The sequence below is a fragment of the Nakamurella panacisegetis genome (assembly GCF_900104535.1).
GTDB lineage: Bacteria > Actinomycetota > Actinomycetes > Mycobacteriales > Nakamurellaceae > Nakamurella > Nakamurella panacisegetis.
This window is the reverse complement of sequence record NZ_LT629710.1, coordinates 3,596,278-3,653,948: the sequence shown is the minus strand read 5'-3', so window position 1 is coordinate 3,653,948 and position 57,671 is coordinate 3,596,278. Positions and strand designations below refer to the sequence as shown.

At 69.9% G+C, this 57,671-nt stretch carries 53 protein-coding genes (2 of these 53 only partly in view); 15 read left to right on the top strand and 38 right to left on the bottom strand.

From position 1 onward, the window contains the following. Nucleotides 1-822: the 3' portion of a glycoside hydrolase family 76 protein gene (locus BLS97_RS16380; RefSeq protein ID WP_090477663.1), read on the top strand. It extends 279 nt beyond the left edge of the window; 822 of the gene's 1,101 nt are visible here — the last part of the coding sequence; its start codon lies off the left edge, out of view; its stop codon occupies nt 820-822. Nucleotides 823-831: 9 nt separating this feature from the next. After that, entirely contained in the window at nt 832-1,446 is a 615-nt protein-coding gene (locus BLS97_RS16375; RefSeq protein ID WP_090477661.1) for a peptide deformylase, read from the top strand. Between the two features lies 1 nt (nt 1,447). On the opposite strand, the gene BLS97_RS16370 is transcribed toward BLS97_RS16375, so the two are convergent. The 3 genes from BLS97_RS16370 to BLS97_RS16360 all read right to left on the bottom strand — a co-directional run bounded on the left by BLS97_RS16370 (nt 1,448) and on the right by BLS97_RS16360 (nt 3,200). Further along, entirely contained in the window at nt 1,448-2,014 is a 567-nt protein-coding gene (locus tag BLS97_RS16370) for a Clp protease N-terminal domain-containing protein (RefSeq protein ID WP_090477657.1), read from the bottom strand. Between the two features lie 6 nt (nt 2,015-2,020). Continuing rightward, entirely contained in the window at nt 2,021-2,257 is a 237-nt protein-coding gene (locus BLS97_RS16365) for an RNA polymerase subunit sigma-70 (RefSeq protein ID WP_172832290.1), read from the bottom strand. A 106-nt stretch (nt 2,258-2,363) separates the two neighbouring features. Beyond that, nucleotides 2,364-3,200: an aldo/keto reductase gene (locus BLS97_RS16360; protein WP_090477650.1), complete on the bottom strand. Its 837-nt coding sequence runs from the start codon at nt 3,198-3,200 to the stop codon at nt 2,364-2,366. 273 nt (nt 3,201-3,473) lie between these two features. Here BLS97_RS16360 and BLS97_RS16355 point away from each other — a divergent pair, with 273 nt between their 5' ends. From BLS97_RS16355 to BLS97_RS16350, 3 genes are read left to right on the top strand one after another with little or no spacing between them, the layout of a single operon-like run. Then, on the top strand, nt 3,474-3,752 hold the full coding sequence (locus tag BLS97_RS16355) for a GlsB/YeaQ/YmgE family stress response membrane protein (RefSeq protein WP_090477647.1): 279 nt from the start codon (nt 3,474-3,476) through the stop codon (nt 3,750-3,752). 22 nt (nt 3,753-3,774) lie between these two features. Further along, complete coding sequence (locus BLS97_RS22985; protein WP_157695478.1) at nt 3,775-4,494, top strand: HAD family hydrolase; 720 nt, start codon at nt 3,775-3,777, stop codon at nt 4,492-4,494. Beyond that, entirely contained in the window at nt 4,491-5,381 is an 891-nt protein-coding gene (locus BLS97_RS16350) for a metallophosphoesterase family protein (protein ID WP_157695477.1), read from the top strand. Before BLS97_RS22985 ends, BLS97_RS16350 begins: the two co-directional genes overlap by 4 nt. 4 nt (nt 5,382-5,385) lie before the next feature. Here BLS97_RS16350 and BLS97_RS16345 read toward each other — a convergent pair whose 3' ends face one another. The 7 genes from BLS97_RS16345 to BLS97_RS16315 form a co-directional block, all read right to left on the bottom strand. Continuing rightward, complete coding sequence (locus BLS97_RS16345) at nt 5,386-6,015, bottom strand: prepilin peptidase (protein ID WP_090477641.1); 630 nt, start codon at nt 6,013-6,015, stop codon at nt 5,386-5,388. A 62-nt stretch (nt 6,016-6,077) separates the two neighbouring features. Then, nucleotides 6,078-6,665 carry a hypothetical protein gene (locus tag BLS97_RS16340; protein ID WP_090477638.1) on the bottom strand — a complete coding sequence of 196 codons (588 nt, stop codon included), beginning with the start codon at nt 6,663-6,665 and terminating at the stop codon, nt 6,078-6,080. Beyond that, on the bottom strand, nt 6,662-7,525 hold the full coding sequence (locus tag BLS97_RS16335; protein ID WP_090477634.1) for a shikimate dehydrogenase: 864 nt from the start codon (nt 7,523-7,525) through the stop codon (nt 6,662-6,664). The genes BLS97_RS16340 and BLS97_RS16335 overlap by 4 nt, the downstream gene beginning before the upstream one ends. After that, nucleotides 7,522-8,823, bottom strand: coding sequence for an endolytic transglycosylase MltG (gene mltG, locus BLS97_RS16330; RefSeq protein WP_090477632.1), 1,302 nt, complete (start codon nt 8,821-8,823; stop codon nt 7,522-7,524). Before mltG ends, BLS97_RS16335 begins: the two co-directional genes overlap by 4 nt. Further along, complete coding sequence (gene ruvX / locus BLS97_RS16325; protein ID WP_231988143.1) at nt 8,820-9,242, bottom strand: Holliday junction resolvase RuvX; 423 nt, start codon at nt 9,240-9,242, stop codon at nt 8,820-8,822. Before ruvX ends, mltG begins: the two co-directional genes overlap by 4 nt. A gap of 65 nt (nt 9,243-9,307) precedes the next feature. After that, nucleotides 9,308-12,001 carry an alanine--tRNA ligase gene (gene alaS, locus BLS97_RS16320; RefSeq protein ID WP_090477628.1) on the bottom strand — a complete coding sequence of 898 codons (2,694 nt, stop codon included), beginning with the start codon at nt 11,999-12,001 and terminating at the stop codon, nt 9,308-9,310. A gap of 92 nt (nt 12,002-12,093) precedes the next feature. Next, complete coding sequence (locus BLS97_RS16315; protein WP_157695476.1) at nt 12,094-12,474, bottom strand: hypothetical protein; 381 nt, start codon at nt 12,472-12,474, stop codon at nt 12,094-12,096. Between the two features lie 166 nt (nt 12,475-12,640). Here BLS97_RS16315 and BLS97_RS16310 point away from each other — a divergent pair, with 166 nt between their 5' ends. Then, the gene (locus tag BLS97_RS16310) at nt 12,641-13,168 is read left to right on the top strand and encodes a DUF2231 domain-containing protein (RefSeq protein WP_172832289.1); all 528 of its coding nucleotides are present in this window, start codon (nt 12,641-12,643) and stop codon (nt 13,166-13,168) included. Between the two features lie 15 nt (nt 13,169-13,183). Here BLS97_RS16310 and BLS97_RS16305 read toward each other — a convergent pair whose 3' ends face one another. The 5 genes from BLS97_RS16305 to BLS97_RS16285 all read right to left on the bottom strand — a co-directional run bounded on the left by BLS97_RS16305 (nt 13,184) and on the right by BLS97_RS16285 (nt 18,001). Further along, nucleotides 13,184-14,152 carry a quinone oxidoreductase family protein gene (locus BLS97_RS16305; RefSeq protein WP_090477623.1) on the bottom strand — a complete coding sequence of 323 codons (969 nt, stop codon included), beginning with the start codon at nt 14,150-14,152 and terminating at the stop codon, nt 13,184-13,186. Further along, nucleotides 14,149-15,450, bottom strand: a complete 1,302-nt coding sequence (locus BLS97_RS16300; protein WP_172832385.1) for a replication-associated recombination protein A — start codon at nt 15,448-15,450, stop codon at nt 14,149-14,151. Before BLS97_RS16300 ends, BLS97_RS16305 begins: the two co-directional genes overlap by 4 nt. A 285-nt stretch (nt 15,451-15,735) precedes the next feature. Further along, nucleotides 15,736-16,143: a nitroreductase/quinone reductase family protein gene (locus tag BLS97_RS16295; RefSeq protein WP_090477619.1), complete on the bottom strand. Its 408-nt coding sequence runs from the start codon at nt 16,141-16,143 to the stop codon at nt 15,736-15,738. 138 nt (nt 16,144-16,281) lie between these two features. Beyond that, complete coding sequence (locus BLS97_RS16290; RefSeq protein WP_090482412.1) at nt 16,282-17,082, bottom strand: ABC transporter permease subunit; 801 nt, start codon at nt 17,080-17,082, stop codon at nt 16,282-16,284. 7 nt (nt 17,083-17,089) lie between these two features. Continuing rightward, nucleotides 17,090-18,001, bottom strand: a complete 912-nt coding sequence (locus BLS97_RS16285) for an ABC transporter ATP-binding protein (RefSeq protein ID WP_090477616.1) — start codon at nt 17,999-18,001, stop codon at nt 17,090-17,092. Nucleotides 18,002-18,194: 193 nt separating this feature from the next. On the opposite strand from BLS97_RS16285, the gene BLS97_RS16280 reads away from it, so the two are divergent. Then, complete coding sequence (locus tag BLS97_RS16280) at nt 18,195-19,367, top strand: hypothetical protein (protein ID WP_157695475.1); 1,173 nt, start codon at nt 18,195-18,197, stop codon at nt 19,365-19,367. 39 nt (nt 19,368-19,406) lie between these two features. Here the strand turns inward: BLS97_RS16280 and BLS97_RS16275 are convergent, their stop codons facing one another. The 7 genes from BLS97_RS16275 to BLS97_RS16245 all read right to left on the bottom strand — a co-directional run bounded on the left by BLS97_RS16275 (nt 19,407) and on the right by BLS97_RS16245 (nt 32,173). After that, nucleotides 19,407-20,408, bottom strand: coding sequence for a zinc-binding metallopeptidase family protein (locus tag BLS97_RS16275; RefSeq protein WP_090482409.1), 1,002 nt, complete (start codon nt 20,406-20,408; stop codon nt 19,407-19,409). A 168-nt stretch (nt 20,409-20,576) separates the two neighbouring features. After that, nucleotides 20,577-21,446, bottom strand: a complete 870-nt coding sequence (locus tag BLS97_RS16270; RefSeq protein WP_090477612.1) for a transglutaminase family protein — start codon at nt 21,444-21,446, stop codon at nt 20,577-20,579. After that, nucleotides 21,443-24,058 (bottom strand): circularly permuted type 2 ATP-grasp protein, encoded by a 2,616-nt coding sequence (locus tag BLS97_RS16265; RefSeq protein WP_090477609.1) that lies wholly within the window; start codon nt 24,056-24,058, stop codon nt 21,443-21,445. Before BLS97_RS16265 ends, BLS97_RS16270 begins: the two co-directional genes overlap by 4 nt. A gap of 154 nt (nt 24,059-24,212) precedes the next feature. Beyond that, nucleotides 24,213-27,581 (bottom strand): transglutaminase family protein, encoded by a 3,369-nt coding sequence (locus BLS97_RS16260; protein WP_090477607.1) that lies wholly within the window; start codon nt 27,579-27,581, stop codon nt 24,213-24,215. Between the two features lie 94 nt (nt 27,582-27,675). Then, on the bottom strand, nt 27,676-28,641 hold the full coding sequence (locus BLS97_RS16255) for a DUF389 domain-containing protein (protein WP_090477605.1): 966 nt from the start codon (nt 28,639-28,641) through the stop codon (nt 27,676-27,678). A 10-nt stretch (nt 28,642-28,651) separates the two neighbouring features. Next, the gene (aspS, locus tag BLS97_RS16250) at nt 28,652-30,460 is read right to left on the bottom strand and encodes an aspartate--tRNA ligase (protein ID WP_090477602.1); all 1,809 of its coding nucleotides are present in this window, start codon (nt 30,458-30,460) and stop codon (nt 28,652-28,654) included. A 153-nt stretch (nt 30,461-30,613) separates the two neighbouring features. Then, nucleotides 30,614-32,173, bottom strand: a complete 1,560-nt coding sequence (locus tag BLS97_RS16245; RefSeq protein ID WP_090477599.1) for an alpha-amylase — start codon at nt 32,171-32,173, stop codon at nt 30,614-30,616. Between the two features lie 382 nt (nt 32,174-32,555). Between BLS97_RS16245 and BLS97_RS16240 the strand changes: the two genes are divergently transcribed. Beyond that, nucleotides 32,556-32,771, top strand: a complete 216-nt coding sequence (locus tag BLS97_RS16240) for a YdeI/OmpD-associated family protein (RefSeq protein ID WP_090477596.1) — start codon at nt 32,556-32,558, stop codon at nt 32,769-32,771. Nucleotides 32,772-32,815: 44 nt separating this feature from the next. On the opposite strand, the gene BLS97_RS23265 is transcribed toward BLS97_RS16240, so the two are convergent. After that, nucleotides 32,816-33,997, bottom strand: a complete 1,182-nt coding sequence (locus BLS97_RS23265; RefSeq protein WP_269457511.1) for an RNA polymerase sigma factor — start codon at nt 33,995-33,997, stop codon at nt 32,816-32,818. Between the two features lie 59 nt (nt 33,998-34,056). Continuing rightward, nucleotides 34,057-34,413 (bottom strand): YciI family protein, encoded by a 357-nt coding sequence (locus BLS97_RS16230; RefSeq protein WP_090477591.1) that lies wholly within the window; start codon nt 34,411-34,413, stop codon nt 34,057-34,059. Between the two features lie 312 nt (nt 34,414-34,725). On the opposite strand from BLS97_RS16230, the gene BLS97_RS16225 reads away from it, so the two are divergent. The 3 genes from BLS97_RS16225 (at nt 34,726) to BLS97_RS16215 (ending at nt 38,406) form a co-directional block, all read left to right on the top strand. Beyond that, nucleotides 34,726-36,651, top strand: coding sequence for a DEAD/DEAH box helicase (locus BLS97_RS16225; protein WP_090477589.1), 1,926 nt, complete (start codon nt 34,726-34,728; stop codon nt 36,649-36,651). A 111-nt stretch (nt 36,652-36,762) separates the two neighbouring features. Next, nucleotides 36,763-37,812 (top strand): D-2-hydroxyacid dehydrogenase, encoded by a 1,050-nt coding sequence (locus tag BLS97_RS16220; protein WP_090477586.1) that lies wholly within the window; start codon nt 36,763-36,765, stop codon nt 37,810-37,812. A 138-nt stretch (nt 37,813-37,950) separates the two neighbouring features. After that, entirely contained in the window at nt 37,951-38,406 is a 456-nt protein-coding gene (locus tag BLS97_RS16215) for a tellurite resistance TerB family protein (RefSeq protein ID WP_090477581.1), read from the top strand. Nucleotides 38,407-38,430: 24 nt separating this feature from the next. Here BLS97_RS16215 and BLS97_RS16210 read toward each other — a convergent pair whose 3' ends face one another. Then, nucleotides 38,431-39,483 carry an Rv2578c family radical SAM protein gene (locus BLS97_RS16210; protein WP_090477579.1) on the bottom strand — a complete coding sequence of 351 codons (1,053 nt, stop codon included), beginning with the start codon at nt 39,481-39,483 and terminating at the stop codon, nt 38,431-38,433. Between the two features lie 198 nt (nt 39,484-39,681). Here BLS97_RS16210 and BLS97_RS16205 point away from each other — a divergent pair, with 198 nt between their 5' ends. Continuing rightward, nucleotides 39,682-40,431, top strand: a complete 750-nt coding sequence (locus BLS97_RS16205) for an SDR family oxidoreductase (protein WP_197676218.1) — start codon at nt 39,682-39,684, stop codon at nt 40,429-40,431. A 7-nt stretch (nt 40,432-40,438) separates the two neighbouring features. Here the strand turns inward: BLS97_RS16205 and hisS are convergent, their stop codons facing one another. Both hisS and BLS97_RS16195 read right to left on the bottom strand, forming a co-directional pair. Next, on the bottom strand, nt 40,439-41,713 hold the full coding sequence (gene hisS / locus BLS97_RS16200) for a histidine--tRNA ligase (protein WP_090477577.1): 1,275 nt from the start codon (nt 41,711-41,713) through the stop codon (nt 40,439-40,441). Between the two features lie 58 nt (nt 41,714-41,771). Next, entirely contained in the window at nt 41,772-42,434 is a 663-nt protein-coding gene (locus BLS97_RS16195) for an MBL fold metallo-hydrolase (protein WP_090477575.1), read from the bottom strand. Between the two features lie 227 nt (nt 42,435-42,661). Here BLS97_RS16195 and BLS97_RS16190 point away from each other — a divergent pair, with 227 nt between their 5' ends. Then, nucleotides 42,662-43,612 carry a peptidylprolyl isomerase gene (locus tag BLS97_RS16190; protein WP_197676217.1) on the top strand — a complete coding sequence of 317 codons (951 nt, stop codon included), beginning with the start codon at nt 42,662-42,664 and terminating at the stop codon, nt 43,610-43,612. Between the two features lie 380 nt (nt 43,613-43,992). On the opposite strand, the gene BLS97_RS16185 is transcribed toward BLS97_RS16190, so the two are convergent. From BLS97_RS16185 to yczE, 11 genes are all read right to left on the bottom strand, one after another. Further along, nucleotides 43,993-46,422: a RelA/SpoT family protein gene (locus BLS97_RS16185; RefSeq protein ID WP_269457452.1), complete on the bottom strand. Its 2,430-nt coding sequence runs from the start codon at nt 46,420-46,422 to the stop codon at nt 43,993-43,995. Nucleotides 46,423-46,536: 114 nt separating this feature from the next. Continuing rightward, complete coding sequence (locus tag BLS97_RS16180; protein WP_090477570.1) at nt 46,537-47,094, bottom strand: adenine phosphoribosyltransferase; 558 nt, start codon at nt 47,092-47,094, stop codon at nt 46,537-46,539. Next, nucleotides 47,084-48,466, bottom strand: a complete 1,383-nt coding sequence (gene secF, locus BLS97_RS16175; RefSeq protein ID WP_090477568.1) for a protein translocase subunit SecF — start codon at nt 48,464-48,466, stop codon at nt 47,084-47,086. Before secF ends, BLS97_RS16180 begins: the two co-directional genes overlap by 11 nt. A gap of 1 nt (nt 48,467) precedes the next feature. After that, entirely contained in the window at nt 48,468-50,321 is a 1,854-nt protein-coding gene (gene secD, locus BLS97_RS16170; protein WP_090477566.1) for a protein translocase subunit SecD, read from the bottom strand. 130 nt (nt 50,322-50,451) lie between these two features. Next, nucleotides 50,452-50,838: a preprotein translocase subunit YajC gene (gene yajC / locus BLS97_RS16165; RefSeq protein WP_157695474.1), complete on the bottom strand. Its 387-nt coding sequence runs from the start codon at nt 50,836-50,838 to the stop codon at nt 50,452-50,454. 365 nt (nt 50,839-51,203) lie between these two features. Beyond that, nucleotides 51,204-52,271, bottom strand: a complete 1,068-nt coding sequence (ruvB, locus tag BLS97_RS16160) for a Holliday junction branch migration DNA helicase RuvB (protein WP_090482402.1) — start codon at nt 52,269-52,271, stop codon at nt 51,204-51,206. Between the two features lie 5 nt (nt 52,272-52,276). Further along, complete coding sequence (ruvA, locus tag BLS97_RS16155) at nt 52,277-52,888, bottom strand: Holliday junction branch migration protein RuvA (protein WP_090477561.1); 612 nt, start codon at nt 52,886-52,888, stop codon at nt 52,277-52,279. Further along, on the bottom strand, nt 52,885-53,436 hold the full coding sequence (gene ruvC, locus BLS97_RS16150) for a crossover junction endodeoxyribonuclease RuvC (RefSeq protein WP_090482399.1): 552 nt from the start codon (nt 53,434-53,436) through the stop codon (nt 52,885-52,887). Before ruvC ends, ruvA begins: the two co-directional genes overlap by 4 nt. A gap of 114 nt (nt 53,437-53,550) precedes the next feature. Continuing rightward, on the bottom strand, nt 53,551-54,309 hold the full coding sequence (locus BLS97_RS16145) for a YebC/PmpR family DNA-binding transcriptional regulator (protein WP_090477559.1): 759 nt from the start codon (nt 54,307-54,309) through the stop codon (nt 53,551-53,553). A gap of 173 nt (nt 54,310-54,482) precedes the next feature. Then, nucleotides 54,483-54,926 carry a DUF2269 family protein gene (locus BLS97_RS16140; protein ID WP_090477556.1) on the bottom strand — a complete coding sequence of 148 codons (444 nt, stop codon included), beginning with the start codon at nt 54,924-54,926 and terminating at the stop codon, nt 54,483-54,485. A 10-nt stretch (nt 54,927-54,936) separates the two neighbouring features. Continuing rightward, nucleotides 54,937-55,704: a membrane protein YczE gene (yczE, locus tag BLS97_RS16135; RefSeq protein WP_197676216.1), complete on the bottom strand. Its 768-nt coding sequence runs from the start codon at nt 55,702-55,704 to the stop codon at nt 54,937-54,939. Nucleotides 55,705-55,809: 105 nt separating this feature from the next. Here yczE and yczR point away from each other — a divergent pair, with 105 nt between their 5' ends. After that, the gene (yczR, locus tag BLS97_RS16130; RefSeq protein WP_090477553.1) at nt 55,810-57,315 is read left to right on the top strand and encodes a MocR-like transcription factor YczR; all 1,506 of its coding nucleotides are present in this window, start codon (nt 55,810-55,812) and stop codon (nt 57,313-57,315) included. A gap of 54 nt (nt 57,316-57,369) precedes the next feature. After that, on the top strand, nt 57,370-57,671 hold the beginning of the coding sequence (locus tag BLS97_RS16125; protein WP_197676215.1) for an aldo/keto reductase. It continues 661 nt past the right edge of the window; only the first 302 of its 963 coding nucleotides appear in the window; the start codon lies at nt 57,370-57,372; its stop codon lies beyond the right edge, outside the window.

The window sequence follows — 57,671 nt, the reverse complement described above, 5'->3', positions numbered from 1 at the left end:
AACGACTACAACGACGACATGGCCTGGATCGGCCTGGCCCTGCACCGCGCGGTCGCGGCCGGTGTCGACCCACGGTCGATCCGGCCGATCGTCACCGCTCTCCTGGACGCCTGGCAGCCACCGTCCGGCGGGATCCGGTGGCGTCGCGGCGACGAGTTCTACAACGCACCGGCCAACGGGCCGACCGCGATCTTGCTGGCCCGCACCGGGTTTCACCGACGCGCGGTCGCGATGACGGACTGGATCGACGCGAACCTGCATGTACCCGGCAGCGGGCTGATGGCCGACGGCCTGGTTCCGGGCCAGCCGGTGCAGCCGACGTTCTACACGTACAACCAGGGCTCGGTGCTGGGCGCCGAGGTCGCATTGACGCGAGTCGGCCACGACCGTGGACGGGTGCATCGACTCGTCGATGCGGTGGATGCGGAGCTCACCACCGGCGGGGTGCTGATCGGGCACGGCGGGGGCAACGGCGGATTGTTCACTGGCATCCTGGCCCGATACCTCGCCGTGGTCGCGGCCGAGCTTCCCGGGGACTCGACCGCCGACCGCCGGGCCCGGTCGAGGGCGGCCCGGCTGGTGCTCGACTCGGCCTCCGCGGCGTGGGCGCACCGAGTGGTGGCCCCGCACGGGCCGTTGTTCGGGGCCGACTGGACCGTCCTGGCCCAGATCCCGACCCGAAGGCCGGTGGGCGCCAGCGACGGCGCCCGGATAGACCCGTCGGAACAGCCGGAACGCGACCTGTCGGTGCAACTGTCGGCCTGGATGCTGCTGGAGGCGGCCGCCCGGCTGGCGGACCGGCCACTCGCCGCGGCCGACTAGCGTGGACGCGTGTCCCTCGAATCGCAGGTCGATCAACTGCTGGCCGGCCCCCGCCCGCTTCCCATCGTCCAGGCCGGCCACCCGGTGCTGCGGCACCGGGCCGAACCGTACGACTTCTCCCTGCCGGCGGACGTCTTCGACCATCTGATCGGGGCCATGCGCGAGACCATGCTGACCGCGCCCGGAGTCGGGCTCGCGGCCCCACAGATCGGGTTGGGCATCCAGGTCGCGGTACTCGAGGACGCCGCGCCGGTCTCGTCCGAGGTGGCCAGGGTGCGTGACCGGACCCCGCTGCCATTCCGGGTGCTGGTCAACCCGTCGTACCGGCCCGAGACCGACGACGTGGCCGCGTTCTACGAAGGCTGCCTGTCGGTGCCGGGCTACCAGGCGGTCGTGGAGCGCGCGGCCACGGTCCGGTTGCGGGCCCTGGACCAGAACGGCGCTCCGATCGACGAGATCGTCACCGGCTGGGCGGCCCGCATCGTGGCCCACGAGACGGATCATCTGGCCGGGATCCTGTACCTGGACAAGGCGTTCACCCGGTCCCTGACCAACAACGAGCACTACCTGACCCGCTGGGCCGGTGCCACCCCGCAGGCGGCGCGGGTCGAGCTGGGCTTCTGACTCAGGCGGCGTCCTGCGCCAACCGGGCCAGCACCGCCGCGCGAAGAGCGACGACGTCCACGTCGAGCTCCCGCAAGATCCGGGCGGCCTCGCCGGTGCCCGCGTCGAGCATCCCGATCAGCAGGTGTCCGCTGGAGATCGACGAGCCGGCCCGGCCGGCCGACGGGCCCCGGTCGTGTCCGGCCGCCCGCACGGCGAGTTCGAGACTCTTGCGAGCGGCCGAGCTGAGCGGGAGGTGACCCTTCGGTCGTGGGCCTTTCGGAGCCGGGTCGAGGGCACCGACGCCGAACCGGATCTCGGCCGCCCGACGAACCTCTTCGAGGTCGATGCCCAGGCTGGCCAGGGCCGCCGAGTCGAGCTCGTCCGCCTTCTCCCGACGCAGCCGGGCCCGGAGGCTCGCGGCCGTGATGCCGGCCTCCCGCAGGGCCACCGCGGCCGCGTCGCCGCCGTCACCGGCGAGGCCGATGAGGACGTGTTCGGTGCCGATCCGTGAATCGCGCAGGGCTCTGGCCTCCTGCTGGGCGTGCGTCACCGCCACTCGTGCCTCCTGGGCGAAGCGCTCGAACATCTGGTGTCACCTGGCCTTTCGGAAGAGCGAACGATCCTGTTGGGTGTACTTCTTGTGCACGGCCTGCCGACTGACGCCGATGTGGGAAGCGATGTCCTGCCAGGACCATCCAAGTGCTCGGGCTCGTCCCACCTGGAGCGTCTCCAGCCGGTCCGCCAGCTCCCGTAGAGCCCGGACCGCCCGCAGACCTTCGGCCGGATCCCCGCTGCTCGCCGCCTGGGCGAGCTCGATGTCGGTGGTCATGGCTGTCAATCTAGGTTGACAAACCCGCTCTGTCAACCCAGATTGACAACCGAGGGCACAAAAAAGCCCGCCGCACCAGGCAGCGGGCTCTTTCGCGAACGGATCGTCAGGCCGGGATCCAGTCGAACACGTCCGGGTCGGGCCCGGTCCGCTCGTCCCGATTGAGCGAGGAGATCGACCCCATGTCGCCCTCGTTCAGCTCGAAGTCGAAGATCTCGAAGTTCTCCTTCATCCGGTCGACGTTCACCGACTTGGGGAACACGATGCTGCCGTGCTGGATGTGCCAGCGCAGCACCACCTGGGCCGGCGACTTGCCGTGCGCCTCGGCGATGGCCACGATCGTCGGATCGTCGAGCACCTTGCCCTGGGCGATGGGCGACCACGCCTCGGTGGCGATGCCGTGCTCGGCGTCGAAGGCCCGGAGGGCTTCCTGCGTCAGGTACGGGTGCACCTCGATCTGGTTCACCGCCGGTGGGACGGTGGTCTCCTCGTGCAACCGGCGCAGATGGTGGGCCTGGAAGTTCGAGACGCCGATCGAGCGGGCGCGGCCGTCCGCGTAGATCTTCTCGAAGGCCTTCCAGGTGTCCACGAAGTTCCGCACGGTGGCCAGCGGCCAGTGGATCAGGAACAGGTCGATCTTCTCCAGGCCCAGGTCCTCCAACGTCTGGTCGAACGCCGTCAGGGCGGCGTCGTACCCGATGTTGTTGTTGTTCAGCTTGCTGGTGACGAAGATGTCGTCACGGTCGAGGCCGGACTGCGCGATGGCCTGACCGACCTCCTTCTCGTTGCCGTACATCTCGGCGGTGTCGATGTGCCGGTAGCCGACGTCGAACGCATTGCGAACCGCCGCCACCGTCTCCGACGGCTCGATCTGGAAGACGCCGAACCCGAGCTGCGGGATCTCGACGCCGTTGTTCAGGACAACATTCGGTACTGCAACCATCTGGGGATCTCCTCAGTGAGACGTTTTGTTTTCCCGACCTACAAAATCTACCCGGTTCTTGCGCCGGGGATGCCGGTCGGTGTCGTGGTGGTGCCCCAGTTCACCTCGCCCGAAACCCGACCGCGATGGAAGTCCTTGGAGCACTTTCAGCCATTCGGCTCTGCTAGAGGAATTCTTGGTTTGGGCGGGTTCGGGCTGGGCACCTACGCCGGGTCAGAAGAAACGCAGCACTCTCGTCCCGCCACGTGCCGCGGGCTCTTGAAGGAGAAACACATGCTCGGACTCATCGTCAGCCTCATCATCATCGGCCTCATCGCCGGGGCCCTCGCCCGGCTCATCGTGCCCGGCAAGCAGCACATGTCGATCCTGGCCACCATCGTGCTGGGCATCATCGGCTCGTTCGTCGGAGGGTTCCTGGGCTACCTGATCTTCCACAAGGACGGTCAGAACGGGTTCTTCCAGACCTCGGGCATCATCGGGTCGATCATCGGTGCCATCATCGTGCTGCTGCTGTGGACCCGCTTCGGCAACCGGTCCCGCTCGACCGTCTGATACTCCGCTCTAGGATCAATCGGTGACCGGATCCCCGACGCTGGCGCTGCTGTTCGATTTCGACGGCACGCTCTACGTCGGGGATCTGCCGATTCTGGCCTACGCCAGGCACGCCGCGGACCTGCTGCCCGACGCGGCCGCCACCGATCTGATCGACGGCGTGCGGTACCTCCTGGAAGGCAGATCCGTGACCGTGCGCACCATCGATCTCCGCGACGCGGAGGACGGCTACATGGGCGTGGAGATGCTGGCCCGCGCCGCCGGGCTCACGGCCGAACACCTCGACGGGGCCTATCGCCTGGCCCGGCAGGACCTCGCCCGCTCGGCCTTTGCCCTGGACGCGCCACAGGGTCTGCCGGAGCTACTGGCCGACCTTGCCGATGCGTACGTACTGGTGGTCACCAACGCGGACCTGACCGGTGTGGCCGAGGTACTCACGGCCGTCGAGGTGGCCGGCCACATCGACGAGATCGTGGCCGAGGCCGACAAACCGCACCGCATGCCCGAGCACGTCGCGGCCCTGCTCGACCGGATCGACGCCGCAGCCACACCCGAGCGTCTGATGGTGGTCGGTGATCGGTGGACCGCCGATCTCGCCGACGCGTTCGCCGCCGGTGCCCGGACGGCGCTGGTCGACCGGTTCCACCGAGGGGACGGCACTCCGCATCTGCGTGGCGCCAGCCTGGCCGAACTGATCCCGGGGATCCGGGACTGGGCCAGGTCGCTGGGCGGCCTGGAGTGACGACCGCGGCGCGTACCCCGGACGGAGAGCCGGCCGAGGTGCCGGACCTGGTCATCGCACACCTGTCGGACACCCACCTGACCAGCACCGGCGTCCGGTACAACGGCCTGATCGACCCCCAACTGGCGCTGCTCGACGTGGCGGCCGCCCTGCGCGCGGCCAAGGCCGACGGTCGTGGCCCCGACATCATCGTCGTCTCCGGCGATCTCACCGATTCCGGCGACCCCGCGGCCTATCGGCGTCTGCAGGCTGCCCTCGACGGCATCGCCCCGCAGGTGATCTACGCGACCGGCAACCATGACGTGCGGGCCGTGTTCCACGCCGAGATGCTCGGCGCAGCCGGGCGGACCGACCCGATGCTGCAGGTGTTCCGTCTCCCGGGACTGCGGATCGTCGTACTGGATTCCACGGTGGTCGGCGCCGGACACGGTGTGCTGACCCCGCACCACCTGGCCGAGCTGACGGCCGAGCTCGGTACCCCGCATCCCGGCGGTTCAATCGTCGTGCTGCACCACGCTCCGCTGGCCCCGGTGTCCCCGCTGCTGACCTACTTCGCCCTCGATCGCGCGTCCCGGCGAGCGCTCGCCGCCGCCTTGGACGGCACCGACACCCGCATGGTGCTCGCCGGGCACCACCATCTGGCCGGATTCGGCCTGCTCGGCCGGATCCCGGTGGCGGTCGCGCCGTCGACCGCCATCCGGACCGACCCGCTGGCCCCGCCCGGGCACGAACGCACCTTCCGCTCGGCCGGCTTCAACCTGGTCAACGTGTACCGGGAGGACATCACGGTGTCGGTGGTACCGGTCGACGGCGCCCAGGAGGTCTTCCACCTTGACCAGGACGGGTGCGCGGCCGTGATCGACGCGCACCCGGTTGACCCGATCTGACGGCTCAGGCGATCAGCAGGGCGGCCCACCCGCCGACCAGCAGGAACGGCCCGAAGGCGATCGACGACTTGAGCTCGAGTCGGCCGGCCAGCATGCCGACGATCGATGCCAGGGCCCCGAGCACGCAAGCCAGGGCCAGCGCGACCACGGCCGCCCCGAGCGAGACGTATCCGGTCAGCAGCCCGATGGTGGGGATCAACTTGACGTCGCCCCGGCCCATGGCAGCCGGCCGGATTCGTGCCGTGGCCGCGAACAGTGCCCACAGCACCGCCGCCACCAGCACCGCACGGTTCACCGAACCGGACGGATGGGAGAGCAGGTACGTGACGGCCACGGTCACCGCCGCGACCGGCAGCGCCGGGAGCGTGACCGCGTCCGGCAGCCGGTGGTGGACCAGATCGACCGGGGTCAGCAGCACCAGCAGCCAGCCGGCCAGCAGGATCAGGGCCAGCGTCGGCCGGGCCCAGCCGATCGCCACGCTCGACGCGACCACGGCGGCCGTCCCCAGCTCGAGTGGCCCCGGAGCCAAGGTCACGCCCCGCCGCAGACGAGCCAGCAGTTGTCGAGCGCCCCACCCGGCCGCGAGGCCGCCGACCGCCGACAGCATGACAACCACCAACTGGACCCCCGACACCTGGCCACCTTCTCACGCGAGGCCGTCAGCGGCGCGGGTTGTCCACACGCATGGACACCGCCCTAGGCCGGCCGGCCACCTCGACGTCCGATCGGGGTCGGGGGGTCGAGCCGGCCCAGGAAGACCACCACCGCCGTCACCAGGAAGATCAGCGAACCGCCGGCCAGGAGCCATGGACCGGCGCCGCTGGTGAACCCGCTGGAGTCGGGCAGGGCCAAGGAGTTCGGCGCCACGATGCGGATGATGCCCCAGGCCAGGCCGCCCAGCCCGCACAGGGTCAGCACCGAGGCCGGGATGCGGTTCGGCTTCCGGCCGTACGCCGGCAGGGCCAGCGCGATCGCCGACAACAGCGCGAATCCACCGATGATGACGCCCAGCAGGCCGGGTCGGAAGGACCCGTTGCCGTTGGCCGCGTCGTTGATGTTCTGCCCGGCGATCTGGCTCCCGCCGGAGATGGCGCCCCAACCGGAGACGAACGTGGTGTGCCCGGCCCCGTCCGGGAGGGCGAGCCAGGTCAACGTGGACGCGAGAATGCACGCGGCGGCGGCCAGCATGGTGACCAGGGCGGCCACCAGCCGCAGGTTCTTGCTGTGGTCGACCGGGCGGCTCTCGCGTGGGTTCCGGCGCGTCCGGGCGCGGGTGGCGTTCACCCGGGCGTCCCGATCGGCAACGGCAGCTCCGTGCCGCTGGCGGCCCGCAGGCCGGCCCTCATCTGCGCGCGGGGTGCGGCCCGGGCGGTGAACAACTCGAACTGGCGGAACGCCTGGTGCAGCAACATGTCCAGGCCGGTGACGGTGACGCGGCCGGCCGGTGAGGCCGCGGCCAGCGGGGTCGGCCACGGGTGGTAGACGACGTCGAACAGGGCGGGTACCGCGGCGAGAGCATCGGCCAGATGGTCGGCTCCCCCGGCCGGGATGGTCGACACGACCAGGTCGACACCGGTGGCCGCCGCTGACACCGATTCCTCGTCGAGGCCGCATTCGGTGACCTCGACGCCGAGGCGAGCGGCCAGCGCGGCGCAGTCGGCGGTGCTCTGCGGACGACGGCCGGCCACGATCAGTTCCGCCACTCCCATCTCGGCCAGGGCGGCCACCACCGATCGAGCCGTGCCACCGCCACCGAGCACCAGCACTCTCCGCGGGGCCAGCCCGACCGCGCTCAGCGCACCCGTCACGCCGTCGACGTCGGTGTTCTCGGCGTACCAACCCGCTGGGCCGCGGTAGAGGGTATTGGCCACCCCGAGTTCGATGACGCGTGGACTCCGGACGTCGGCCACCGCGGCGGCCACCGACTTGCCGGGCATGGTCACCGAGAACCCGGCCCATTCCGGCCCGCAAGCGGCAACCAGCGCCGGGAGTCGCTCGCCGTCACACTCGATCTTCTCGTACGTCCATCCGGTCAATCCGATCGCCGCGAACCCCGCGCGGTGCAGGGCCGGCGACAACGAATGGTCGACTGGGGAGCCGAGCACAGCGGCCCGACGGGCCTCGGTGCCGGGACGGGAGATCATTCGTCGAACACGCCGGCCGCCCGGGCCTGCTCGACACACTTGTTGTGCTCCTCCCCGGTGACCGAGAAGCAGAAGTCGCCCTGCCGGTCGACCTGGACGAAGTAGAGCCACTTGCCGTCGTCCGGATTCAGCGCAGCGTCCAGGGCGTTCGTCCCGGGCGAGGTGATCGGCGTCGGCGGAAGGCCGGTGTTGAGGTAGGTGTTGTAGGGCGTCGCGGTGGCCCGTTGCCGGCTCGTGGTGGCCACGGTGGACAGACCGAGCGCATAGGACACGGTGGAGTCCATCTGCAGCTTCATGTTGATGGCCAGGCGGTTGTACACAACCCGCGACACCTTGCCGTAGATCGAGTTGGTGCCTTCCCGTTGCGCGACGGAGGCAACGGTGAGCACCTGGTAGGGGTCACGGCCCAGCAGCTTCGACCCGGCGACGATATCCGTCTGGTCCCAGTTGGTCGCGGACTGGCTGACCACATCGTGCAGGACGGCCACCGGATCGGTTCCGGGCGCGATGTCGTAGTCCCCCGGAACCAGCATGCCTTCGAGGCGTCGTTTCGGGTCCGGCGCGGCCCGGATACCGGCCACCGCCCAGCTCGGGACGCCGAGGGCGGTCGGATCGCTCGTCTCGGCGACCTTCCACAGCTGGTCGGCGTTGAAGCAGTTGGCGACGCCGTTCAGCGGGACGCACGCCGCCTTGGTGATCAGCGAGATGTATCCGGGTACGGCCTCGCCCGCCTTGTTCTTCGTGTCCTCCAGGCGCAGGCCGGGAATGATCCGCAGCTGGCCGACCTGGGCATTCGAGTCGGAGATGGCGTCGACCGCCGCCTCCGCCGAGGCGTGCAGCTTGACCTTGTAGTAGCCGACCTTGATGCTCTTGATGTCGCTGTTGTCGGAGGCGGCGTTGATGAACGCGGCCGACGATGCCACCACACCGTCCTCGGTCAGCGTCTGGGCGATGTCGGTCAGCGAGTCTCCGCTCTGCACCCGCACCACGACATCAGTCGTACCGTTGCCGACGAAATCGGCGACAGCGGTGGAGTCCTTGCGCCACAGCTTGAACCCGACCACCACGCCGCCGACCAGCAGGGCCAGGACCACGATGGCCAGGGTGGTCTGCCGGATCCGCCGCTTGCGACGGCGGGCGGCGGCCTGCCGGGCCGCCCGGATCTCACGGCGCGGCAGGACGCGCACCGGATCCGGCGTCGTGGCGGACGCCGTCTTGGACAGCGCCGCCCGGAGGTCGTTGAGGTCGAGCTCCCCGGTCTCCTCCTCCCGGCCGAACAGCCCCAGGTGGTCGTTCATCCGCGGCTCCGCTGCGCGGCGCTGATGGCGTCGAGACGGATCTGCAGGATCGCCACCGCGGCCGCCTGATCGACCACACTTCGCCGGTCCTTCTCCCGGATTCCCCGCTCGGCGAGGACCCGGTTGGCCGTGACACTGGTCAGCCGCTCGTCCACGTAGACCACCGGGACCGGGCCGATCAGGGCGCTCAACCGGTCGCCGTAGCTCCGGGCCGCCGCGGCCGCCGGGCCGACGGCACCACGCAGCGTTCGGGGCAGACCCACGACCACCTCCACGACCTCATGTTCCAGGACCAGATCGCGCAGTGTGGCGAGATCCGAACCACCCGTCTCGTCCCGGGGCAGGGTCGCGACCGGGGTGGCCAGAATTCCGTGGGGGTCGCTCCGTGCGACGCCCACCCGCACGGTACCGACGTCCACGCCCAGCCGTACACCCCTGACGAAATCCGGGTTGCTCCCCGGGCCGTGGGCCGGCGAAGACGGCCTCACGACGGAACGCCGCCGAGGACCCCCTTCAGGGCGGCCACGGCATCGGCGATGCCGGCCGGGTTGGTGCCGCCACCCTGCGCCATGTCCGGGCGGCCGCCGCCCCGTCCGGCAATCGCCGGCAGGAAGGACTTAACCAGGTCACCGGCCTTCAGCCCGGCCGCGGTGGCCTCCGAGGTCAGCGCCGTGACGAACGAGACGGCATCGCCGGCCGGAGCGAACAGCGCGACCACGGCCGGGCGTCCGTTCAGACGACCGCGGACGTCGGTGGCCAGCGTCCGCAGATCGGCCGCCGTCGTGCCCTCGGGGGCGGCCGCCGCGACCAGGTGCACCGCTCCGACCGGGGCCGCCGCGTCGGCCAGGGTGCCGGCCGAGGCCAGCGCCGCGGCCGCGCGGAACTTCTCCAGTTCCTTCTCGGCCGTCCGCAACCGCTCGACCAATGTCTCGATCCGGGCCGGCAGGTCGGCCGGCTGCACCTTGAGCGAACCGGCGACGGCGTTCAGCAGGGCACGTTCGGAGGTCAGGCGGTGGAACGCCTCGAGGCCGACGGCGGCCTCGACCCGGCGCACGCCGGACCCGATGGACGACTCGCCGGTCAGCGCGATCGGGCCGATCTGGCTGGAGTGCTCGACGTGGGTACCGCCGCAGAGCTCGACCGACCACGGGCCGCCGATCTCGACGATGCGGACGGTGTCGTCGTAGGTCTCGCCGAAGAGGGCGATCGCACCCATGTCGGACGCCTCCTGCTGGGTGCCGTAGAGCACCCGGACTCCGAGGTCGTTGCGGACGGCCCGGTTGGAGACGTCCTCGATCTCGCTGCGGGTGTCCGCCGACAGGGGGCTGTTCCAGGAGAAGTCGAGCCGCAGGTAGCCAGGTTTGTTGTACGAACCGGCCTGCAGGGCCTCCGGCCCGAGCACCTGTCGCAGGGCCGCGTGCACGACGTGGGTGCCGCTGTGCGCCTGGCGGGCGCCCAGCCGCCATTCCGGGTCCACCTTCGAGCGGACGACCGCACCCTCGGTCAGCTCGCCGTGCAGGATCCGGACCTTGTGGACCCAGAGCTTGCGGTCGACCTTCTGCACGTCCAGCACCTGGGCCGAGAAACCTTCCCCGACAATGGTTCCGGCGTCGGACTCCTGGCCGCCGGACTCGGCGTACAGCGCCGTCCGGTCGAGCACGACCTCGACGGTCCGTCCTTCGCCGGCCGCCGGGATGCGGGCGCCGTCGGCGATGACGCCGCGCACCGTGCCCTCGGATTCCAGTTCGGTGTAACCGGTGAACTCGGTCGGGCCGGCGTCCAGCAGCTGCCGGTAGACGGTCAGGTCGTTCAGACCGCCCTTTCGGGCCTTCGAGTCGGCCCGGGCCCGGCTGCGCTGTTCCTGCATCAGCCGGTCGAACTCCTGCGTGTCGACGGTGAGGCCGGCTTCGGCCGCCATCTCCAGGGTCAGGTCCAGCGGGAAGCCCTGGGTGTCGTGCAGCAGGAACGCGGTCGACCCGGACACCTGGCTGCGGCCGGCGGCCCTGGTCTTCTCGGCCGCCGTCTCGAACAGCTTCGAGCCGGACGCGATGGTCTTGAGGAAGGCGTTCTCCTCGGTCACCGCGACTCGCTCGATGCGCGCGTAGTCGTCGGCGATCTCCGGGTAGGACGGGCTCATCAGGTCGGACACGACCTTCACCAGCCTGGCCATCACCGGCTCGGTGACGCCGAGCAGGCGGGCCGAGCGCACGGCGCGCCGGATCAGCCGACGGAGCACGTAGCCACCGCCCTCGTTGCCCGGAGTGACCCCGTCGGAGATCAACATGACGGCGGATCGGGAATGGTCGGCGATGATCCGCATCCGCACGTCGTCGATGTGCGCGGTGCCGTCGGCATGCTCGGGCTTGCCGTAGCTGACCCCCGATGCCTCCTCCATCGCCGTGATGATGGGTCGGCACAGGTCGGTCTCGTAGACGTTGTCGACTCCCTGCAGCAGGAACGCGACACGCTCGACGCCGAGGCCGGTGTCGATGTTCTGCTGCGGCAGCGGACCCAGGATGGGGAAGTCGTCCTTCCCGCCACCGATCGACTCTCCGCGGATGTCCTGCATGAAGACCAGGTTCCAGATCTCCAGGTAGCGGGAATCGGATACGGCGGGCCCACCCTCGGGCCCGAACTCGGGACCGCGGTCGAAATAGATCTCCGAGCACGGGCCGCAGGGCCCGGGGGTGCCCATCGACCAGAAGTTGTCGGCCATCCCCAGGCGCTGGATACGTTCGGCCGGCAACCCGGCGATCTCCTGCCAGAGCCGGATCGCCTCGTCGTCGGTCTCGTAGACCGTCACCCAGATCCTGTCCGGGTCGAAGCCGTAGCCGCCCGACTCCTGGGACCCGGTGACCAGGTCCCAGGCGTGCTTGATGGCACCGGCCTTGAAGTAGTCACCGAACGAGAAGTTGCCGGCCATCTGGAAGAACGTGTTGTGCCGGGTGGTGATCCCGACGTTGTCGATGTCCAGCGTGCGTACGCACTTCTGCACGCTGGTCGCCCGCGGGAACGGGGGCGTGCTCTGACCGAGGAAGTACGGCTTGAACTGCTGCATGCCGGCGACGGTGAACAGCAGCGTGGGATCGTCGGACACCAACGAGGCGGAGGGCACGAAGGTGTGGCCCGCCCGCTCGAAGTGGTCGAGGAATCGTCGTCGGATCTCGTGGGTCTGCAAGGTGTCCTTCTTCTACGCTGGTCGTACTCAAGGCATGCGAGTGACAGAGCACGGGCGCGCGGCGGCGTCCCGGTGCAGGCAGTTGGCGCGGTTCAGGCGCTCCGACGGCCCCGGACCGGCGCACCGTCGGCGTCGATCCGGTCGGAGGCCACGATGACCTCGTTACCGTCCGCACCGATCGGAGGCGTGGGTCCGACCTGGTCGGCGGCCAACAGGGCGACCGCGCCGGTGGCGTTGTCGATCATCGGCCGGTACGCGGCCCGGCGGTTGGCCGCCCCCTGCCGCACGTCGGCGGCGAACGACCCGAGGGCGTTGCCCAGCTCGGCGATGGCATCCGCGACGTCGGCGGCGATCGCCGACGGGGTCAACTTCGCCGCGAGGGCAGCCCGGGCGGCTTCCTTGGCCCGGCGGGTCCGCCGGGTGGCCACCGCCCCCAGGGCGATGCCTGCGGAGAAGTAGTAGATGCGCTTCACGGTGGCCATTTTCCCTTCGAAGGTCCGCATGAGACAGCAGGGCCAGCCTACCCGGCCACCTGAGGAGATCCGGCGGCCAATACTTCGCCGCCCGTTCCCGGCGGTGACGCGGACCACGTCCTGACCCGCGGGGGCCTTCGGGGTCGGCCCGGTCCGGTCCGTCATGATGATCAACGTGAACGAGTTCAACGGGCTGCCCACGCACATCCTGCTCATCCATCTGGTGGTGATCGCCGTCCCGCTGGCCGCCGTGATCACCGTCGTGTCCGTTCTGTGGCCGGCCGCCCGGCGCCGTCTCGGAGTGACGACGCCGATCGTGGCGCTGCTGGCCCTGGTCTGCGTGCCCATCACCACCCACGCCGGCACCTGGTTGCAGGCCAGGGTGTTCCACGGGTTCAGCAACCCGTTGATCGTCCGGCACGCCCAGCTCGGCGACCAGCTGCTGCCCTGGACGGCCGGGTTGTTCCTGCTGGCCGCACTGGTCTGGGGGCTGCCGGTGCTGGCCGCCCGATCCGGGAGTGCCCCGGCCCTCGGATCGGTGGGGGTGCGCATCGCGGTCGGCGTGCTGGCCGTCGCGGTCGCCGTCGTCGCGACGGTGCAGGTGTACCGGATCGGTGACTCCGGCGCGAAGGCGGCGTGGTCGTCCAACTTCTGCGCCCAGCCCTACGTCGGTGACACCTGCCCGACCACGTGAGGTCGGCCGCGCCGGCTACGGGATGAGCAGCAGCTTCCCGGTGGTACGGCGCGCGGCCAGGTCCTCCTGCGCCCGCCCGGCGTCGGCCAACGGGTAGGTGGCGCCGACGGTGATGTGCAGCCGGCCGTCTGCGATCCAGGTCAGCAGGTCGTCGGCCCGGGCCAGGAGTTCCTCCCGGGTGGCCGTGAAGTCGCCCAGGGTGGGCCGGGTGAGAGACAACGATCCGCCGCGATTGAGCCGCTGCGGATCCACCGGAGGTACCTGCCCGCTCGACCCGCCGAACAGGACGAGCGTCCCCCGTCGCGCGAGGGCGTCCATGGACCCGTCGAAGGTGTCCTTGCCGACCCCGTCGTAGACGGCCTGGACGCCGGCTCCCCCGGTCAGGTCTCTGACCTGACCGGCGAAGCCGTCGTAGCCGACGAGGACGTGATCGGCACCGGCCCGCCGGGACAGTTCGGCCTTGGCCGGGGTGGAGACGGTGGTGATGACGGTCGCCCCCTTGATCTTGGCGATCTGGGTGAGCAGCAGCCCGGCGCCGCCGGCCCCGGCGTGGATCAGCACGGTGTCGCCGGGTTGGATCCGATAGGAATCGGTGGCCAGGTAGTGCGCGGTCAGCCCCTGGAGCGGGAAGGCGGCGGCCTGCTGGTCGTCGACCGGGTCCGGCACCGGGATCAGCCGGTCGACGGCGCCGACGGTCCGGGCGGCGTAGGAACCGGGGACATCGCACCAGGCGACCCGGTCGCCGACCTCGACGAGTGTGACCCCGGGACCGACGGCCAGTACCCGCCCGGCCCCTTCGTGGCCCGGCGTGTACGGGTACTCCACCGGATAGACGCCGCTGCGGCGGTAGATGTCGATGAAGTTCACCCCGGCCGCGGCCACCTCGAGCAGGGCCTGCCCCGGCCCGGGGGCGGGCAGATCGACCTCGGCGATCTGGAGTACTTCGGGCCCACCGGCCCGCTGGACGCTGATGGCTACGGTCATGACTTGCCCTTCGTCTCGACGGTGTCCTTGATGCCTTTGTCCCTGATGCCGCGGATGACCCGGCGGAGCACCGGCAACCGCTCGGCGATGGACCGTTCGGCCCCTCGGCCGACGGGCGTGTAGTAGTCGCGGCCGACCAGTTCGTCCGGCGGGTACTGCTGTGTGGCCACCCCTCCGGGCACGCTCGGCGGATAGACGTACGTCTGCGCGTTGCCCAGTTTGGCCGCCCCCGGGTAGTGCCCGTCGCGCAGTGCGGGCGGGACCGGGCCCGCCTTGCCGGCCCGCACGTCGGCCATGGCCGCGCCGATGGCCTCGACGACGGCGTTCGACTTGGGCGCCGTGGCCAGGTGGATGGTGGCCTGGGCCAATCCGATGCGGGCCTCTGGCAGCCCGACCAACTGCACCACCTGAGCGGCGGCCACACACACCGGCAGGGCCGTCGGATCGGCCATTCCGATGTCCTCGGAGGCGTGGATCATCAACCGGCGGGCGATGAACCGCGGGTCCTCTCCCGCTTCCAGCATCCGGGCCAGGTAGTGCAGGGCCGCGTCCACATCACTGCCGCGGATCGACTTGATGAACGCGCTGGTGACGTCGTAGTGCTGGTCCCCGTCGCGGTCGTACCGCACGGCCGCCCGGTTGACCGCCCGTTCGACGGCGGTCAGGCCGATCTCGGTACCGCCCTCGTCCTGCACGCTGTCGGCGGCCGCCTCCAGCGCGGTCAGCGCCCGCCGGGCGTCGCCACCGGCCAGGGCCAGGATGTGCGACCTGGCCTCGGGCGACAGTCGGAGTGCGCCGCCCAGGCCTCGCTCGTCGGTCACGGCCCGGTCGAGCAACTGACCGACCTCGTCCTCGGTAAGCGGTTGCAGTTGCAGGACAAGGGATCTCGACAACAACGGGGAGACGACCGAGAAGAACGGGTTCTCCGTGGTGGCCGCGATGAGAATGACTGTCCGGTTTTCCACCGCACCGAGCAGTGAGTCCTGTTGGGTCTTGGAGAAGCGGTGGACCTCGTCGATGAACAGCACGGTCTGCTCACCGGTGCGACGGAGGGCGGCGGCCGCGTCGGTGATCACCTGCCGGACTTCCTTGACGCCCGCATTGAGCGCGGACAACTGCGCGAACTGCCGCCCGGTGGCCCCGGCGACCAGGGTCGCCATCGTGGTCTTGCCGGTCCCGGGCGGGCCGTACAGCAGCATGGACGACGGCGAGCCGCCCTCGACCAGCCGGCGCAGCGGGGCGCCCGGGCCGAGCAGATGCGTCTGGCCGACGACCTCGTCCAGGGTGCGCGGCCGCATGCGCACGGCCAGCGGCGCCTGCGGGTCGAACCGATCGGGTGGGCGGACCGACGCGATCGGGTCGATGCCGGCCCCGCGGGCCGGGGACGGTCCGGCCTCGGGGCCGAACAGCCCTGGTTCGATATCGGTCACGACGCGAGGCTACCGGGCAGCACCGACCACCCGGTGCCGTCCGCACCCGGGCCGCCGGCTCCGGGCCGACGCATCCGGGACCGTCGCCCGCGGTCACAGATCGCTGAGCGTCCCGGGTGGTAGAGAAGCCGCCAGCTACCGGGTGGCCTCGACTCAGGTCGGCGCGTTCACCGGTTCGATCCGGAACACGGGGTGGTCGGCCGGATCCGGGAGGTCGCGGAAGAGGGGTTCCACCACCCGGCCGGCGACGGCGCGGTAGGCATCGATCACCGGCGCCCGCTCCGCGACCGGCACTTCCGATGCGACGAAGGGCTCGGCGACGCCGTGGCCGCGGAGTTCGCCCCGGCCGGCGGCCCGCAGGTTGCGCACCCAGTCGGTCTGGCCGTAGGGGCAGACCAGGTAGCGGGACTCGCCGACCCGCACCGGGATCACCGGCACGTCGCGGGAGCGTCCGCTACGACGGCCGACCACGGTCAGGGTCTCCGCTCCCCCGGCGTGCGTCAGGTTGATCAGCGGATTGACGACCCAGCGGGTGAGTGGGTTCGGTTTCTGGTAGCTCATGACGAGACCTTTCGACGGACGACGCTCGACGCGATGACGCTGCCGATCCTGCGAGAAGCCGGCCGGCCGGCCCAGAGCCGAAGGTCCCCGAACGCCCGGGCCCGCCCGGCCGGAAAACGGACTCCGGGCCGGGTCGGCTCAGGCCGCCACATCTCGGCGGCGGAACCCAGCCACGCCCAGTGCGGTCAGGACGGCGACGGTGCCGACCGCCACCAGTACCGCCGGCCAGGACAGACCGTTGATCAACGGGTCGTGCCCGGAGTACTGGTAGAACGGCGAGAACTTCTGGAAGGGGGCAAGCCAGGACACCTGCGGGCCGAGACCGTTGACGATGTAAGCGATCACGGCCGTCACCGCGGGCACGGCCCGGCTGGCGACGACGTGGCCGGTGGTCGCGCCGACGGCCAACGCCAGGGATCCGAACACCATGGCCAGCAGGGCCAGGTGGATCATCGCGGCGATGATCCGGCCGGCCGGCAGGGTCATGCCCGCCAGCGGGCTCTCGACGAGCAGAGCGGCCGCGATGACCCCGGCCAGCAGCAAAGTTCCGGCGATCATGGCGGCCGCCTTGTCCAGCACCAGACGCGTGCGGCTGATCGGGTTGGCCATCAGCAGATCCAGCGTGTGCCGGTCCTCCTCACCGGCGACCGATGCCGATCCGGCGGTGATCGCGTAGATCAGGACGAGCAGCGGCCCCATCAGGGAGAGCACCTCGACCTTGAGGTAGCCGATCGGGGTGCTCATGTCGGCGCCGGACATCGCGAACAGCGAGCGCATGGCCTTCGGCATGTTGTTGAGGAAGTCGGTCATGGCCGGCTGGTCGCGGATGCTCGGCCAGATGGCGATGTACATGGCAATGAGCAACACCAGCGACACGGCCCAGGCGAGCAGGCTGCGGCGCTGGTCGTACAGCGTCTTGGCGGTGACGTTGCGCAGCACGGTCCCCTCAAGTGGCATCGTGATCGCCACCTCCGTAGTAGGCCAGGAAGGTCTCCTCCAGATCGGCCTCGGCGCAGTCCAGGTCGACCACCCGGTGCCGGGTGACCTGTCGGAGCAGCCCGTCGAGCGCCGATTGAGTGGCCATGCAGGTCATCGCCGGGCCGGCCACCACCAGGTCCCGGACGCCGTCCACCGAGCTGAACTCCTCCGCGCCTACCTCGTCGGTGAACCGGGCGGCCACGTGATGCAGCGACTTCACCCGGAGATCGGCCATCCGCTCGACGGCGATCAACCGGCCCGCGCGGACCACCCCGATCCGGTCGGCCACCCGCTGCACCTCGCCCAGCACGTGGGAGGAGAGCAGCACACTGCCGCCGGCCTCGGTGTGCTCCCGCAGGAGGGTGTGGAACTCCTGCTGCACGATCGGGTCGAGCCCGCTCGTGGGTTCGTCCAGGATCAACAGTTCGGGGCCGGACATCATCGCCAGCACCAGGGCCAGTTTCTGCCGGTTGCCCTTCGACAGTTCCCGGGCCGGTCGATCCAGCTCCAGGTCGAGCCGGGCAGCCAGTCGGGCGGCCGACTTGTTGTCCGGGTCCCGGCGCAGATGGCCGAAGTAGGACACGTGCTGGTGCCCGGTCAGTTTGCCGTACAGGGCGGGCTCACCGGGGAGGTAGCCGACCCGGCGATGCACGTCGACGGCGTGCTGCCAGGCATCCTGGCCCAGCACGGTGGCGCGCCCGCTGGTCGGCCGCAACATGCCCATCAGCAGCCTCAGGGTCGTGGTCTTACCCGCCCCGTTGGGTCCCAGGTAGCCGAAGATCTCCCCTCGCTCGATGGTCAGGTCGACGTCCCGCAGGGCGACGGTGCCCTTGAACGATTTGCTCAGGGCGGCCGTCCGGACCACCGCCTCGTCTCCCATGCTTCCTCCGCTCGAGAAGGTGTCCTGCGCTGGAACGTCCACGGCCGCCGCACCTGGACCGGGCGTGGCCGGAGCCCGCACGTCCGATTCTCACCGGGCACCGGTCCGGACCGGCAGAGGCAAAGGTCCCGTCTGCGGCGAGCCACCAGGATCCCCGGGTGACAACACCGGGCCCAGGACGGATCATCGGCCCGTGGGCGAAACCGGCGGCGGTACGAGAGACGGGCGGCCACCCCTGACCCGCTGGTGGCCACTGCTGGGGCTCGGGCTGGTGGGGGTGATCGTCGTCGCGGTCGTGCTGCATCCCCGCACCCCGCTGTCCATCCCGGTGCCCAAGGTGGTTCCGACCACGCGGTCCAGCCCCCAGACCCGCGGACCCGTTGGTGCCACCTCGGTCCCGCTGGTGACCCGAGCGGCCGGCCCGGCACCGGTCGTCGTGGACCTGCACCACTCCGTCCTCGGGGTCACGGCCGGATGGGAGCTGTTCGCGCGGAGCGACGACAGCGTCATCCGGATCGAGGCGGCCCGCGGCCGGGTGACCAGGACCGGCGTTCCGTCGCTGGCCAGTTCCGGTCCGGTCAGCTTCCTCGCCGGGCCGGAGGGGGTGATCGTCCGTCCGCTGGACTACGTGCCCGGATACGAGGTCCCGGACGGCGCACCGGCCCGGGCGCTCCCCGGAGTGTTGGCCGTGGGGGGCCCGGCCCTGCCCGGACCGGACCGCGATCATCTGTGGACGCAGGCCCGACGCGGCTCCGGCGCGTTGACGCTGACCGACTGGGCCGGTCACCCGTCGGCTGTCACGGCCGCTGCCCCGGCCGACAGTTCGGTGGTCAGCGCCGCATCGGACGGTGCCGGGCAGATTCTGTTCTTCTCCGGCGAGCGCGGCGTCTTCCTGGGCGGCACGTCGAGGACCCGGCTGCTGACCGGCGGCACCCTGGACGCGATCAACGCCCGAACGATGGTGGTCACGAAGTGCGATCCGGACGTCTCGTGCGTCACCTCGGTCGTTGACCGGATGACCTCTCGACGAAAGGCGCTGGCTCACGCCGTGGCCAGCTCGATGGGTGCCGGCCTGGTCTCGCCCGACAACCGTCGCGCGGTGATGGTGACCCCGGGGGCGGATACCTCCTCGTCGATGGAGCTGACCCTGCTCGACCTCGGCGACGGGACGCGCACCACCCTGCCGCGGTCACTCGGCATTCCCGACGCGACCCGAATGGTGTTCTCCCCCGACGGCCGGTGGCTGTTCATCGCCACCGACGAGGGACGGATCGCGGCGGTCGATCCGCTCACCGGCCGCATCACCGACCTGGGCATCGCGCTGCCGGCGGTGCGGCAACTCGCAGTCCGGCCGGGCCGCGCCTGACCCACGTCCTCCGGACGGGCGCGACACCACCGGCCGGTCCTACGCGGCCGCCACCAGCTTGTGCACCAGACGCATCTTGCGCAGCACGGCCGGCGGCAGCACGAACGGGTAGAGGTCCTGGTGCCCCATCGACCGGTTGATCATGTTCAGCGACCACGACAGCGGCAGCCACAGCTCGATGATGCGATCGAACCCGGCGTCGCCGGCCAGCGGCCGGTCCACCGTCGCGCCGGCCGGGGCGATACCGAAAGCGGCTGCGGTGTCGATGGTGTCGCGGATGTGCAGGTAGTGGGCGAAGGTCTCGGCCCAGTCCTCGGCCGGGTGCATGGTGGCGTAGGACGAGACGTAGGTGTCCTCCCATCCGGGCGGGGCGCCCTGCGAGTAGTGGCGGTCAAGCGCCTGCTGGTAGTCGGCGTCCGGGTCACCGAACAGCGTCTGGAACTCGCCGCGGGTCGGCCACTGCTCGGCCAGGACCGAGAAGTAGTAGTGCCCGATCTCGTGCCGGAAGTGTCCGAGCAGGGTGCGGTACGGCTCGTCCATCGACACCCGGAGCTGCTCCCGGTGCACGTCGTCGCTCTCGGCCAGGTCGAGGGTGATGACGCCGTTGTCGTGGCCGGTCATCACCTGCTCGTGCTCGCTGGAGAGCAGGTCGAAGCACAACCCGAACTCCGGGTCGACGTCCCGGCCGTTGATCGGCAGGCCGAGTTCCACCAGTTCGACGACCAGTCGACGCTTGGCCGCCTCGGCCGCGGCGAACTCCGGCAGAGCCACCAGGTCGGCGTCGGACGGGCGGGTCCGGGTGAGTGCGCACGAGCGGCACAATCCGGTCGGCGCGTCCATGGGCACGACCCAGTTGCAGGACGCGATGTTCAGGTTGGCGCACATCCGGCGAGGCGGTTGTTCGCCGGTCAGGCCGCTGGGGCCGACCAGTACGAAGTCCCGGGCGTCGAGGTCGAAGCCCAGGTTGCTGCCGCAGTTCAGGCAGACGGAGTTCTCGAAGGCCAGCCGCTGGCCGCAGTTGGGGCACAGGAAGTCGCGCATGTGGTGGTGTCCATCCATCTCCGGCCCAGGCGGTCGGCTTCATCGGTTCGGTTCAGGCGATGCTCGGGCGCGTCCGGACGAAACCCTAGTGGCCCGCCCGCAGATCGCGCGTCAGCACGATTCCCGTGATCCGGCCGGCCAAACCCGATTGCCGTGCAGGCCACACCCTCACAGCGGCGCGACGTCCACCGCGACCTTCATGGTGCTGGTTTCGGCATCGGTGAAGATCACTCCTCGCAGGGGCGGGACGTCACCGTAGTCCCGGCCCCAGGCGACCGTGGTGTATCGCTCGTCGACCAGCTGATCGTTGGTCGGATCGACGGCCAGCCAGTGGCCACCGGGCAGGCGCACCGCCGCCCACGCGTGGCTGGCGTCCACCCCGACCATCCGCTCCCGGCCGGGCGGCGGGTCGGTCGCCAGGTATCCGGAGACGTAGCGGGCCGGCACCCGGTGGGCCCGGGCGCAGGCCACGACCAGGTGGGCGAAGTCCTGACAGACGCCCTCCCGCTCGGCCAGGATCCTCGGGATCGGGGTGCCGACGGTCGTCGCCCCGGACCGGTACCGGAAGTCCGCGTGGATGCGGTGCACCAGGTCCAGGAGAGACTCCCCGGCCGGCCGGCCGGGGGTGAAGCTGACGGCCGCGTACTCCCGGACCTCGTCGGTGATCTGGATGTACGGCGAGGCCAGCAGGAATTCGACCCCTTCGGCATCGACGGCACCGACCTGCGCCTCCTCCCATGGACGGGCGGCCGCGGCCAGGTCGAGTTCGGGCCGTCGTACCTGCACCACCGACACTCCGGTGACCACCAGGTCGGTGTGCGAACTGGTGACGTGGAAGTAGCTGTCCACGTTGCCGTAGACATCGGTGGAGTCGGCGGCGTCGGACGGCGTCGGTTCGATCACCAGGCTGTACTGCTCGCAGTCCTGCCACGGCAGCTCCCGCGGACGCAGATAGCCCCGCCCGTAGGACGCCGAGACGGTGTCCGAGTAGTGGTAAGCCGTGCGATGTTCGATGCGGTATCGCCGGTGCGTGCTCATCGGCCGTACCCGGGGCGGATCTCCTGGCCGAGCGGCAACATCGGTCGGGACCGCCAGAAATGTGACGTCGCAACGGCATCGGCCAGATTGCGCAGGGCGTCGTGCACGTGGGCCAGGAAATCAACCAGTTCGGGCCGGGTGCCGGCGGCGTCGACGTCGTCCATCTGGGCTGGGCGGGCCCGCCGCAACGTGGTCGCCAGTTCTTCGGTGAGCCGCTCGGGTCGGCTGGTACCCGAGGCCTCCGGCAGCATCCTGAGGTCCTCGGAGATCGCGTTCACCTGATAGGCCAGCGAACGGGGATTGCCGGCGTCGAGCAACAGCAGCTCGAGCACCGTCCCGACCTGGACCCGGCCGCGGTAGCGACGGCGGTAGGTCAGCCCGGACTCGGCCACGGCCAGCACCGACTCGATGACGATGCTCTCGACGTCGGCCGGGTGCACCCGGGTCAGCGTGGTTCGGAGCAGGGCGGCCAGTTGCTGGCCGCGCTCCAGCCGGCGGCCGATGTCCATCAGGCGCCAACCGGGGTCGCGGACCATGTTCTCGCTGGCCAGACCGGACAGCGCGAGCATCCCGGACAGGATCGCGGCGTGCGTGGACTGCAGGACGGCGCCGGTGTCGTCCGGTGTCGCCGCCAGTTCGGCGATGGCCCGGTCGACCCCGGCCAGCACCATCCAGGTGTCGCCCGACAATTGGTCGCGAACGGCGCGGGCCGTCTCCTGCAGTCCGGCCAGCGACTGGGCCACGGTGCCCGGGGTGGCGGCGTCGAGCACCACCTGACGCAGCCGGAAGGCCGGGTCTTGTCCCTGGGCCAGTGCCGGATAGGCGGCCGAAACAGCGGTCACCGCGGTCAGGAGCACCGGGACCGAGCCGGCGCCGACGTCGTACGGACGGAACCGGAACGTGTCGGCCAGGCCCCGGGCGGTGATCAGCAGCCGCGTCAGGTCCTCGGTCCGCTCGGCGTACCGGCCGAGCCAGAACAGGTCCTCCAGGACCCGCGGTGACGCGGCGGCCGCCATCTCGACCGGTTCGACCAGCGGGCCGGAGTCCAGCCGGCTGACCGGTTCGGCGCCGGACGTCGGCTCGGCCCGGACGGACCGGACCCAGATGTCCTTGGCCACGGACGGCCCGGGTGTGTGATCACGGGGCGGCGAGGCCACATCGCTGACGACCCGGCCCAGGCCACCGGCCATGGCGACGTACCCGGACTGGTGCGCCACCGTGAACAGCCGCATCCCGACGCGTCGCGCCGCCAACCCGTCGGCGCCGACCGCCGGTGCCTCGGAGAAGGTCGCCCGCTGCTGCCCCACCCAGCGGGTCGGTTCCGCCGCCAGCCGGGTTCGCCAGGCGTCCTGCTCGCCCTGACTGAGCAAGGAGGGCACCACCGATGCGCCGGCGCCGGTGGGGCGCAGCACCATGTCGTCCAGGTGGGCCAGCACGTGGGAGAGGCCGCTTGCCTCACCACACCAGAAGGTCGGCACCGACTGCAGTTTCAGGTCTTCGCCGAGCAGCTCTCGGGCCAGCGCGGGCAGGTACGGCAACAGCCCCGGGTTCTCCAGGACACCGCTGCCGAGGCTGTTCACCACGGTGACGGTGCCGCGACGGCAGGCCTCGGTGAGCCCGACCACCCCGAGTTGGGAATCCGGACGCAGGTCCAGCGGATCGGACCAGTTCGCGTCGACCCGCCGCAGCACCACGTCCACCGGTTCGTACCGCCCGAGGGCCCGCATCCACAGGCGCCCGCCGCGGACGGTCAGGTCGGCGCTCTCCACGAGCGGGAGGCCCAGCATCGACGCCAGGAACGCCTGGTCGAACGCCGTCTCGGAGTGGGTCCCCGGGCTGAGCACGACGATCCGCGGGTTCTCCGCGCCGGTCGGGGCCACGGCCTGCAGGGACCCCAGGATGCTGTGGAAGAAGTTGCCCAAACCTCGGGGGGCGCTGCGCCGGAACAACTCGGGCAGCACCCGGGAGACGACCCGGCGGTCGGCCATCGCGTATCCGGCCCCGCTCGGAGCCTGGGTCCGGTCGCCCAGCGCCTGGAATGCGCCCTCCGGGCCGCGACACACATCCACCGCGTGGAAGAACAACTGGTGCGCCCCGGGAATCCTGATCCCGTGGGCCTGACGCAGGTAGTGGTCGTGTTCGAAGATCAGCTCCGGCGGCACCAGACCGCCGGTCAGCACGCTGCGCGAGGAGTAGATGTCGGTCAACAGCGCGTCGAGCAACACCGACCGCTGCCGCAGGCCCGATTCCAGCCGGGCCCAGTCGCCGGCGTCGATCAGCAGCGGCACCGGATCGAGCTCCCACCGCTGCGGCGCGACCGCGGCCGCGTCCGGTGGAGTGGCCGCCTGCTGCCCGGCGCTGACCGGCGTGTACGTGACGCCGTCGTCCTCGAGTTTGCGGTCGACCAGGTCGGTCAGGGCGGCCAGACCGTCCCGGCCGATCGAGTCGAGGGCCCCGGCGATCTCGGCCCATCCGGGCAGGAGCACGCCCGAGGTCCCGGTCATCTCGTCGTACCGGCGCGGGGTGTCCGAATCGACCGGCGCGAACATCCCGTACCGGCTCAGGTAGCGCTCGACCAGCGACTCGGCGCCGGTCCGCAGGACCGCCGTCATCGGCGGCGCATCCCGGGGGCGCGGGCGAGAGACGCGATCGCGGGGATGGTGGTCACGGGGATGATTGTGACGCACGGACGGCGCCGCCCCGACCGCGTCGACCCACCGAACGGGCCGTCGCCGACGGTTCGGAACCGGATGTCCGCCACCGTGTTCACCGGCCGATGGCGGTGGCCCGCCTCAGGTCCAGGAGGCCGATGGGGGCTTGATCGACCGCCAGCCGGGCCGCCCGCTCGCGGATCAGCGCAACGTCGACCGTGCCGCTGGTGTGGCCGGACGCCTCGAACCGACTGGTCCGGCGGGCCTCGGCCTCCAGGGCGTTCACCGGCGGGGTGTCGTAGGACCGCCCGCCCGGATGGACGACGTGATACGTCGCGCCGCCCAGCGAGACCCCGGTGTCGGTGTCGATCAGGTCGAACACCAGTGGGGCGTGGGGGGCGATGCTCGGGTGCAGGGCGCTGGGCGGCTGCCAGGCCCGGTACCGGATGCCGGCGACCTGGCGGCCCGGGGTCTCGGTGTCCATCAGCGGCACCGGATACCCGTTGCAGGTCAGCACGTGACGGCCGCGGTCGGCGCCGTCCAGAAGCACCTGCATCCGCTCCACCGACGAGTCGACGTAGCGCGCCATGCCACCGGCGGTCGCTTCCTCCCCCAGTACGTTCCACGGTTCGATGGCCGACCGGAACTCGATGCCGACGCCGGCCACGCTGACCGTGCCGATCCGGGGGAACCGGAATTCGGTGAACGGATCGAACCAGCTGGTCGCGAAGTCGATGCCGTGATCGCGCAGGTCGGCGGCGACCGCCGCGATGTCGGCGATGACGAAGTGCGGCAACAGGTGCCGCCCGTGCAGGTTCTCTCCGTGCCGGATCAACCGGGCCTTCAACGGCCTCTCCCAGAAGCGGGCCACCAGCGAGCGCACCAGCAGCGCCTGCACCAGCGACATCTGGGCGTGCGGCGGCATCTCGAACCCGCGGAGCTCCAGCAGGCCGAGCCGGCCTCGCGCCGAGTCGGGCGAGTAGAGCTTGTCGATGCAGAACTCGGCCCGGTGGGTGTTGCCGGTGAGGTCGGTGAGCAGGTGCCGCAGCGCCCGGTCGATGATCCACGGCGACGACGTCCCGTCCGTCGCGGTCTGGCGCTCGATCTCGGCGAAGGCGATCTCCAGTTCGTACACCGATTCCGGACGGCCCTCGTCGACCCGGGGGGCCTGTGACGTCGGGCCGATGAACCGTCCGGAGAACAGGTACGACAGGCTCGGATGGCGCTGCCAGTAGGTCAGCAGCGAGACCAGCAGGTCGGGGCGGCGGAGCAGCGGGGACTCGGCCGGGGTGACGCCGCCGAGGGTGATGTGGTTGCCCCCGCCGGTACCGCCGTGCACGCCGTCGACGGCGAACGTCTCGGTGCCGAGGCGGGTCTGCCGGGCCTGCTCGTACAACGTGGTGGCCAGCTCCACCTGCTGGGCCCAGCTGGACGTCGGCTGCACGTTGACCTCGATGACCCCCGGATCGGGGGTCACCGACATGCTGGTCAGCCGCGAGTCCGGGGGCGGCGCGTATCCCTCGATGACAACGGCGGTCCGCAGGGTGCGCGCCGCGTCCTCGATGAGGCCGATCAGTTCGACGAACGGGTCCAGCTCCTCGAACGGCGGGAGGAACACGTACAAGTGCTCGCCCCGCTGCTCGACGACCAGTGCGGTCGTCGGCAACCCGGCCGGATCGTCCAGCACCACCGCGTGGTGCGGCTCCGGGTTGAGCGGGGCCTTGGTGCGCAGCGGGTCCGATTCGACCGGGGGTTCCGGCGGCACCCAGGACACGGAGTCCAGCGGTAGCCGCAGACCGGCCGGCGAATCACCGGCCAGCAGCACGATCCGGCCCCTGCGCAACGACCAGTTCGGGCTTCCCCACACCTCGTCGTCGGCGCCCTCGGGGGTGACCCGGCACAGCGGCAGCACGAAGGCCGTCGGCTGGTGGACCGTACCGTCCAAGGCCGCGACGAGTTCGGCTCGCCGATCCGGCCCGTCGGCGTCCGGGTCGAGGTCGACCGGCGGTTCCCCGGCCGGCAGGCGCACCTGTTGGGCCAGCCGGGCCACGGCGTCCTCGTAGGCCGGGCGCACCTGCGAGTCCGGCAGCCCGAAGCTGGACGCGACGGCCTGCGCGAACGCCTGCGCGACACTGACCTGCCCCGGGGTCGGGGCCGGGAGTTTCACCTTGGGCGCCAAGGGATCCGCCGCGGCGGTCCCGGCCGGCCTGGCCCACGGATCGGCCAGCAGCGCCGGTTGCCGCCACAGCGGGACGCCGTCCGTCCGCCAGTACAACGAGATGGCCCACCGGGGCAGCGGCTCACCCGGGTACCACTTGCCCTGGCTGCGCTGGACCAGGCCGCCGCGGGCGTAGATCTCGGCCAGCCGGTTGGCCAGCACGCCGGCTCGTTCCCGCTTGGCCGGGCCGTCAGCGGCGACCGTCCATTCGGGGGCCGCGAAGTCGTCGATCGACACGAAGGTCGGCTCGCCGCCCATGGTCAGCCGGACGTCGCCCTCGGCCAGCCGCCGGTCGACGTCGGTACCCAGCTGTTGGATCGCGGCCCACTGGTCGGGCGAGTACGGGAGCGTCACGCGGGGGTCCTCGTGCACCCGGATGACGGTGTTGGAGTACTCCAGGGTGGTCTGCGCGATGCCGGTCGTCCCGGTGATGGCGGCCGCACTGGACGGGTGCGGGGTGGCCGAGAGCGGGATGTGCCCCTCCCCGGCGAACAGCCCCGACGTGGCGTCCAGCCCGATCCAGCCGGCGCCCGGAACGAACACCTCGCACCAGGCGTGCAGATCGGTGAAGTCGGCCGGCGGTCCGGACGGGCCGTCCAGCGACGGGACGTCCGACGCGAGCTGGACCAGGTAGCCGGAGACGAAGCGGGCGGCCAGGCCGAGCTGCCGCAGCACGGAAACCAGGAGCCAGGCCGAGTCCCGGCAGGAACCGATGGCCGTGGTCAGCGTGTGGTCCGGGGTCTGCACACCGGGTTCCATCCGGACGGAGTACCCCACGTCGCCCTGGACGGCCGCGTTGATCTGGACCAGGAAGTCGATCATGCGGGTCTTCGGGGCGATGTTCAGGCCGGCCACCCAGTTGCGCACCACCTCGCCGGGCCCGCTGCCGGGTTCGGCCTCGTCGACCGGACGCAGGTACGGCTCGAGGTCGGCGATGAGGTCAGGGGCGTAACGGAACCCGTAGAACTCGGCGTACTCCTCGATGAAGAAGTCGAACGGGTTGAACACCTGCAGGTCGGCGACGATGCCGACGGTGATCGACAGCTCCGTGGCGCGCTCCGGGAACACCAGCCGGGCCAGGAAGTTGCCGAACGGGTCCTGCTGCCAGTTCAGGAAATGATCGGCCGGGGTCACCGTGAAGGAGTACGACTCGATCTTGGTGCGGGAGTGTGGCGCCGGACGCAGACGGACGACGTGCGGGTTGATGGTGACCAGCCGGTCGAACTTGTAGGTGGTCCGGTGTTCCAGCGCGACCTTGATGCCCACGGAGTTCCTCTCGGTAACGAAGCTGCTCTTCCACTCGCGCCGAGGCGGGCGCAACACCGCAGTGCGTCGGCGGACACACGGCAACGGCTGAACTCTAGGGAAGCCGTGTTTCCAACTTGGAACGCGCTCGGCGCCCGCGACGTGCGGCCCGGAACACGTCGAACCGGCGGACGACGAACAACGTGACCACTCCGGCCACCACGATGCCGATCAGGTTGATCAACAGCTGTAGGGCCGAGCCCCAGACCTGGTGCCATTCGCCGAACACGGTGGCCACCGCCGCGTACCCGGCCGCCGGGACGGTGGTGACGGAGATGAACACCCCGACCAACGCCGCCGACTTGCCGCTGGTGGTGCTGAGCATGCCGGCCGCCCCGGCGAGCAGGGCCACGACCAGGGACAGCACACCCGGCTTGTAGATGAACTCGGTCTGCGTGTTGGTCGCGAGCTCGCCCGCGTTCACCAGCCCGGTCCTCGCCCCCACCCAGGCCGCCCCCGCGGTGAACAGCATGGCCACCGGGAAGCCGACCGCCAGCGTGACGAAGCCCCGCCGGGCCAGCCGCGGGCGGCGCCGGATCAGCCCGACCGAGATCGCCGCCAACGGGCCGAATTCCGGTCCGACCACCATCGCCCCGACCACGGTGATCGGCGAGTCCAGCACGACGCCGATCCCGGCCAGCAGGGCGGCGATGGTCAGGAAGGCCAGGAAGGTGCCGGACAGTGCGGAGTCCGTGCCGGTGCGGGACTCGACCTGCTGCCAGATCACCGAGTCCGGGGAGTTACCCGGTGCCTGCCGCTCGGCCCGGATCGACCCAGCCGACAACGAGAGGTCGACCGGCGACACACAGATGGCGCCGGCCGATGACAGACCGAGCTGCTGCAGCTCCTCGATCAGCTCGTCGGCCGCCTCGCGGACCACGTCCAGCTCGATCAGGTCCCCGGCCGGGGCCAGCGACGCGCCGCGCACCTGGGTCAGGTGGGCGACCCCGGGGTACCGGCCGAGCAGCGCCAGGACGGCGGCGCTGAGCTCGGCCGGGACCAGCAGTCGCAGGTGGGACACCCGGTGCGACTCAGCTCTCGGTCTTGGGCTTGACCGGGACCGCGTCAACACCGGCCTCGCGGCGCTGGGCGGCCGTGATCGGCGCCGGCGCCGCGGTCAACGGGTCGTAGCCGCCGCCGGACTTCGGGAAGGCGATGACCTCACGGATGGACTCGGCGCCGGCCAGCAACATGACGATGCGGTCCCAGCCGAAGGCGATGCCGCCGTGCGGCGGCGCGCCGAAGGAGAACGCATCGAGCAGGAAGCCGAACTTCTCCCGCGCCTGCGCCTCGTCCAGGCCCATGATCGCGAACACCCGCTCCTGGATGTCCTGCCGGTGGATACGGATCGACCCACCGCCGATCTCGTTGCCGTTGCACACGATGTCGTAGGCGTAGGCGAGCGCGGTGCCCGGATCGGTGTCGAAGGTGTCCAGGAACTCGGGCTTGGGCGAGGTGAACGCGTGGTGCACAGCCGTCCAGGTGCCGGATCCGACCGCGACGTCCTCGGTCTCGTCGGCCCGCTCGAACAACGGCGCGTCGACGATCCAGACAAATTCCCAGGCACTCTCGTCGATCAGGCCACCGCGCCGGGCGATCTCCAGCCGGGCCGCGCCGAGCAACTCCTGCGAACTGCGGCGGGTGCCGGCGCCGAAGAAGATGGCGTCGCCCGGGTTCGCCCCGACCGCGGCGACCAGGCCGTCCCGCTCGGCCTCGGAGATGTTCTTGGCGACCGGGCCGCCGAGCGTGCCGTCGTCGGCCACGGTGACGTAGGCCAGGCCCTTGGCGCCGCGTTGCTTCGCCCACTCCTGCCAGGCGTCGAACCCCCGACGCGGCGTCGACGCCCCGCCGGGCTGCACCACGGCGCCGACGTAGGGGGCCTGGAACACCCGGAACGGGGTGGCGGAGAAGTAGTCGGTGAGTTCGGTCAGCTCGCCGCGGTAGCGCAGGTCCGGCTTGTCCGAGCCGTACTTGTCCATGGCGTCGCGAAAGGTCATCCGCGGGATAGGCGTGCTGATCTCGTGGTCGATCAGCTTCCACAGCGAACCGATCACCTGCTCGGCCAGCGCGATGATGTCGTCCTGGTCGACGAAGGACATCTCGATGTCGAGCTGGGTGAACTCCGGCTGGCGGTCGGCCCGGAAGTCCTCGTCCCGGTAGCAGCGGGCGATCTGGTAGTAGCGCTCCATGCCGGCCACCATCAGCAACTGCTTGAACAGCTGCGGGGACTGCGGGAGCGCGTACCAGGCACCGGGACGAAGGCGCGCCGGGACGAGGAAGTCGCGGGCCCCTTCGGGGGTGGACCGGGTCAGCGTGGGGGTCTCGATCTCCACGAAGTCGTGGCTATCGAGCACCGTCCGGGCCGCCCGGTTGACGTCCGACCGGAGCCGGAGGGCAGCCGCCGGGCCGGATCGGCGCAGGTCGAGGTAGCGGTACTTCAACCGGGTCTCTTCGCCGATCTCGGCGTCGCTCTCGATCTGGAACGGCAGCGGGGCCGCCTCGGACAGCACCGTCAGCACGGTCGCGTTGACCTCGACCTGGCCGGTGGTCAGGTCGGGGTTCTGCATCCCCTGCGGCCGGACCTCGACCACTCCGGTGACCTGAACGCAGTACTCGCTGCGCAACCGGTGGGCCTGCTCGAGGATCTCGCCCTCCCGGAACACCACCTGGACCACGCCGCTGGAATCGCGCAGGTCGATGAAGATGACCCCGCCGTGGTCGCGGCGGCGAGCGACCCAGCCGGCCAGCGTCACCGTGCCCGGCGCGTTGTCGTTGCCGTTGTCCCCGGCCGCGGTGGCGTCGGAGGGACGAAGTGAGCCGGCAAGACGGTCGCGAAGCACAGGCAATCCTTTTCGATGAGGGGTTTGCAGCAGGGCGGATCTCACCTGACCCGGGCTGGATCAGGTGAGATCCGATCCTACGGTGCGCGACCCGGACCCTTCACCGTCATTGATCGACGGCTCTCGCCCGGCGATCCAACCTTCCAGAGACGATCAGAGCTTCGAGAGACGGTCGAACGCCACCGAATCCTTCGACGGCACCGTCATCGTCGCCTTGCCGTTCCGGTCGACGGTGACCGTTGGCCCGGAGCAGTGACGGCCGCTCATAGAGCTGTGGATGATGTCGCAGTATTTCCCGGCCGGTAGCCCGGTCTGCACCGTCACAGTCTTGGCCGTGGTCTCGTTGTTCATAGCGATGAACGCCTTGTTTCCGCGGGAGAACGCGGCCAGGTTGTTCCCGTCGTCCCACCAGTTGGTGACCGGGGCCGAGCCGGCGTAGTTGTGCCAGGCCACCATGTTCCGGACTCCGAGGTTCCGGTCGGTGCAGACCCACCCGTTACTGCAGTCGGTGTCGGTGACCATTCCGTTCGCGTCCGACGGCGGCGAGGCATCGGTGGCGTCCCAGGCGAATCCGGCGTAGACCGCAGGCGTGCCGTACCCGTAGGCGAGCATGAATTCGTGGGCGATGTAGTACGCGTCGTTCTTGTAGTTGAGCGTCTTCGGGTCGGTGCTGCGTTCGGTGTCGTGGTTCACCACGAAGGCCAGGCTCTTGTCGCTGGGCAACAGGCCGGACTGCTCGCCGAACACCCGGAGGTCGCCGATGTTGCCGCCCGGAGCGTCGGTGTAACTGCGGAAGGCGGACTGCAGCGCGCTGGCGTAGTCGAAGCCGAGCAGACTGCCCTGCTTCTCGAAGGCCGCCGGGCTGATCACCCCGGGACTGCCTGCACCGACCTCGAGCGCGATGTACGGCCGGGTGCCGTCGGCCGTGCGATGGAGCCGGGACTCGATGGCCGTCAGGTCCGTCTGCCCGATGTGCTTGGCCGCGTCGACCCGGAAGCCGGAGACGCCATAGCCGAGGAGCTTGTTCAGGTAACCGGCGATGGTGTCGCGAACCTTCGGCGAGCTGGTGTTCAGATCGGACAGGCCGACCAACTCGCAGTTGAAGACCTGGGTGTAGCTGTTGAAGTCGGCGATGGTGCCGTTCTGGTTACCGCTACCGGTGGGTGCGACCGGACAGTTCGCCGGTGACGAGTGGAAGTCGGCCGGTGAATACAGGCCCGGGTAGTTGTACTTGGTGAACGTGCGGCCCCCGTAGGACGTGCTGCCCTGGCCCGTCATGTGGTTGATGACCGCGTCCACGATCACCTTGACCCCAGCCTTCCGACACGTACTGACCATCGCCTTGAACTGGGCCTCGTCACCCATCCGGCTGGTCAGGCTGTAGCTGACCGGCTGGTAGACCTCCCACCAGGGATGCAACACCGTGTCGCTGCCATCGCCCAGTGCCGTGCGCTTCGTCGAGTCCTGCGGCGGGGCGACCTGGACGGCCGCGTAACCGGCCGGGCCGAGGACGGACGTGCACTCCCTCCCGACCGACTCCCAGTTCCACTCGAAGAGGTTCGCGATGACGCCACCCTCGATCGACCGGCCCGCCGGACCCCCGCCCCCTGGGTGGGCGGCGACGGCGGTCCCGGCCACCGCGTCCTGGGTCGCCACCGCCCCGGCCGCCGGGATGGCCGCCGCCAGGGCGACCGCGGCGACGACAGCCCCCATCGCCCGCCGGGACCGCCCTCGTTCCGATACCGACCTTCGATCCAGTCCTGTTCCCATCAACGTTCATCTCCCGATCGAGCGCGTTGCGGTTGGCCGGGCCTGGTGGCTCCGACGCCAGTCATGGTGACCTACATCACCGACAACCGCTCGCGCAGTACCCGAGCGCTCGGCGGTCAATCGCCGACACGGGCCGGATGCGGCCCAATATCGTGACCACCGGTCACGTGTCGACGTCGCTGCCCTTCCGGGACCCGCCCGGCAACGAACACACGATGGTCGTCTGGTGCCCTGGTCTCTTGACCGCCCGGTTGTCCTGGCGGGACACCGACCCGCGGCGCACAATGAAATGACCCCTTTCCGATGACGTGAGGAGTCGCCACCCATGATCACCGCCACCGGTGTTGCCGTCCCCGATGACATGGCCGCCGAACTGTCCAAGGACCCGGCGACGCTGGCCGCCTTCGAAGCCCTGTGGCCCAGCGACCAGCTCGAGTTCGTCAACTGGCTGGCGAAGCCGGGCGCGCAGACCCGGAGCGAACGCCTCGCCGAGATCTCCGAACACGTCCGCAATCACAAGCACCGCACGCCGACCGACTGACCGCCCCTGGGCATCGGTCACCACCCCTGGGCATCCGGCCGGCGTCAGGCCCCGTCCGCGCGCCCGGTGAAGAAGTCGCGTTCAGCCGTCGTTCGAGCGGTTGCGGCCGCCCTCCGCCACTCCTGCGCCGCCTCTGGGCGACGACCGAGGCGCTCCAGCATCTGTGCCCGCGCCCCGGCCGCGTACGGGTACCGATCGAGGAGTCCCAGCGCGAGGACCTCGTCCAGGTCGGCCAGACCGGCGGCCGGGCCGTGCGCGTAGGACAACGCCACCGACCGTCCGAGGGCGAACCCGGGCGCCGGGTCGATGCGCAGCAGCCGCGAATACAGCTCGAGGATCTGATCCCAGTCGGTTGATCCGAACGCGGGCGCCGTGGAGTGGGCGGAGGCGATCAGCGCCTGCACCAAGATCGGGCCGCCGCCGCCGAGCGCGACCGCCCGGCGCAGCAGCACGGACCCGGCCCGGATCAGTTCGGGATCCCACCGGGACCGGTCGGCCGATTCGAGTTGCACCTGCTGTCCGTCGTCGTCCACGCGGCCCCCGGTGCGGGCCCGGGTCAACAGGATCAGGGCCAACAGCGCGGCCAGGTCCGGCGACTCGGGACGGATCGTGTGCAGCACCCGGGCCAGGTACTGGGCCCGGTCGGCGAGATCGTCGTCGGTCAGGTCGGTCCCGGCGCCGGCGGTGTGGCCGAGGGTGAACGCGAGATGCACCACCCTCGTCACCGCCGGCAGCCGGAGGTCGACCGTGGCGTCGTCGGGCAGATCCAGCCGCGGACCGGCCGACGCGAGTCTGGATTTCGCCCTGGTCAACCGGGCGGCCATGGTCGGTGTCGAGACTCCGTGGGCGGCCGCGATTCCCGCGGTCGACACGCCACAGGCCAGGCGCAGCGTCAGGACGACCTGGTCGGCCACCGGGATCCGCGGATCGCAGCACAGCACCACCATCCGCAGTTCGTCGTCCCCGATCACCGCCGCGTCGGCGATCGCGTCGGCCGGCCCGGTCACGCCCGACCAACCGCCGGTCATTCTCACCAACGACCGCCGGGCGGCCTGAGCCCGGCGGATCCGGTCGACCGCCCGACGGCGGGCGGCCGTCACCAGCCAGGCTTCGATCGAGACCGGAATGCCGGTGGTGGGCCAACTCTGCAACGCCAGCAGGAAGGCGTCGGCCGTTGACTCCTCGGCGATGTCCAGGTCGCGCACCGACCGGAGAGTGGCCGCCAGGATCCGGCCGGAGAGTTCCCGTCGAGCAGTGGCCGCGGCCGCCGCGACATCGGGTGGGATCAGCTGAACTCCCAGATGGGTCGCATCTCGACGTAGCCGAACGGGGCCGGGCAGAGCTTGGCCAGTTCCAGCGCGGTGGCGTCGTCCGGCGCCTCGATCAGGTAGTACCCCCCGATGACTTCCTTGACCTCGGGGAGTGGGTTGTCGACCGCGGTGACCGCATCGGTGCGGGTGCCGCGGAGGAAGGTTGCGGTCGAGGTCGGCTGGAGGGCCTCCCCGGACAACACAGTGGCTCCGGCGTCCTTCACGGACTGGCCGAAGTCGTTGTGCGCCTTCATCACCGCGTCGAAGTCAGCGGTGCCGGCCTCGGCGTAGGCGGCCGGGTCCTCGACGATCGACAGAAAGTACTTGGGCATGGCTGGCTCTCCTTGGTGCTCGATGGATCCAGCTTGGTGCCGGATCCCATGCCATGCAAGACGAGCCACCCTCCGGCGATTCGACACGAATCCGGAAGGATCTTCATTTCGTCTCCGGTGTGCGGGAGCTCACCCCGGCGAAGACCAGAGTGATCGGCGTTCCAACTGCTAAGCTGACGGAGTTCTTGGAGTGTGTCGCGCGCTCTCGACGGTGGATTTCTCGCCGGGATGTCATGTCAATCGAAGGCTGCGACCGGAACCCCTGCCAACCGGGCGGGTTCCCGAGCTCCTGCCTCGAAGTGATTGGCCACAATGGCGCCCCTTGCTGCCCCCACCGCCCCTACCACCACGTCTGAATCGATCCTGAACGGCGACGCCGCCTTCCAGGATGCCGATCTGCACACCGAATCAGCGCTGGTCGACAACCTCGACGAGTACGAGGAAGAAGTTCCCGCCTTCGGGTTCGACGCGCTGAACCTGCCCGACTCCCTGATCCGCGCCGTCACCAAGCTCGGCTTCACCACTCCCTCGGAGATCCAGGAGCAGGCCATCCCGGCCCTGCTGGCCGGCCGCGACATCACCGGTGTTGCCCAGACCGGTACCGGCAAGACGGCCGCGTTCGGTCTGCCCCTGCTGGCCGCCATCGATCCGGCCCTGCGCCAGGTCCAGGCCCTCGTGCTCACCCCGACCCGCGAACTGGCGATGCAGGTGGCCGAGGCCATCGGCTCCTTCGCCGAGTTCATGCCCCGGGTCACCGTGGTCCCGGTCTACGGCGGGTCCAGCTTCCTGCCCCAGAAGGCCGCACTGAAGAACGGTGCCCAGGTCGTCGTCGGTACCCCCGGCCGCATCATCGACCACCTCGAGCGCGGCACCCTCGACCTGACCGGCATCCGCTACATGGTGCTCGACGAGGCCGACGAGATGCTCCGCATGGGCTTCGCCGAGGATGTCGACCGCATCCTGCAGGACGCCCCGAAGGACCGCCAGACGGCCCTGTTCTCGGCCACCATGCCGTCGGCCATCCGCAACGTGGCCAACCGTCACATGAACTCCCCGGTCGACATCACCGTCGCCAAGAAGGCCGGCAACACGGTCAGCATCCGGCAGACCTACGCCGTCGTCCCGTTCCGCGAGAAGGTCGACGCATTGGCCAGGATCCTGCAGGTCAGCGAGGGCGACGCCACCATCGTGTTCGTCCGGACCAAGGGCGCCTGCGACGAGGTCGGTGCCGAACTGATCGCCCGCGGTGTCTCGGCCGCCGCCATCAACGGTGACGTCCCGCAGAAGGAGCGCGAGCGCATCATCGAGCGTCTCCGCAGCGGCAAGCTCGACGTCCTGGTCGCCACCGACGTCGCCGCCCGCGGGCTGGACGTCGACCGGATCGACCTGGTCGTCAACTTCGACGCCCCGGGTGAGGTCGAGTCGTACACGCACCGCATCGGTCGTACCGGCCGCGCCGGCCGCACCGGCGAGGCCCTGACGTTCTTCACCCCGCGCGAGATGAGCCGCCTGCGGCTGATCGAGCGGTACACCCGCACCACGCTGGAGCAGGTCACCCCGCCGTCGCAGGCCGATGTGGCCGCCCACAAGGCGACCAAGGTTCTCGAGCAGGCCACCGCTCGACTGGCCATCGGCCGCTTGGAGCACTACCGCCAGGCGGTCGCGACCTACCTGGCGCAGGAAGACCTCACCGCGGCCGAACTGGCCGCGACGCTGCTGGCCCTGGCCGCCGGTGACGACGGCGTGGTCGCGCCCAAGCAGTCGCAGGCGTCCTTCGCCGCCGACCGGCCCGAACGCGGCGGCGAATACAGCGCCCGCCGCGGCGAGTTCGGCCGCGAGGACCGGTTCTCGCGTGATGGCGACCGTGCCGCCACCAACCGTCCGGATCGTCCGCGCAAGCCCAACGCCACTCCGGCCGGCCCGCGCTACCGCGTGGCCGTCGGTCACGCGCACGGCGTCCGCCCGGCCGGCATCGTCGGCGCCATCACCGCCGAAGGCGGCCTGGCCGGCCGCGACCTGGGTCGGATCGACATCTTCGACACCTACTCGCTGGTCGAGATCGGCGGGCACATCTCCCCCGCCGCATTCGGACGCATCTCGGCGGCCAAGGTCAGCGGACAGTCGTTGAAGATCCAGCTCGACACCAGCCCGCACACCGGTGGCGCGTCCTCCGGCCCGCGTCGCAGCGGCCCGGGCAACGAGCGTCCGGCCCGCGCGGGTCACCGCACCGCCCGCTGAGCCGACGTTCCGCCGGTCGGACGCTGTAGCGGCTGATCGTCAGGATGGAAACGAACACGACCCCCGGTCCGCCGTACGGCGAGCCGGGGGTCTTTCGTATTGTTCAGCGTTGTGACTGCTGCCCTGAAGGTTGTCCTGGCCACCCCGTTGGCTCCCGAACTGCGCCATCTGATCACCGAGGTCGACCCCGGCGTCGAGCTGCTCGTCGACGACGATCTGCTTCCGCCCCAACGATTTCCCGGTGACCATTCCGGGGATCCGGCATACCGGCGGACTCCGGAGCAGGCCCGGGCGTTCGAGGAACTGCTGGCCCGCGCCGATGTGCTCTACGGCATTCCGGACGTCGACCCGCGCTTGTTGGCTGCGGCCGTGGCCAGGAATCCGGGACTCCGGTGGGTGCAGACCATGGCCGCCGGCGGTGGATCCACCGTGCAGGCCGCGAACCTGTCCGATGCCGACCTCGCGCGGGTCACGTTCACCACCTCGGCCGGCGTGCACGGCGCCACCCTGGCCGAGTTCGCGCTCTTCGGCGTCCTGGCCGGGGCCAAGGACCTGCCCCGCCTGCAGCAGCTGAAGGCGGCCCGGGAGTGGCCGGCGCGCTGGGCCATGCGTCAGGTCGGTGAGCAGACGGTCCTCGTGGTCGGGCTGGGGGGAATCGGCCAGCAGACGGCCAAGCTGCTCAAGGGCCTCGGCGCGACGGTGCTCGGGGTCAAGCGCACGCCGGCGGCGGTCGACTTCGTCGACGAGGTGCACACCGATTCCGCGCTGCCGGAGCTGGTGGCCCGGGCGGACGCCATCGTCTTCACCTTGCCCGGCACCGACAGCACCTCCGGTCTGTACGACGCCGAGCTCATCGCGGCGACCAAGCCCGGTGCCGTCATCGTCAACGTCGGCCGCGGCACCGTCATCGACGAACCGGCCCTGATCGACGGCCTGTCCGACGGCCGGCTGCATTCGGCCTACCTGGACGTCACGGCGGTGGAACCGTTGCCCGCGGATTCTCCGCTGTGGACGCTGCCCAATGTGGTGATCGCCCCGCACACGGCCGCGTTGAACGACAAGGAGGACGAGCGGATCGCCGAGCTGTTCGCCGCCAACCTGCGGGCGTTCCTCGACGGCCGGCCGCTCCGCAACGTGGTCGACCCGGCCGAGTTCTACTGATCACCGGCGGGCCCGGCGCCGATCCCATAGGTTGGACCGGCCGGCGTCAGGAACTGATCGAGCCGACCGGCCGTTGACCGAGTGCACCGTCGACGCGGCGGGGGCACGCAAGCTGTCCATACCTGTGGAGGAACTTCGATGGCATTCTGGGATTCGCTCAAGACCAAGACGGCGGACATGAACGCCCAGCTCAAGCTGAAGACCGGGCAGTTCAAGAACAAGGAATTCGCTGCCGGCAGCATGGCCATCTGCGCACTGATCGCCGCCGCGGACGGCACCATCGATCCCTCGGAGCGTCAGAAGACGGCCGGATTGATCGTGGCCAACGACGTGCTGTCGATCTTCCCGCCGGCCGATCTGCAGGAGAAGTTCAACTTCTACTGCGACAAGTTGACCCGCGACTACGACTTCGGGAAGGTCGAGGCGATCGCCACCATCGGGAAGCTGAAGTCGAAGCCGGACCAGGCGCGCGCCGTCATCCAGATCGGCATCATCATCGGCGGCGCCGACGGCAACTTCGACGAGCACGAGCGCAAGGCCGTCAAGGAGGCCTGCTTCGCCGTCGGGATCTCGCCGACCGAGTTCGACCTGTAACAGTCGTTCTGGACGCCCCGGGGCTCAGAACAGGGTTTCCTGTTCGGGTTCCCGGGGCGTCGGCATGCTCCCGGCCGGGAACGAGGCGTCTGTCGCCCCAGGAATCCCACGGGTGCCCGGCGGATCCTGCGAGCCGAGGCCGAACTCCTCTCGGATCCCGGCGAACCGGGCCGAGAGCATCCGGCGGTAGTCGGATGCGGCGTTGGCCCCCCGGGCGTACAACCGCTCGTAGACACCGACCAGTTCGGGGTGCACGCGCGCCAGCCACGGGAAGAACCACTCCCGGGCGCCTGGGCGCAGGTGCAGCGTCACCGCGCTGACTCCGGTCACGCCGGCCTGCTTGAGCTGCCCGACCAATTCCCGCAACTGCTCGGGACGGTCGGTGAGATGAGGCAGCACCGGCGCGACCAGCACCCCGCACGGCAGTCCGGCCCCGGTGATCCGGCGGATCAGATCCAGCCGGGCCTTCGGGCTCGGGGTGCCCGGTTCCAGCCGAGCCTGCAAGTCCGGATCCAGCAGCGCGAGCGAAACTCCCAACCCCACCGGCACATCCTCCTGCAGGGCAGCCAGCAGGGGCAGGTCCCGCGACAGCACAGTTCCCTTGGTCAGGATCGAGAACGGGGTACCACTGCCGGCCAGGGCCCGGACGACCCCGGGCATCAGTTGGTAGCGGCCCTCGGCCCGCTGGTACGGGTCGGTGTTCGTACCCATCGCGACATGCTCCCGGAGCCAACCAGGACGGGCCAGCTCCCGGCGCAACACCTCCGCGATGTTGATCTTGACGACGATCTGGGTGTCGAAGTCGTGGCCGGTGTCGAACTCCAGGTAGGAATGGGTGCCGCGGGCGAAGCAGTACACGCAGCCGTGCGTGCAGCCGCGATAGGGATTGACGGACCAGGGGAACGGCATCGGTGACTTCGCCCCGATCCGGTTCAGCGCCGACTTCGAGTTGACCTCGTGGAAGGTGACCCCGGCGAACTCCGGAGTGCGGACCGACCGGACCAGGCCGGCCAGCCGGCCGAGACCGGGCAGCGCCTCGCCGTCCTCGATCGCCAACGCCTGCCTGTCCCACCGCATGACAGTATTCGAACACATGTTTGAGTGCAGTGCAACGGCCGTGCCACTCGACGACGCGGACGCGACGGAACCGGCCCGGCCGCATGTCGTGGTCCCCGGCCGGACGGGCGGGCAAGGTCACAGCCCGCTGGTTTGGCCGTCGAGGCGGGCGGGTGGTGGACTCGAAAGGTTGCCTGTCCCCCAGCCCGAGGATGTCCCTTGCCTGTCCAGTCCCGCCCCGTCGTCCTGATCACCGGTTCCTCGCGCGGCATCGGGGCCGAGACGGCCCGCATCGTCAGCCGTGAGCTGGGCGCGCGCACGGTGATCAACTACCGGGACAAGGCCAAGCGGGCGGAGAACGTGGTGGCCGAGATCGCGGCGGCCGGCGGTGAGGCGGTCGCGGTTCGCGCCGACGTCACCGACGCGGCGTCGGTGACGGCCATGGTCGAGCAGATCAAGGCGACCTGGGGCCGGTTGGATGTGTTGGTGCTGAATGCTTCCGGCGGGATGGAACGCGGGGCCGACGCGGGCTACGCCCTCCGCCTGAACCGCGATGCCCAGGTCGACCTGGTTCGAGCCGCGCTGCCGCTGATGCCGTCCGGGTCGCGGGTCGTGTTCGTCACCAGTCATCAGGCGCACTTTCACGGCCGACAGCCAGGCATCGAGGCCTACGAGGCGGTCGCGGCCAGCAAGCGGGCCGGCGAGGACGCTCTTCGGGCGATGATCCCGGAACTGACGGCGCTGGGCATCGACCTGATCGTGGTCTCCGGCGACATGATCGCCGGGACCATCACCGTGACGCTCCTCGACCGCGCCCACCCCGGTGTCGTCGCCGCCCGCCGTGACCAGGCCGGCGAGATCCCGACGCTGGAGGAGTTCGCGACGCAGGTCGCCGCGGCGGTCCGCGCCGACCACGCGACCGGGCACACCGTGTACGTCGGCGGCGCCGACTACCTGGTCGCGCGGTAGGCCGGACTCACCCGGCCAGGATTGCCGCCACGGCCGACTCCACCTCGGCCAGCGCGACCGGCCTCTGGTCACCGGACAGCAGGTCCTTGACCATCACGGTGCCCTGCTCCAGGTCCCGCTCACCCAGGACGAGCGCCACCCGGGCGCCGGAGGAGTCGGCCGACTTCAAGGCGACCTTCAGCCCGCGTCCGCCGTAGGAGCGGTCCACCCGGATCCCGGCCCCCCGCAGACGACCGGCGATGACGGCCAGCTCGCGTGACGCCGCCTGTCCCATCGGCACTCCGTAGACCTCGCACCGGGCGGTCGGCCCCACCGCGAGTCCCTCGGCCGCGGCGGCCAGCACGGTGCGATCGACGCCGAGGCCGAACCCGATGCCGGACAGCGGTTGCCCGCCCAGTTCGGCCATCAACCCGTCATACCGGCCGCCGCCACCCAGCCCGGACTGGGCCCCCAGCTTCGGGTGCACGAACTCGAACGTGGTGCGGGTGTAGTAGTCGAGGCCGCGGACCATCCGGGGGTTGATGACATACGGGACGTCGAGGCGGTCCAGGATGGCCAGTACCTCGGTGAAGTGCTCGGAGGACTCCGCGGACAGGTTGTCCAGCATCAGGGGCGCATCGGCCAGCATGGCCTGCACGGCGGGCCGCTTGTCGTCCAGGACCCGAAGCGGATTGATCCTCGCGCGCTCCCGGGTCGCGTCGTCCAGCGGCAGGGCGGCCAGGAACGCCTGCAGCTTCTCCCGGTACGCCGGGCGGTCGTTCTGGTCGCCGAGTGAGGTCAGCTCCAGCCGGTAGCCGGTCAGCCCGATGGCCCGGTAGGCCTCGTGGCCGACGGCGATCACCTCGGCGTCAAGGGCCGGATCGTCCGATCCGATCGCCTCGATCCCGACCTGGTGGAACTGCCGGTACCGACCGGCCTGCGGGGCCTCGGAGCGGAAGAAGGGCCCTTCGTAGACCAGCTTGACCGGAAGCGCGCCGCGGTCCAGCCCGTGCTCGATGACGGCCCGCATGACGCCGGCCGTGCCCTCGGGCCGAAGGGTGATCGACCGGTCGCCGCGATCGGTGAAGGTGTACATCTCCTTCGACACCACGTCGCTGGATTCGCCGACGCCGCGGGTGAACAGCGCGGTGTCCTCGAACACCGGCAGTTCGATCGGCGAGTAGCCGGCTCGGTCGGCCGCTGCGACCAGGGTGTCGCGCACCGCGACGAACGTCCGCGATTGCGGCGGCACGTAGTCCGGAACGCCCTTGGGCGCGCTGATGGTGTTGTTCTTGCCAGCCATGGGGGTCATCCGTCATCTCCGCCGCACTCGTGGTGTGGCCGGGGTTGGTGATCGAGAGTCAGTTCAGGAACGGGTTCGTGCGCCGCTCGTCGCCGATGGTGCTGGTCGGACCGTGTCCGGGTAGCACAACGGCGTCGTCGGGACGGGTGAGCAGATGTCGCCCGATCGAGCTCATCAACTGCGTGCTCGACCCGCCAGGCAGATCGGTACGCCCGACCGACCCGGCGAACAGCGTGTCACCGGTCAGGAGGATCTCGGGACGGTCGCCGTCGGATGCGAACCGATAGACCACCGACCCGCCGGTATGGCCCGGAGTGTGATCGACCTGCACGGTGAGCCCGGCCACCCGCAGTTCGGTCACATCGGCCAGCGAACTGACGGTGCCGGGTCGCAACCCGGTCAGATCGAGCCCGGCCAATGCCTCGCGCAGTTGGTCCGACAGGCCGGCCAGCGGGTCGTCGAGCATGTACTCGTCGGCGTCGTGCAGGTAGGCCGGGATGTCCGCCTCGCCGCACACCTGGGCGGCACTGGCCATGTGATCCAGGTGCCCATGGGTCAGCAGGACCGCGACCGGGCGCATGTCGTGTTCGCGCAGCACGTCGGCCAGACGCTCGGTTGCCGCCTCTCCCGGATCCACGACCAGGGCGTCACCGCCCCGTTCTGCACCAATGACGTAACAATTGGCCTGGAACGACCCGGCCGGAAAACCTGCGATGAACACCGCCCAACCCTAACGTGACCGCCCCGGCGTCGGTGATCGAGCACGTCCAGCGGTGTCGCGGCACCGGTGACCGGGCCGCGCCGTGCAGCCACGCACAGGCCGTTCACATCGGTTTGCGCCGGAGCCCGGTCGAAGCGTCACCTAGACTCACCCGCCGGGGCCCATTGCTGGTCTCCAGCGGACCCGGCTGCGCCTTGACCGGTCCGACGTTGAAACGCTCATGGAGGATGACAGTGCCCAGCAACCAGCAGCGACGTGAAGCAGCCAAGCGGAAGCTTGAGCGCCAGCTCGTCCGCCGCGAGGAGCGGGAACGCGGCCGCCGTCAGCGTTTGATCGTCATCGGGGTAGTCGCCACCGTCCTGGTCGTCGCCGGGGGCATCTGGTACGCGACCACTCGACCGAAGTCCTCGACGGCCGCCAGTGACACCACCTCCACCGGCACCCAGACCGCGGCCACCACGTCAGCCCCGAAGACCCCGTGCACGTACACCACGTCGGGCAAGGCCGCCAAGACGGTCAACAAGCCGAGCAACACCTCGCCGGCCAACACCGGCACCGTCGACGCGACCATCAAGCTCAACGGCCAGGACGTGCCGATCACGCTCGACCGCGCCGCCGCGCCGTGCACGGTCAACTCGTTCGTCTCGCTGGCGTCCCAGAAGTTCTACGACAACTCCCCCTGCTGGCGCCTGACCGGCAACTCGGCGCTGAACATCCTGCAGTGCGGTGACCCGACCGGCGTCGGCAACGGCGGACCCGGCTACACCTTCGCCGACGAGCTGACCAAGACGAAGACCTACCCCAAGGGCACCATCGCCATGGCCAACAGCTATGACGCGAACCAGCAGAGCGGGGAGAACACCAACGGTTCGCAGTTCTTCATCGTCTACAAGGATTCGACCCTGTCCCCGCACTACACCGTCTTCGGCAAGGTGTCCGACGCCGGCATGGCCGTGATCGACGCCATCGCCGCCAAGGGTGTCAAGAACAACGCCCAGGACGGCGCTCCGGTCGCCAAGGCCGTCATCGACAGTGTGACCGTGCCGGCCGATTCCGTGACCGCCACGGGCAGCTACGCCTCCAGCGCGACGGCCACTGCGGCTGCCGCTGGTGGGGCTGGTGGGGCGACGACCGCCGCGGCCGCGACGGCGAGCACCTCGGCGTCCAGCTCCAAGTAGTCAGAGCACCGCACAGAACACCGGGCCAGGACCACGGTCCTGGCCCGAAGGACACGACAACGCCCGGAGACCACTGGCTCCGGGCGTTGTCCGTTGTCCGCTGCCCGTTGTTCGGCGTGGATCAACTTCTCACGCATGGACGAAATCGACCACTCCTGTCCCACCCGTCCCAGGACGACGAAGTTGATCCACGCCCGCGAAGTTGACCCACGCCGAGCACGTTGACCCACGCCGAGCACGTTGACCCACGCCGAGCACGTTGACCCACGCCGAGCACGTTGACCCACGCCCAACGAGGATCCGCGCGCAGCGGCCGACGCCGGATGACGATGCGACGACGGAGGGTCAGAGTGACCGGTCGAACGCCGCGGAGCGAAGGATCAGGCGCTGGTGACGCGATAGACGTCGTACACGCCTTCGACGCCCCGGACGGTGCGCAACAGGTGCCCGAGGTGCTTGGGGTCGGCCATTTCGAACGAGAACCGCGAGATGGCCATCCGGTCTTTCGACATCGACAGGTTGGCCGACAGAATGTTCACCTTTTCGTCGGCCAATGTCTTGGTGATATCGGACAGCAGGCGGTGACGGTCCAGCGCCTCCACCTGGATGGTGACCAGGAATACCGACGCCGAATTCGGATCCCACGTGACGTCCACCAACCGGGCGGATTCCTCGCGCAGGGCATCGGCATTCGTGCAGTCCGTCCGGTGGACCGACACGGCACCACCCTTGGTGATGAATCCGAGGATCTGGTCACCGGGCACCGGGGTGCAACAGCGAGCCAATTTGACCTGGATATCCGAGATGCCCTTGACCAGCACCCCGACATTGGCCGTCGGGCGCGGCCGCCGGGCCACCGAGGGAACGGACCGCTCGGCGATCGCGTCGCCGGCCTCCTCGGCGCCGCCCAGAATCGAGACCACCTTGGTGACAACGCTTTTCGCGGAGACATGACTCTCTCCGACCGCGGCGTAGAGCGCAGCGATGTCCTTGAATCCCAGGTCGTGGGCGGCCGCAGCCAGGGCGTCGTGGGAAATCAGCCGCTGTACCGGCAGGCCCTCCCGACGGGCCGCCTTGGTAATGGCCTCCTTCCCGACGTCGACCGCTTCCTCGCGGCGTTCCTTCGCGAAATACTGGCGGATCTTGGTCTTCGCCCGCGACGACGCGACGAACGACAGCCAATCGCGACTCGGGCCGGCGTTCGGCGCTTTCGAGGTGAAGATCTCGATGATCTGCCCGTTGGACAGGGTGCGTTCCAACGCCACCAGCCGTCCGTCGACCTTGGCGCCGATACAGCGATTTCCCACTTCGGTGTGAACCGAATAGGCGAAATCGACGGGCGTCGACCCGGCCGGCAGGGTGTGAATATCGCCCTTCGGCGTGAAGACGAAGATGTCGTTGGAACGGATCTCGTACCGCAGGTTGTCCAGGAACTCCCCGGCGTCGCCGGCCTCCCGCTGCCAGTCGAGCAGTTGGCGCATCCAGGCCATCTCGTCGACCGAGGCACCCGAACCGGCGTGGGTGCCTCTGGTCTCCTTGTAGCGCCAGTGCGACGCGATGCCGTACTCAGCGGTGTGATGCATGTCGTGCGTACGGATCTGCACCTCGAGCGGCTTGCCCTGGGGCCCGATCACGGTCGTGTGCAGCGACTGGTAGACGCCGTACCGCGGCTGGGCGATGTAGTCCTTGAACCGGCCGGGCATCGGGGCCCACATGGCATGCACGACGCCCATCACGGCGTAACACTCGCGCACCGTGCCGACCAGGATACGGACGGCGACCAGGTCGTGGATCTCGTCGAACTCGCGCCCGCGGACCTGCATCTTCTGGTAGATCGAGTAGTAGTGCTTGCCGCGGCCGACGACCTCGGCCGGGATCTTGGCCGCGGTCAGTTCAGCGTTCAGCTGCTCGGTCACCGCCGCCAGGTAGGTGTCCCGCGACGGGGCCCGGTCGGCGACGAGCCGCACGATCTCGTCGTACCGCTTGGAGTGCAGGATGGCGAAGGCCAGGTCCTCCAGTTCCCACTTGATGGTGGCCATGCCCAGCCGATGGGCCAAGGGTGCCAGCACCTCGAGGGTTTCCTTGGCCTTGCGGGCCTGCTTGTCCGGGGCCAGGAACCGCATGGTCCGCATGTTGTGCAGCCGGTCGGCCAGCTTGATCACCAGCACGCGCGGGTCCTGCGCCATGGCGATGATCATCTTGCGGATGGTCTCCGCCTCGGCCGCGTCGCCGAAGTGCACCTTGTCGAGTTTGGTCACGCCGTCGACCAGGTGCGCGACCTCCTCGGTGAAATCCCGCCGGACGTCGTCCAGGGTGTAGGGCGTGTCCTCGACGGTGTCGTGCAGCAGGGCGGCCACCAGCGTGGTCGTGTCCATGCCCAGATCAGCCAGGATCGTCGCGACAGCCAGTGGGTGCGTGATGTACGGGTCACCGGACTTACGGAACTGGCCGCGGTGGGCGTTCTCGGCGACCTCGTAGGCGAACTGCATGACCTTCAGGTCGGCTTTCGGATGCAGCGCCCGATGTACCGCGAACAGCGGCTCGAGGACCGTGCGCCCGGCCGCAGCCGGCGTCCGCTGTCCACTCATCCGGCGGGTCAACCGCGAGCGCATGCGCCGGGTGGCCGACATGGCCGGCTGATCCTCCACCTCGGCGGCGACCGCGGGCACGGCTGGACGCGCCGGACCCGGCTTCGGCCTCGATGGCAACCCTCCCGGCGGGCTCGCGGCCGCACCGGGTACGCCGGCCAGCTGCGGAACGGCGTCGGACGGAACCGAACCCTTGACCTCGCCGGCCAGTTCTGAACTCATCAACACCCCTTCCGCACCACCTGATGGCCGGCCTGGACCGATCCCTGCGAAGTTTAACGCCGTGACCTGACCGGACCTTCCCTCCGCGGCTGTGCGCCGATCGGGCCGATGGGGTCAGTAGAGACGAAGCGCTCGAATCGGAACGTCGCCCAGTTGCGCGCGGCCACCAAGGGCGCCCAACTCGATGGCCACCGAAACGCCGATCGGGGCGGCTCCGGCCCGGCGCAGCAACCGGCAGGCCGCCGCCGCCGTCCCGCCGGTGGCCAACACGTCGTCGACCACCAGCACGCGGGCACCGTCGGCGACATCGGACGGGTTGAGCTCCAGCGTCGCCGTCCCGTATTCGAGGTCGAATTCCTCGGACAGGATGTCGCCGGGCAGCTTGCCCGGCTTGCGGATGGCCAGGACCCCGGTACCGGCAGCCATGGCGACCGCCGTGCCGAGCAGGAAGCCCCGGGATTCCAGCCCGGCCACCACGTCGAACGGCCCGAAACCGACGGCGAGGGCCACTCCGATCAGCCGCAGGCTGTCGGCATCGGCCAGCACCGGTGTGAGGTCGCGAAACAGCACCCCCGGGACGGGGAAGTCCGGCGCGACGCGCGTCAGACGATCGATGGCCGCCCCGGCCCGGGCCGAAGGCTCGCCGGAGGGACCGGTGAGGTCAGCGGCCACGTTTGCCGGTGGGGCGGGCCGCTTTGCTTCCCGGCTTCGGCTTGGCCGTCGGCTGGGGGCGGTTGACCGCCTGGGAGGCCAACTCGGCGATGGAACTCGGAGCCGGCTCTTCGGTGGCAGCGGTGGTCGGAGCGGCCTTCTCGACGACGGGCTTCCCGTTGACCATCTTGGTCGAGGCCGGTCGCGCGGGACGCTGCGGCTTGACGCCGGGCCGCGGCGCGGCACTGGCCTTCATGCCGACCGTAACCGGAGTCACCTTGACCGGGGCGCTGACGTGGCGGACGGTGCCGTCGGCCGTCTTGACCCCGACCGGGTCACCGTCGGCGTCGACGATGGTGCCGTCCTGCTTGCGCTTGGCGAGCACGCGCGCGGTGTGGTTCCGGATGGTGATCTCTCGCATCTTGAGGTCAACGGCCACCGGTACCGCCACGAAGATCGACGAGTAGGCCCCGACCAGCATGCCGACCAGCAGGACCAGCGCGAGGTCCTTGAGCGTGCCGCCGCCAAGCACGGCCACACCGGCGACGAGCAGTCCGACCACCGGCAGGAGGGCGATCAGCGACGTGTTCAGCGAGCGCATCAGCGTCTGGTTGACGGCCAGGTTGGCCGTCTCCGGGTAGGTACGCCGCAGCAGCGAGGTCATGCCCTTGGCATTCTCCTGGACCTTGTCGTAGACCACCACGGTGTCGTACAGCGAGAATCCGAGGATGGTCAGCATGCCGATGACCGTCGCCGGGGTGACCTCGAACCCGGCCAGCGAGTAGATCCCGGAGGTGACGATGACGTCGTGCAGCACCGAGACCAGGGCCCCGGCCGCCACTCGCTTCTCGTACCGGACCCAGATGAAGATGCCGACGGCGATGAAGAAGATGACCACGGCCAGGATGGCCCGATCCGAGATCTGCGAACCCCAGGTCGACGAGACCTCCGAGCCCGAGACGGACGACGCCGGGAGGTTGAACGCCTTCGTCAGCGCACTCTTACCCGCCGCGATCTGCGGTTCGCTCAGCGAGGTCATCGTGGCTTGGAGCGTCTTGCCGCCCAGCGTCTGGACCTTCTCCACCACGCCGTTGCCGTAGGTCTTGTCCAGCACCTCGGTCACCTGGGCGACCGACACCGAGTTGGTGGGGGTGAACGTCAGCTTCGACCCGCCGGCGAAGTCGGTGCCGAGGTGGAAGCCCTTGATGATGATCAGCAGCAGCGACGCCACCACCAGGAAGCCGGAGAGCACGTAGTAGTAGCGCCGGCGTCCGATCACATCGAACGCTCCGGTGCCGGTGGACAGCCGCGAGACGAAACTACCGGTGTGCATCTCCCGGCTGAGTCGGGCCGCCTCGTCGTGCGTGGCCACTGATGCGGTGTCCGTTGCCATCTCAGGCCTCCTTCGCGGTCAGGCGAGCGGTCGCGGCACGCTGGCGGGCGCCGGCGGCAGCGACTGCCCCCAGGCCGGAGAAGCGGGCCGAGTTGAAGATCTTGCTGCCGGAGGCCAGGGCGACCAGCGGGTGCGTCACCAGGTAGACGACCACCAGGTCGAGGACGGTGGACAGCCCCAGCGTGAACGCGAAGCCCTTCACGTCACCCACGGCGACCAGGTACAGGATGACGGCCGACAGGAACGAAACCGCGTCGGCGGACAGAATGGTGCGCTTCGCGCGTTCCCAGCCCCGCGGGACGGCGGACCGGAAGGTCCGACCCTCTCGGACTTCGTCCTTGAGCCGTTCGAAGTAGATGACGAACGAGTCGGCCGTGATGCCGATGGCGACGATCAGGCCGGCCACACCGGCCAGGTCCAGGCTCAGGCCGATCCAGCGGCCGAGCAGCACCATGATCGCGTACACCAGTCCACCGGAGAGCACGAGCGAGCCGATGGTGATCAACCCGAGCAGGCGGTAGTAGACCAGGCAGTACAGGACGACGAGCAGCAAGCCGATGCCGCCGGCGATCAGGCCGGCGTCGAGGTACTGCGAACCGAGTTCGGCGCTGATGGTGGTCGACGCGCTCTGCTTGAAGTCGAGCGGAAGGGCACCGAAGTTCAACGAGTTGGCCAGGTCATTCGCGGTGGCTTGCGTGAAGCTGCCGCTGATCATCGTGGTCACAGTCGTGATCGCCTGCTTGATGGACGGGCTGGAGATGACCTCGCCATCGAGGGTGAAGGCGGTCTGCTTACCGATGTTCGCCGAGGTCGAGGTGTAGCTCGACCACGTCTTGTAGCCGTCGCTCTTGAACGACAGGTTGACGACCCAGCCGGCACCGCTGCTGGTGTCCAGCCCGGCGGCGGCGCTCTTGATCTCGCTGCCCTGGATCAGCGTCTTGTCCAAGACGTAGACCCCGCCCCCGTTGGCGGAGGTTCCGCATGCGATCAGCGGGAGATCGGGCAGGTCGACGCCGGCCGCCTTGTTAACGTCGGTGCAGCTGATGGTTCCGTTGCTCGCCGCGGTCTCCGCCGCGGTGACCCACGCCGCCCAACCTTCGGCCGTGGTGGCGGCGGGCTGGTCCGGGTTCTTCGGGTTGCTCCCGGCGATCGGCCAGGTCTTCTTCAACGCCGCGGTGGTCGCGGCGGCGCCCGACGACGCGACGGCACCGGAGGACGCCGCCGGGGCCGTGGTGGTCGTCGACTTCGCGGTCGACTTGGTGGTCGACGTCGTGGTGGCGCCGGTCGTGGCCGACGTGGTCGCGGCAGCGGCCGCGCGCAGGCCCTGCGGCGACGGAGCGGCGGACGACGTGGTGGCGGCCTTGGTGGACGTGCCGGGCTCGCCGGCGACGACCGAACTCGATGTCTTCGCCCCAGTAGTCGCGGCGCCGCTCGTGGCGGTCCCACTGGTGGCCGTCGACGCGGCACTGACCAGGTCGTAGTCGTACCCCTGGGCGAGTTGCGGGCGAATGTTCAGCCGCGCCGAGTTGGTCAGCGTGGACAGGTCCTGGTTCCCCGGGGTGGTGACGGTGAGCGTCGTGTTCCCGTCGATCTGCACCTGGGCTCCGGTGACGCCACTGGCGTTCACCCGCTTGATCAGGATGTCCTGAGCCTGCTGCATCGCCGTCTTCGACGGCACCGATCCGTCGACGGTGTGTGCCGTCAGTGTGAGTTGTGTCCCACCCTGCAGGTCGATGCCCAGCTTCGGGGAATTGGATCCCTTGGTGCCGAAGACCAGGCCGTAGAGAACGACCACCAGGATCGCGAAGGCGGTGATCAACCGCCAGGGTCGGAACTGACCAGCAGGGCTTGCCACGTCGCGCCTATCTCCTTCAATACGTACCAGGCGACCCCGGCAGTGAACCGACAATCGTCAACCCGCCTGGGCGATTGCGCCCAAGCGTTCAGCCCGGAACCCCGCAGGGTCCCGGGCGTGATGAACGACCTTAGTTGACGTCGTTGCTGCGCTTCTCCAGCGACGGGTGATCATCGTGGATCGGCTCGATCTCCTGGCCGGACAGCTCGGCGTAGTCGGCGTCGTCGTACTCGGTCTGGGCGAACTCCTCGTCGCCGGCCGGGACGACGATCTCGCGGACGGCGGCGCGGACCCAGGTGGTGTAGATACCGGGGGCGATCTCGAGTTCGATGGTGTCGTCGGCGACCGCGGTGACGGTGGCGTGCAGACCGGAGGTGGTCATCACCCGAGTGCCGGGGACGATGGCCGCCTGCAGCTCAGCCGCCTTCAGGGCCATCTTCTTCTTGTTGCGGGAGCCGAAGACCATCATCACGCCGACCGCGCCGAACATCAGGATCAAAAGCGCGAAGTTCTGCATGCTTCTCCTCGAGTTGCTTCTCGGGCGGCATGCCGGTCGGCATCCGTCCATCGGGTACTTCCTGGACCGAAATGTTCCTGCGGCACCGAATACGACTTCCGGTGCACCAAATGCATCTTCAAAGTGTGGTCGTCCCGGCGGCCGAGGTGCACCGGACCAGACGAACACGTGCGCCTCGGGCGGAGAACGCTGGGACGGCATCCGAAGTTCCGGCCCGGTTCGGTTCGGAGGGATTTCGACTGCTCGCCGCTGAGATCCGCGACAGACAGATCCGAGGGTACCGGACGTACGTCACATCAGCGTGCAGCGCACGTCGTGCCGCCGCGGTCCACGTCCGTTCCGGAACCGTGGCTGACCAGCCACGATCAGGCGTCCTCGTCGAACAACGTCCCGGTGAACGCGGTACCCGGCCGCTGCTCGAGGCCGAGGTGCGACCAGGCCAGAGGGGTCGCGATCCGGCCGCGCGGGGTGCGCGCCAGCATGCCCAGCCGGACCAGGAAGGGTTCGCAGACCTCCTCGACCGTGGTCGGCTCCTCACCGACGGCCACGGCCAACGTGGTCAGGCCGACCGGTCCGCCGCCGAACGATTGGCACAGCGCGGTCAGAACGGCCCGGTCCAGCCGGTCCAGACCGAGCTCGTCGACGTCGTACACCTTCAGCGCAGCCCGGGCCACGGCCAGATCGGCCACCCCGTCCGCCCTCACCTGGGCGAAGTCCCGCACCCGACGCAGCAGTCGGTTGGCGATCCGCGGTGTGCCCCGCGAGCGTTTGGCGATCTCGGCCGCCGCGTCCTTAGGCAGTCCCATACCCAGGATTCCGGCGCTCCGGCTGATCACGCGCAGCAGCTCTTCCGGTGTGTAGAACTCCATGTGGGCGGTGAAGCCGAACCGGTCGCGCAGCGGGGAGGTCAGTTGCCCGGACCGGGTCGTCGCGCCGACCAGGGTGAACGGGGCGATGTCGAGCGGGATGGACGTGGCTCCCGGCCCCTTGCCGACCATCACGTCGACCCGGAAGTCCTCCATGGCCAGGTACAGCATCTCCTCCGCCGGCCGGGCGATGCGGTGGATCTCGTCGATGAACAGGACGTCGCCCTCGACCAGGTTCGACAGCATGGCGGCCAGATCGCCGGCCCGTTCCAGGGCCGGTCCGGACGTCAGGCGGATGGCCGCACCGAGCTCGGCCGCGATGATCATGGCCAGAGAGGTCTTGCCCAGGCCGGGCGGACCGGCCAACAGGATGTGGTCCGGCACAGCGGAGCGGAGCTTGGCTGCGGACAGCACCAGCTCGAGCTGCTCGCGGACCCTCACCTGACCGACGAACTCCGACAGGGTCCGCGGCCGCAACGAGGCTTCGACCTCGGCGTCCCCCGGCAACAGGGCCGGATCGAGTTGATCCTCGGCCCCGGCCACCTGATCGGCCCTGGGGTCGCCCATCGACGTCACCGGTGTCGCCCGAGCAGGCCGAGCGCCCGGCGCAGCAGCAGACCGACGTCGCCGTCACGCACCGCGGCGTCCTCGGTATCGGAGGCCAGGGTGGCGATCGCGTCGTCGGCCTGCTTGACGGTGAAGCCGAGCCCGACCAACGCCTCGGACAGCTTGGGACGCCAGGCCACCGCCGCGGCCGGTCCACCCGAGGCGGTCGCCGTGGACACCACACCGACCTTGTCCCGCAGTTCCAGCACCAGGCGTTCGGCGCCCTTGCGGCCGATACCCGGAGCCCTGGTCAGCGTGTTGTAGTCGCCGGAGGCCAGGGCACGGCGGAGCTCCTCCGGCTCCAGCACCGCGATCAGCGCGAGCGCGATCTTCGGTCCGACTCCGGACACCGACTGCACCAGCTCGAACAGCTCCTTCGACTCGTCCGAGGCGAATCCGAACAGGGTGAGGGAGTCCTCCCGGACGACCAGCGTGGTGGCCAGGCGGGCTTCCTCGCCGCGGCGCAGGCCGGCCAGGGTCGACGGCGTGGTGCGGATGGCCAGACCGACCCCACCCACCTCGACCACGACGTGATCGAGGGTGATGGCGGTGACCGTGCCGCGGACGGAGGCGATCATCGGCCCACGCTCCCGATCCGAGCCGGACGGGCGGCCAACACCGAGGTGGACAACGCAGCGGCCAACCGGCTCTGCATGGGCGACCTCCACAGATGACAGATGGCGAGCGCGAGCGCGTCGGCGGCATCGGCCGGCTTCGGCGCCGCGTCCAGCCTGAGCAGGCGCGTGACCATGGCCGTGACCTGCGCCTTGTCGGCGTTTCCGTTGCCGGAGACGGCGGCCTTGACCTCGCTCGGAGTGTGCCAGGCGACGGGGATGCCGCGCCGGGCGGCGGCCAGCGCGACCACGCCGGCCGCTTGGGCCGTACCCATCACGGTCCGGACGTTGGACTGGCTGAACACCCGCTCGATGGCCACCGTGTCGGGTCGGTGCTGATCGAGCAGGGCTTCGACCCGCTCGGCCACCGCCAGCAGCCGATACGCGATGTCGTCTTCCGGCGGCGTGCGCACCACCAGCACCTCGACCAGCGTCGGCTTCTGGCCCGGTCCCCCGTCGACCACGCCGACCCCACATCGGGTCAGCCCCGGATCGACCCCGAGCACTCGCACCAGGGAACCACCTTCCGACACGAATCCGGCCGCGTGCCGAACACTTGTCCGATGGACGTTACCCGGCCCGCGGGCGTCGATCGGGACCGCCACGCCGGAGGGCGAGGACCGGCGCTACTCCTCGTCCAGGGCGGCCAGGACGTCGTCGGGGATCTCGGCGTTGGTGTACACGTTCTGGACGTCGTCCAGGTCCTCGATGGCGTCGACCAACTTCATCACCTTGCGGGCACCCTCGACGTCCAGCGGCACGTTGAGCGACGCGATGAACGTGGGGTCGGCCGAGTCGTAGTCGATGCCGGCCTCCTGGACCGCGGTCCGCACGGCGACCAGATCGGTTGCCTCGGAGACGATCTCGAACACGTCACCGGAATCGGAGACCTCCTCGGCGCCGGCGTCCAGCACCGCCATCAGCAGGTCGTCCTCGGTCAGCCCCTCTGACTTGGGGACGACCACCAGACCCTTGCGGCTGAACAGGTAGGAGACCGATCCGGGATCGGCCATGTTGCCGCCGTTCCGGGTGACGGCTACCCGGACCTCGCTGGCCGCACGGTTGCGGTTGTCGGTGAGGCACTCGATCATCATGGCCACGCCGTTGGGGCCGTACCCCTCGTAGGTGATGCCCTGGTAGTCGGCCCCACCGGCTTCGGCTCCCGAGCCTCGCTTGACGGCGCGGTTGATGTTGTCGATCGGAACCGAGGTCTTCTTGGCCTTCTGGATGGCGTCCCACAGGGTCGGGTTGCCGTCCGGGTCACCGCCGCCCATCCGGGCCGCGACCTCGATGTTCTTGATCAACTTGGCGAACGCCTTGCTCCGCTTGGCGTCCTTGGCCGCCTTCTGGTGCTTGGTGGTAGCCCATTTGGAGTGGCCGCTCATCTGCGAAGTACCCCTTGCGCATCGGTGCGGGCGACCGCGGCACGGTCGCCCCACATGGTGGTGGACATCGGCCGCGCAAAAGCCCGCGGCGCAGCCGATCGATGAAAATCCTACGTCGGACCACTCACCGCCACTGCCAGTTCACGCTCTGCGGCGTCGGACCGGGGGTCCGGTCAGGGCTTCCAGACCATCAGGACGACCACGACGACGAGCAACAACGACACGATGCCCGAGGCCATGGCGATCCGGGTGTAGTCCTTCGACCGTAGGTTCTCGCCGGCCGGGTCGAGAAGGTGCTCGCCTGCACTGCGCAGGGCGGGCACGACGGCCAGCAGGCTGAGGGCGACCGCCACGACGTACACCAGCAGGGCGATGAGCACCCACGGGGTCGAGATGCTCCAGTCGTTGCTCTTGTCTGCGGTGGCGAGCGCGCCGAACCCGAGGACCGCCACCAGCAGGGAGAGCAGGCTGAAGATCATGGTCGACCGGGCCACTCGTTCGACGATGGCGCCCTCGCCTGCGCGGATGGCCTTCATGGCGGTCTGCGGCAGGATGGCCATCGGCCCGACGATGAACACCGCCGCGACGACGTGCAGGGTGACAAGAAGGGTGTTCATGCCGGTAAGGCTATCGGCCCTCGAGGAACTCCACCGGCAACGCACCGTCGTTGTCGTTGTCGGCCCGGTCACCCTCGGACGAACGGCCGACCTGGCCGTCGCCGGTCTCCGGGGACGGCACCCGCAGCCGCGGCAGGAACAGCTGCAGGAGCGGCCCGATGGCCAGCGCATAGACAGCGGTGCCCAGTCCGACGGCCCCTCCGCCCAACCAGCCGACCAACAGCACGGACAGCTCGATCGACGTACGCACCACGCGCACCGAGCCGATACCGCGGGCCACCATGCCGGTCATCAGCCCGTCGCGGGGACCAGGGCCGAGTCCGGCCCCGATGTACAGCGCGCCGGCGACCGCGTTCCCGATCACCGCGGCCAGCAGGAACAGGATCCGGACGGCGAGCGTCCCGGTGGGGTGGATGACGGCGAGCGTGGCGTCGGTGGTCCAGCCGATGATCAGCACGTTGAGCACCGTGCCGATGCCAGGGCGCTGGCGCAGCGGGATCCAGGCCAGCAGCACTACCACGGAAGCGCCGGTGATCACCGTGCCGTAGGACAGGTGCACCCAGTGACCGATGAGTTTGGTCAGGCCCTGGTGGAACACGTCCCAGGGGTCCAGCCCGAACACGGCCCGGACCATCAGTCCCATGGTGAAGCCGTAGAGCACCAACCCGATGACGAGCTGGCCGAACCGGCGGATCCGGCGATCGGCCGGGATCGGGGCCAGCACGGCGAGTGGGGTACGGCGACGAGGGGTACGGGGCAGGACCGCTTCGGTGGACACTCCGCCATCATGCTGGACAATTGGCCGGTCGCCCCATAGCCACTTTCGAAGAAGTGGCATCCGAAGGCCTGTCCATTGAGGGGCAGACCGGGCAGACTGGACCGCATGAATGAGTCCACTGCCCGGATTTCCGCCGCCACGCTGGTCCGCCGGCTCGGGCCACTTCCGGCCGGCGGGTCCGGCCCGGCCTATCGCAACCTCGCCGAGCGCATCCGCAACGCGGTCCTGGACGGTCGGCTCGCCGTCAGCGCCGGTCTGCCCAGTGAACGCGAGCTGGCCGCCGGGCTGACCCTGTCCCGGACCACGGTGGCCGCGGCGTACACGCTGCTTCGCCAGCAAGGCTGGCTGGACTCACGGCGAGGCTCCGGAAGTCGGCTGCGGCTGCCGGGCACCGACTCCGGGGCGGTGGCGGATCCGGCCCGCAGCGTCGGGCCGGCCGGCTGGTTCGGCGTTCCGGAGCCCAGCGGGCCTGACGTCATCGATCTCGCCACGGCGAGCCTGCCCGCGCCGGCCGAGGCGATCACCGCGGCTGCGGCCAAGGCCGTGGCCGACCTTCCGGCCCACCTGGGCGGCGACGGTTACAGCCCGTACGGGCTGCTGGGGCTGCGTGAGGCGATCGCCGATCGCTACACCCTCGACGGAGTCCCAACGACGGCCGACCAGATCCTGGTCACCAACGGGGCCCAGCACGCGTTCACCCTGACCCTGCAGGAACTCACAGCCCCGGGGGACCGGGTGTTGATCGAGTGCCCGACCTATCCCCTGGCCCTTGACGCCATCCGGGCCGCCCGCCGGATACCCGGTCCGGTCGGCCTGCCCGGGCCGGACCAGGAGCAGTGCGGAGGCCCGTGGGACCCTGATCTGATCGCCGCCACCCTGCGGCAGACGGCTCCCCGACTGGCCTATCTCATCCCGGATTTCCAGAATCCGACGGGTGCCGTGATGGACGCCGAGACCCGGGCCGCCGTCGCCCGGGCCGCTCGCGCCAGCAACACCCCGCTGCTGATCGACGAGTCGTTCCGGGACATGTCCTTCCCGGGGCGGGAAGCCCTCCCGCCCCGGATGGCGTCGTTCGACAGCGGACTGCGGATGGTGTCGCTCGGCTCGCTCTCCAAGTCGTTCTGGGGCGGTCTGCGGATCGGCTGGATCCGCGCCGCCCCGACGCTGATCAACCGGTTGGCCACCGGCCGGGCACTGGGTGACATGTCCGGCCCCGTACTGGACCAGTTGCTGGCGATCCACCTGCTGCGCGATCCGCAGGACGCCCTCGATCTGCAACGGGGGCGCCTCGCCTCCGGGGCGGCGACGCTCACCGGAGCCCTCACCCGGCTCCTGCCCCGGTGGCAGGCCAGCCGGCCGACCGGAGGCGCCTTCCTCTGGGTCGCGCTGCCCGGACCGTTCGCGTCGGAACTGGCCCGGTTGGCGCCGTCGGTCGGCCTTCGCATCGCCCCTGGTCCCCGATTCGGGCCCGACGGAACCATGGAGTCCTACCTGCGGCTACCGTTCAGCCAGCCGCCGGAGAAGCTGACGACCGCCGTGCACCGGCTCGCCGCGATCGCTGACCGCGCGGCCGAGCGCCGACCGACGGACGTGTCCGGTTGGCTGGCCTGAACCGGCCCGCGCGAACCCTCGTGGCGGGCCCACCCTCAGAATCGGAGTCCCGCAGTGAGCCCCTTCCGATCTGCCCCCGCCTACGGCCCGCAGGCATTGGGTGCCATGTACTTCGGGTCCACCATCGCCCCGGATCGGTCGGCCGCACTGCTCGAGCAGTTCGTCGACGCCGGTGGCGTCACCATCGACACCGCCAACAACTACCCGTTCTGGGTGGAGGGCATGACGGGCGACGAGAGCGAGACGTTTCTCGGGCAGTACCTGGCGACCAGAGGCGGCCCGGAAGACCTGCTGATCGCCACCAAGATCGGTGCCCGGCCCCGGCCCGGCGGTTCCGGCTTCGACCAGATGCAGGG

Excerpts from the sequence above, each read along its gene's own strand:
- yajC (WP_157695474.1), bottom strand. The coding sequence starts at position 50,838 with ATGCAGAACTTCGCGCTTTTGATCCTGATGTTCGGCGCGGTCGGCGTG.
- BLS97_RS16240 (WP_090477596.1), top strand. The coding sequence starts at position 32,556 with ATGATCACCGCCACCGGTGTTGCCGTCCCCGATGACATGGCCGCCGAA.
- BLS97_RS16185 (WP_269457452.1), bottom strand. The coding sequence starts at position 46,422 with ATGAGTTCAGAACTGGCCGGCGAGGTCAAGGGTTCGGTTCCGTCCGAC.
- secF (WP_090477568.1), bottom strand. The coding sequence starts at position 48,466 with ATGGCAACGGACACCGCATCAGTGGCCACGCACGACGAGGCGGCCCGA.
- BLS97_RS16210 (WP_090477579.1), bottom strand. The coding sequence starts at position 39,483 with ATGCGGTGGGACAGGCAGGCGTTGGCGATCGAGGACGGCGAGGCGCTG.
- BLS97_RS16365 (WP_172832290.1), bottom strand. The coding sequence starts at position 2,257 with ATGACCACCGACATCGAGCTCGCCCAGGCGGCGAGCAGCGGGGATCCG.
- BLS97_RS16335 (WP_090477634.1), bottom strand. The coding sequence starts at position 7,525 with ATGATCTCCCGTCCCGGCACCGAGGCCCGTCGGGCCGCTGTGCTCGGC.
- BLS97_RS16355 (WP_090477647.1), top strand. The coding sequence starts at position 3,474 with ATGCTCGGACTCATCGTCAGCCTCATCATCATCGGCCTCATCGCCGGG.
- BLS97_RS16370 (WP_090477657.1), bottom strand. The coding sequence starts at position 2,014 with ATGTTCGAGCGCTTCGCCCAGGAGGCACGAGTGGCGGTGACGCACGCC.
- BLS97_RS16360 (WP_090477650.1), bottom strand. The coding sequence starts at position 3,200 with ATGGTTGCAGTACCGAATGTTGTCCTGAACAACGGCGTCGAGATCCCG.
- BLS97_RS16295 (WP_090477619.1), bottom strand. The coding sequence starts at position 16,143 with ATGAGCTACCAGAAACCGAACCCACTCACCCGCTGGGTCGTCAATCCG.
- BLS97_RS16300 (WP_172832385.1), bottom strand. The coding sequence starts at position 15,450 with ATGCGGCCGCGCACCCTGGACGAGGTCGTCGGCCAGACGCATCTGCTC.
- BLS97_RS16305 (WP_090477623.1), bottom strand. The coding sequence starts at position 14,152 with ATGACCGTAGCCATCAGCGTCCAGCGGGCCGGTGGGCCCGAAGTACTC.
- BLS97_RS16310 (WP_172832289.1), top strand. The coding sequence starts at position 12,641 with ATGATCAACGTGAACGAGTTCAACGGGCTGCCCACGCACATCCTGCTC.
- BLS97_RS16230 (WP_090477591.1), bottom strand. The coding sequence starts at position 34,413 with ATGCCCAAGTACTTTCTGTCGATCGTCGAGGACCCGGCCGCCTACGCC.
- BLS97_RS16190 (WP_197676217.1), top strand. The coding sequence starts at position 42,662 with ATGACAGTGCCCAGCAACCAGCAGCGACGTGAAGCAGCCAAGCGGAAG.
- BLS97_RS16140 (WP_090477556.1), bottom strand. The coding sequence starts at position 54,926 with ATGAACACCCTTCTTGTCACCCTGCACGTCGTCGCGGCGGTGTTCATC.
- ruvA (WP_090477561.1), bottom strand. The coding sequence starts at position 52,888 with ATGATCGCCTCCGTCCGCGGCACGGTCACCGCCATCACCCTCGATCAC.
- BLS97_RS16145 (WP_090477559.1), bottom strand. The coding sequence starts at position 54,309 with ATGAGCGGCCACTCCAAATGGGCTACCACCAAGCACCAGAAGGCGGCC.
- BLS97_RS16225 (WP_090477589.1), top strand. The coding sequence starts at position 34,726 with ATGGCGCCCCTTGCTGCCCCCACCGCCCCTACCACCACGTCTGAATCG.
- BLS97_RS16275 (WP_090482409.1), bottom strand. The coding sequence starts at position 20,408 with ATGCGCGACTTCCTGTGCCCCAACTGCGGCCAGCGGCTGGCCTTCGAG.
- yczR (WP_090477553.1), top strand. The coding sequence starts at position 55,810 with ATGAATGAGTCCACTGCCCGGATTTCCGCCGCCACGCTGGTCCGCCGG.
- BLS97_RS16285 (WP_090477616.1), bottom strand. The coding sequence starts at position 18,001 with ATGGGAGACGAGGCGGTGGTCCGGACGGCCGCCCTGAGCAAATCGTTC.
- BLS97_RS16270 (WP_090477612.1), bottom strand. The coding sequence starts at position 21,446 with ATGAGCACGCACCGGCGATACCGCATCGAACATCGCACGGCTTACCAC.
- BLS97_RS16265 (WP_090477609.1), bottom strand. The coding sequence starts at position 24,058 with ATGACGGCGGTCCTGCGGACCGGCGCCGAGTCGCTGGTCGAGCGCTAC.
- BLS97_RS16245 (WP_090477599.1), bottom strand. The coding sequence starts at position 32,173 with ATGGGGGCTGTCGTCGCCGCGGTCGCCCTGGCGGCGGCCATCCCGGCG.
- BLS97_RS16215 (WP_090477581.1), top strand. The coding sequence starts at position 37,951 with ATGGCATTCTGGGATTCGCTCAAGACCAAGACGGCGGACATGAACGCC.
- mltG (WP_090477632.1), bottom strand. The coding sequence starts at position 8,823 with ATGAACGACCACCTGGGGCTGTTCGGCCGGGAGGAGGAGACCGGGGAG.
- ruvB (WP_090482402.1), bottom strand. The coding sequence starts at position 52,271 with ATGGGCGACCCCAGGGCCGATCAGGTGGCCGGGGCCGAGGATCAACTC.
- hisS (WP_090477577.1), bottom strand. The coding sequence starts at position 41,713 with ATGGCTGGCAAGAACAACACCATCAGCGCGCCCAAGGGCGTTCCGGAC.